This window comes from Zunongwangia endophytica, from assembly GCF_030409505.1.
GTDB classification, from domain to species: Bacteria; Bacteroidota; Bacteroidia; order Flavobacteriales; family Flavobacteriaceae; genus Zunongwangia; species Zunongwangia endophytica.
The window spans coordinates 3,345,316-3,402,633 of sequence record NZ_JAUFPZ010000002.1 but is presented as its reverse complement, the minus strand read 5'-3'; the positions used below and the strand labels follow the sequence as shown (position 1 = coordinate 3,402,633).

The 57,318-nt window shown below is 35.9% G+C and carries 60 protein-coding genes and 2 tRNA genes (2 of these 62 cut by a window edge); 24 read left to right on the top strand and 38 right to left on the bottom strand.

Translation table 11 applies throughout. From position 1 onward, the window contains the following. The 13 genes from QWY91_RS14880 to QWY91_RS14820 form a co-directional block, all read right to left on the bottom strand. Window positions 1-554, bottom strand: partial view of a tetratricopeptide repeat protein gene (locus QWY91_RS14880; protein ID WP_290236290.1) — the 5' end (the start) only. Its footprint begins 1,231 nt before the window's first position; the window shows 554 of its 1,785 coding nt (coding positions 1-554); the start codon lies at window positions 552-554; the stop codon falls past the left edge of the window. 46 nt (window positions 555-600) lie between these two features. Continuing rightward, window positions 601-1,872: a serine--tRNA ligase gene (serS, locus tag QWY91_RS14875; protein ID WP_290236289.1), complete on the bottom strand. Its 1,272-nt coding sequence runs from the start codon at window positions 1,870-1,872 to the stop codon at window positions 601-603. 67 nt (window positions 1,873-1,939) lie between these two features. Further along, complete coding sequence (locus QWY91_RS14870) at window positions 1,940-3,262, bottom strand: HTTM domain-containing protein (RefSeq protein ID WP_290236288.1); 1,323 nt, start codon at window positions 3,260-3,262, stop codon at window positions 1,940-1,942. Then, window positions 3,252-4,190, bottom strand: a complete 939-nt coding sequence (locus QWY91_RS14865) for a bifunctional riboflavin kinase/FAD synthetase (RefSeq protein WP_290236286.1) — start codon at window positions 4,188-4,190, stop codon at window positions 3,252-3,254. The genes QWY91_RS14870 and QWY91_RS14865 overlap by 11 nt, the downstream gene beginning before the upstream one ends. A 6-nt stretch (window positions 4,191-4,196) precedes the next feature. Further along, window positions 4,197-4,826, bottom strand: a complete 630-nt coding sequence (gene pth / locus QWY91_RS14860) for an aminoacyl-tRNA hydrolase (RefSeq protein WP_290236285.1) — start codon at window positions 4,824-4,826, stop codon at window positions 4,197-4,199. 132 nt (window positions 4,827-4,958) lie between these two features. After that, the gene (locus QWY91_RS14855) at window positions 4,959-5,600 is read right to left on the bottom strand and encodes a 50S ribosomal protein L25/general stress protein Ctc (protein ID WP_290236284.1); all 642 of its coding nucleotides are present in this window, start codon (window positions 5,598-5,600) and stop codon (window positions 4,959-4,961) included. An 85-nt stretch (window positions 5,601-5,685) separates the two neighbouring features. Further along, entirely contained in the window at window positions 5,686-6,627 is a 942-nt protein-coding gene (locus tag QWY91_RS14850) for a ribose-phosphate pyrophosphokinase (RefSeq protein WP_290236283.1), read from the bottom strand. A gap of 112 nt (window positions 6,628-6,739) precedes the next feature. Then, window positions 6,740-7,417 carry an outer membrane beta-barrel protein gene (locus tag QWY91_RS14845; protein WP_290236282.1) on the bottom strand — a complete coding sequence of 226 codons (678 nt, stop codon included), beginning with the start codon at window positions 7,415-7,417 and terminating at the stop codon, window positions 6,740-6,742. A 143-nt stretch (window positions 7,418-7,560) separates the two neighbouring features. Then, window positions 7,561-8,013 (bottom strand): DUF5640 domain-containing protein, encoded by a 453-nt coding sequence (locus QWY91_RS14840; protein ID WP_290236281.1) that lies wholly within the window; start codon window positions 8,011-8,013, stop codon window positions 7,561-7,563. A gap of 179 nt (window positions 8,014-8,192) precedes the next feature. After that, window positions 8,193-8,274: transfer RNA gene (locus QWY91_RS14835), tRNA-Leu, on the bottom strand. 605 nt (window positions 8,275-8,879) lie between these two features. Further along, window positions 8,880-9,497 (bottom strand): response regulator, encoded by a 618-nt coding sequence (locus tag QWY91_RS14830; RefSeq protein ID WP_290236280.1) that lies wholly within the window; start codon window positions 9,495-9,497, stop codon window positions 8,880-8,882. After that, window positions 9,494-11,257 (bottom strand): tetratricopeptide repeat-containing sensor histidine kinase, encoded by a 1,764-nt coding sequence (locus QWY91_RS14825; RefSeq protein WP_290236279.1) that lies wholly within the window; start codon window positions 11,255-11,257, stop codon window positions 9,494-9,496. Before QWY91_RS14825 ends, QWY91_RS14830 begins: the two co-directional genes overlap by 4 nt. After that, window positions 11,257-11,619 carry a hypothetical protein gene (locus QWY91_RS14820; protein ID WP_290236278.1) on the bottom strand — a complete coding sequence of 121 codons (363 nt, stop codon included), beginning with the start codon at window positions 11,617-11,619 and terminating at the stop codon, window positions 11,257-11,259. Before QWY91_RS14820 ends, QWY91_RS14825 begins: the two co-directional genes overlap by 1 nt. Before the next feature lie 521 nt (window positions 11,620-12,140). Between QWY91_RS14820 and QWY91_RS14815 the strand changes: the two genes are divergently transcribed. From QWY91_RS14815 to QWY91_RS14800, 4 genes are all read left to right on the top strand, one after another. Next, window positions 12,141-12,728, top strand: coding sequence for a HupE/UreJ family protein (locus tag QWY91_RS14815; protein WP_290236277.1), 588 nt, complete (start codon window positions 12,141-12,143; stop codon window positions 12,726-12,728). Between the two features lie 96 nt (window positions 12,729-12,824). Then, window positions 12,825-13,256: a deoxycytidylate deaminase gene (locus tag QWY91_RS14810; protein ID WP_290236276.1), complete on the top strand. Its 432-nt coding sequence runs from the start codon at window positions 12,825-12,827 to the stop codon at window positions 13,254-13,256. Next, window positions 13,253-14,854, top strand: a complete 1,602-nt coding sequence (locus QWY91_RS14805; RefSeq protein WP_290236275.1) for a S41 family peptidase — start codon at window positions 13,253-13,255, stop codon at window positions 14,852-14,854. Before QWY91_RS14810 ends, QWY91_RS14805 begins: the two co-directional genes overlap by 4 nt. Beyond that, window positions 14,855-15,157 carry a hypothetical protein gene (locus QWY91_RS14800; RefSeq protein ID WP_290236274.1) on the top strand — a complete coding sequence of 101 codons (303 nt, stop codon included), beginning with the start codon at window positions 14,855-14,857 and terminating at the stop codon, window positions 15,155-15,157. Here the strand turns inward: QWY91_RS14800 and QWY91_RS14795 are convergent. Genes QWY91_RS14795 through QWY91_RS14785 form a run of 3 tightly spaced genes read right to left on the bottom strand, consistent with a single transcriptional unit; the run spans window position 15,149 to window position 16,544 of the window. Continuing rightward, entirely contained in the window at window positions 15,149-15,760 is a 612-nt protein-coding gene (locus QWY91_RS14795) for an FAD-dependent oxidoreductase (protein ID WP_290236273.1), read from the bottom strand. The genes QWY91_RS14800 and QWY91_RS14795 overlap by 9 nt on opposite strands. 2 nt (window positions 15,761-15,762) lie before the next feature. Continuing rightward, window positions 15,763-15,966 (bottom strand): hypothetical protein, encoded by a 204-nt coding sequence (locus QWY91_RS14790; protein ID WP_290236272.1) that lies wholly within the window; start codon window positions 15,964-15,966, stop codon window positions 15,763-15,765. Beyond that, window positions 15,963-16,544: a MarC family protein gene (locus QWY91_RS14785; protein ID WP_290236271.1), complete on the bottom strand. Its 582-nt coding sequence runs from the start codon at window positions 16,542-16,544 to the stop codon at window positions 15,963-15,965. The genes QWY91_RS14790 and QWY91_RS14785 overlap by 4 nt, the downstream gene beginning before the upstream one ends. A 122-nt stretch (window positions 16,545-16,666) precedes the next feature. Between QWY91_RS14785 and QWY91_RS14780 the strand changes: the two genes are divergently transcribed. Continuing rightward, entirely contained in the window at window positions 16,667-17,230 is a 564-nt protein-coding gene (locus tag QWY91_RS14780) for a DUF3109 family protein (protein ID WP_290236270.1), read from the top strand. A gap of 105 nt (window positions 17,231-17,335) precedes the next feature. Next, window positions 17,336-18,682, top strand: a complete 1,347-nt coding sequence (gene dgt / locus QWY91_RS14775) for a dGTP triphosphohydrolase (protein WP_290236269.1) — start codon at window positions 17,336-17,338, stop codon at window positions 18,680-18,682. Between the two features lie 7 nt (window positions 18,683-18,689). Here dgt and QWY91_RS14770 read toward each other — a convergent pair whose 3' ends face one another. Both QWY91_RS14770 and dxs read right to left on the bottom strand, forming a co-directional pair. Then, entirely contained in the window at window positions 18,690-19,688 is a 999-nt protein-coding gene (locus QWY91_RS14770; protein ID WP_290236268.1) for a DUF3078 domain-containing protein, read from the bottom strand. Window positions 19,689-19,726: 38 nt separating this feature from the next. Beyond that, window positions 19,727-21,493: a 1-deoxy-D-xylulose-5-phosphate synthase gene (gene dxs, locus QWY91_RS14765; RefSeq protein ID WP_290236267.1), complete on the bottom strand. Its 1,767-nt coding sequence runs from the start codon at window positions 21,491-21,493 to the stop codon at window positions 19,727-19,729. An 81-nt stretch (window positions 21,494-21,574) separates the two neighbouring features. On the opposite strand from dxs, the gene QWY91_RS14760 reads away from it, so the two are divergent. The 3 genes from QWY91_RS14760 to QWY91_RS14750 all read left to right on the top strand — a co-directional run bounded on the left by QWY91_RS14760 (window position 21,575) and on the right by QWY91_RS14750 (window position 26,394). Next, window positions 21,575-22,024: a nucleoside deaminase gene (locus QWY91_RS14760; protein ID WP_290236266.1), complete on the top strand. Its 450-nt coding sequence runs from the start codon at window positions 21,575-21,577 to the stop codon at window positions 22,022-22,024. Between the two features lie 157 nt (window positions 22,025-22,181). Beyond that, a complete protein-coding gene (locus QWY91_RS14755; protein WP_290236265.1) occupies window positions 22,182-25,790 on the top strand; it encodes a BamA/TamA family outer membrane protein in 3,609 nt (1,202 codons plus the stop codon). A 13-nt stretch (window positions 25,791-25,803) separates the two neighbouring features. Next, on the top strand, window positions 25,804-26,394 hold the full coding sequence (locus QWY91_RS14750; RefSeq protein ID WP_290236264.1) for a thioredoxin family protein: 591 nt from the start codon (window positions 25,804-25,806) through the stop codon (window positions 26,392-26,394). Between the two features lie 50 nt (window positions 26,395-26,444). Here the strand turns inward: QWY91_RS14750 and QWY91_RS14745 are convergent, their stop codons facing one another. From QWY91_RS14745 to QWY91_RS14725, 5 genes are all read right to left on the bottom strand, one after another. Further along, on the bottom strand, window positions 26,445-27,104 hold the full coding sequence (locus tag QWY91_RS14745; RefSeq protein WP_290236263.1) for a haloacid dehalogenase type II: 660 nt from the start codon (window positions 27,102-27,104) through the stop codon (window positions 26,445-26,447). A gap of 70 nt (window positions 27,105-27,174) precedes the next feature. Beyond that, entirely contained in the window at window positions 27,175-27,726 is a 552-nt protein-coding gene (locus QWY91_RS14740; RefSeq protein WP_290236262.1) for a lipid-binding SYLF domain-containing protein, read from the bottom strand. A gap of 329 nt (window positions 27,727-28,055) precedes the next feature. Next, on the bottom strand, window positions 28,056-28,442 hold the full coding sequence (locus QWY91_RS14735; protein WP_290236260.1) for a hypothetical protein: 387 nt from the start codon (window positions 28,440-28,442) through the stop codon (window positions 28,056-28,058). An 87-nt stretch (window positions 28,443-28,529) separates the two neighbouring features. After that, complete coding sequence (locus tag QWY91_RS14730; protein WP_290236259.1) at window positions 28,530-29,402, bottom strand: ChaN family lipoprotein; 873 nt, start codon at window positions 29,400-29,402, stop codon at window positions 28,530-28,532. A gap of 167 nt (window positions 29,403-29,569) precedes the next feature. After that, window positions 29,570-29,641: transfer RNA gene (locus QWY91_RS14725), tRNA-Arg, on the bottom strand. 127 nt (window positions 29,642-29,768) lie between these two features. On the opposite strand from QWY91_RS14725, the gene QWY91_RS14720 reads away from it, so the two are divergent. The 3 genes from QWY91_RS14720 to QWY91_RS14710 all read left to right on the top strand — a co-directional run bounded on the left by QWY91_RS14720 (window position 29,769) and on the right by QWY91_RS14710 (window position 32,291). Continuing rightward, window positions 29,769-30,068 (top strand): hypothetical protein, encoded by a 300-nt coding sequence (locus QWY91_RS14720; protein WP_290236258.1) that lies wholly within the window; start codon window positions 29,769-29,771, stop codon window positions 30,066-30,068. Between the two features lie 109 nt (window positions 30,069-30,177). After that, window positions 30,178-31,128 (top strand): DUF1028 domain-containing protein, encoded by a 951-nt coding sequence (locus QWY91_RS14715; protein ID WP_290236257.1) that lies wholly within the window; start codon window positions 30,178-30,180, stop codon window positions 31,126-31,128. Between the two features lie 14 nt (window positions 31,129-31,142). Further along, a complete protein-coding gene (locus QWY91_RS14710; protein ID WP_290236256.1) occupies window positions 31,143-32,291 on the top strand; it encodes a DUF3095 family protein in 1,149 nt (382 codons plus the stop codon). Between the two features lie 3 nt (window positions 32,292-32,294). On the opposite strand, the gene QWY91_RS14705 is transcribed toward QWY91_RS14710, so the two are convergent. The 3 genes from QWY91_RS14705 to QWY91_RS14695 form a co-directional block, all read right to left on the bottom strand. Further along, entirely contained in the window at window positions 32,295-32,597 is a 303-nt protein-coding gene (locus QWY91_RS14705) for a type II toxin-antitoxin system RelE/ParE family toxin (protein WP_290236255.1), read from the bottom strand. A gap of 7 nt (window positions 32,598-32,604) precedes the next feature. Beyond that, window positions 32,605-32,844 carry a hypothetical protein gene (locus tag QWY91_RS14700; protein WP_290236254.1) on the bottom strand — a complete coding sequence of 80 codons (240 nt, stop codon included), beginning with the start codon at window positions 32,842-32,844 and terminating at the stop codon, window positions 32,605-32,607. Window positions 32,845-32,967: 123 nt separating this feature from the next. Beyond that, window positions 32,968-34,521 (bottom strand): M20/M25/M40 family metallo-hydrolase, encoded by a 1,554-nt coding sequence (locus QWY91_RS14695; protein ID WP_290236253.1) that lies wholly within the window; start codon window positions 34,519-34,521, stop codon window positions 32,968-32,970. A 243-nt stretch (window positions 34,522-34,764) separates the two neighbouring features. On the opposite strand from QWY91_RS14695, the gene QWY91_RS14690 reads away from it, so the two are divergent. Continuing rightward, window positions 34,765-37,146, top strand: coding sequence for a S9 family peptidase (locus tag QWY91_RS14690; protein ID WP_290236252.1), 2,382 nt, complete (start codon window positions 34,765-34,767; stop codon window positions 37,144-37,146). 5 nt (window positions 37,147-37,151) lie between these two features. Further along, a complete protein-coding gene (locus QWY91_RS14685; protein WP_290236251.1) occupies window positions 37,152-38,375 on the top strand; it encodes a cysteine desulfurase-like protein in 1,224 nt (407 codons plus the stop codon). A 252-nt stretch (window positions 38,376-38,627) separates the two neighbouring features. Here QWY91_RS14685 and QWY91_RS14680 read toward each other — a convergent pair whose 3' ends face one another. Beyond that, window positions 38,628-39,773, bottom strand: coding sequence for a cystathionine gamma-synthase (locus tag QWY91_RS14680; RefSeq protein ID WP_290236250.1), 1,146 nt, complete (start codon window positions 39,771-39,773; stop codon window positions 38,628-38,630). A 156-nt stretch (window positions 39,774-39,929) separates the two neighbouring features. Here QWY91_RS14680 and QWY91_RS14675 point away from each other — a divergent pair, with 156 nt between their 5' ends. The 3 genes from QWY91_RS14675 to QWY91_RS14665 are packed head-to-tail and all read left to right on the top strand — an operon-like array spanning window position 39,930 to window position 41,999. Continuing rightward, window positions 39,930-40,706 carry a DUF3298 and DUF4163 domain-containing protein gene (locus QWY91_RS14675; RefSeq protein ID WP_290236249.1) on the top strand — a complete coding sequence of 259 codons (777 nt, stop codon included), beginning with the start codon at window positions 39,930-39,932 and terminating at the stop codon, window positions 40,704-40,706. Between the two features lie 50 nt (window positions 40,707-40,756). Further along, window positions 40,757-41,110, top strand: coding sequence for an arsenate reductase family protein (locus tag QWY91_RS14670; protein ID WP_290236248.1), 354 nt, complete (start codon window positions 40,757-40,759; stop codon window positions 41,108-41,110). Further along, window positions 41,103-41,999, top strand: a complete 897-nt coding sequence (locus QWY91_RS14665) for a DMT family transporter (protein ID WP_290236247.1) — start codon at window positions 41,103-41,105, stop codon at window positions 41,997-41,999. The genes QWY91_RS14670 and QWY91_RS14665 overlap by 8 nt, the downstream gene beginning before the upstream one ends. A gap of 48 nt (window positions 42,000-42,047) precedes the next feature. Here the strand turns inward: QWY91_RS14665 and QWY91_RS14660 are convergent, their stop codons facing one another. Then, window positions 42,048-42,539 carry an acyl-CoA thioesterase gene (locus QWY91_RS14660; protein ID WP_290236246.1) on the bottom strand — a complete coding sequence of 164 codons (492 nt, stop codon included), beginning with the start codon at window positions 42,537-42,539 and terminating at the stop codon, window positions 42,048-42,050. Between the two features lie 171 nt (window positions 42,540-42,710). Here QWY91_RS14660 and QWY91_RS14655 point away from each other — a divergent pair, with 171 nt between their 5' ends. The 6 genes from QWY91_RS14655 (at window position 42,711) to QWY91_RS14630 (ending at window position 49,115) form a co-directional block, all read left to right on the top strand. Next, a complete protein-coding gene (locus QWY91_RS14655) occupies window positions 42,711-43,676 on the top strand; it encodes a YheT family hydrolase (protein ID WP_290236245.1) in 966 nt (321 codons plus the stop codon). A 90-nt stretch (window positions 43,677-43,766) separates the two neighbouring features. Further along, window positions 43,767-44,639, top strand: a complete 873-nt coding sequence (locus QWY91_RS14650) for a YicC/YloC family endoribonuclease (RefSeq protein ID WP_290236244.1) — start codon at window positions 43,767-43,769, stop codon at window positions 44,637-44,639. A gap of 21 nt (window positions 44,640-44,660) precedes the next feature. Beyond that, window positions 44,661-45,233 carry a guanylate kinase gene (gmk, locus tag QWY91_RS14645; protein WP_290236243.1) on the top strand — a complete coding sequence of 191 codons (573 nt, stop codon included), beginning with the start codon at window positions 44,661-44,663 and terminating at the stop codon, window positions 45,231-45,233. A 1-nt stretch (window position 45,234) separates the two neighbouring features. Further along, a complete protein-coding gene (gene nadD, locus QWY91_RS14640; RefSeq protein WP_290236242.1) occupies window positions 45,235-45,819 on the top strand; it encodes a nicotinate (nicotinamide) nucleotide adenylyltransferase in 585 nt (194 codons plus the stop codon). A 522-nt stretch (window positions 45,820-46,341) separates the two neighbouring features. Further along, entirely contained in the window at window positions 46,342-47,337 is a 996-nt protein-coding gene (locus tag QWY91_RS14635) for an NAD(P)H-dependent glycerol-3-phosphate dehydrogenase (protein ID WP_290236241.1), read from the top strand. 110 nt (window positions 47,338-47,447) lie between these two features. Next, the gene (locus QWY91_RS14630; RefSeq protein WP_290236240.1) at window positions 47,448-49,115 is read left to right on the top strand and encodes an LVIVD repeat-containing protein; all 1,668 of its coding nucleotides are present in this window, start codon (window positions 47,448-47,450) and stop codon (window positions 49,113-49,115) included. Between the two features lie 53 nt (window positions 49,116-49,168). Here QWY91_RS14630 and QWY91_RS14625 read toward each other — a convergent pair whose 3' ends face one another. From QWY91_RS14625 to QWY91_RS14605, 5 genes are all read right to left on the bottom strand, one after another. Continuing rightward, the gene (locus QWY91_RS14625) at window positions 49,169-49,564 is read right to left on the bottom strand and encodes a hypothetical protein (RefSeq protein WP_290236239.1); all 396 of its coding nucleotides are present in this window, start codon (window positions 49,562-49,564) and stop codon (window positions 49,169-49,171) included. Between the two features lie 20 nt (window positions 49,565-49,584). After that, on the bottom strand, window positions 49,585-49,758 hold the full coding sequence (locus tag QWY91_RS14620) for a hypothetical protein (protein WP_290236238.1): 174 nt from the start codon (window positions 49,756-49,758) through the stop codon (window positions 49,585-49,587). 78 nt (window positions 49,759-49,836) lie between these two features. Next, complete coding sequence (gene pheS, locus QWY91_RS14615; RefSeq protein ID WP_290236237.1) at window positions 49,837-50,856, bottom strand: phenylalanine--tRNA ligase subunit alpha; 1,020 nt, start codon at window positions 50,854-50,856, stop codon at window positions 49,837-49,839. 92 nt (window positions 50,857-50,948) lie between these two features. Continuing rightward, window positions 50,949-51,626 carry a ceramidase domain-containing protein gene (locus tag QWY91_RS14610; protein ID WP_290236236.1) on the bottom strand — a complete coding sequence of 226 codons (678 nt, stop codon included), beginning with the start codon at window positions 51,624-51,626 and terminating at the stop codon, window positions 50,949-50,951. Between the two features lie 3 nt (window positions 51,627-51,629). Next, on the bottom strand, window positions 51,630-51,986 hold the full coding sequence (locus tag QWY91_RS14605) for a hypothetical protein (RefSeq protein WP_290236235.1): 357 nt from the start codon (window positions 51,984-51,986) through the stop codon (window positions 51,630-51,632). Between the two features lie 143 nt (window positions 51,987-52,129). Between QWY91_RS14605 and QWY91_RS14600 the strand changes: the two genes are divergently transcribed. After that, window positions 52,130-52,648 (top strand): CvpA family protein, encoded by a 519-nt coding sequence (locus tag QWY91_RS14600; RefSeq protein WP_290236234.1) that lies wholly within the window; start codon window positions 52,130-52,132, stop codon window positions 52,646-52,648. Between the two features lie 53 nt (window positions 52,649-52,701). On the opposite strand, the gene can is transcribed toward QWY91_RS14600, so the two are convergent. From can to QWY91_RS14575, 5 genes are all read right to left on the bottom strand, one after another. After that, window positions 52,702-53,334 (bottom strand): carbonate dehydratase, encoded by a 633-nt coding sequence (can, locus tag QWY91_RS14595; protein ID WP_290236233.1) that lies wholly within the window; start codon window positions 53,332-53,334, stop codon window positions 52,702-52,704. Window positions 53,335-53,433: 99 nt separating this feature from the next. Beyond that, a complete protein-coding gene (locus QWY91_RS14590) occupies window positions 53,434-54,183 on the bottom strand; it encodes a tetratricopeptide repeat protein (protein WP_290236232.1) in 750 nt (249 codons plus the stop codon). 2 nt (window positions 54,184-54,185) lie between these two features. Then, a complete protein-coding gene (locus QWY91_RS14585) occupies window positions 54,186-55,967 on the bottom strand; it encodes a BatD family protein (protein WP_290236231.1) in 1,782 nt (593 codons plus the stop codon). A gap of 48 nt (window positions 55,968-56,015) precedes the next feature. Continuing rightward, window positions 56,016-56,936, bottom strand: coding sequence for a tetratricopeptide repeat protein (locus tag QWY91_RS14580; protein ID WP_290236230.1), 921 nt, complete (start codon window positions 56,934-56,936; stop codon window positions 56,016-56,018). A 1-nt stretch (window position 56,937) separates the two neighbouring features. Further along, window positions 56,938-57,318, bottom strand: the final stretch of a protein-coding gene (locus tag QWY91_RS14575) for a VWA domain-containing protein (protein ID WP_290236229.1). The gene runs 663 nt beyond the window's last position; only the last 381 of its 1,044 coding nucleotides appear in the window; its start codon lies beyond the right edge, outside the window; the stop codon is at window positions 56,938-56,940.

Below are 57,318 nucleotides of genomic sequence, written 5' to 3'. Positions count from 1 at the left end.
TTTTCATCTTTAATCACCAGATCAAGATAATTTTCAAACATCTTTTGAAGCTCTCCCTGCTCTCCGTAAATTCTTGCAAGCTTCAATTCTAAGCCGGCATTGGGCATTAATTCATTTGCTTTTTGATAAGCTCTTGCAGCAAAATCCAACAAATTATATTTTTCAAAACTCATCCCAATCCCGAAGGCCTGGCGAGGATTTTCTGACAAAGCTTCCAGCGCTTTTTGATAATATTCTTCGGCTTTTGATTCATCTCTTTGCAAGGCAAAATTATGACCAATATCGATTAAAGTACCGCTGTTTTGTGGCGAAGCTTCCAATCGATCTCGTAACATCGTTTCGGCTTCTCCAAAACGCTCCAACTGTTGTAAAGAACTTACTACACCAAAATAAGCCTGCGGATTATTATTGGCAAGTTCTAGCGTTTTTTTATAGTAAGAAAGTGCTTTCTCGTATTCGCCTTTATCAAAGAAGTTTTGAGCCAGCTGTAGTGACTGCCCATTTACTTCCGCAGAAAAAAGAATAACCGATATAATTAAAATGAAAAAGCGCATCTTGTAAATATAACAAAATGCGCTTCTTTATAGAATAAATAAATTCTTAATCGATCATATCGAAACCGGTGTAAGGAACAAGTACTTCCGGAATTTTAATTCCGTTTTCTGTCTGGTAATTCTCTAAGATCCCGGCTAAAACTCTTGGTAAGGCCAAAGCACTTCCATTAAGCGTATGCACCAGTTCTTTTTTACCTTCTTTGTTTTTGTATCGCAGTTTTAAACGATTCGCCTGAAAGGTCTCGAAGTTTGAAACAGAACTAATTTCTAACCAACGATCCTGCGCGGTAGAAAATACTTCGAAATCATAAGTTAATGCTGAAGTAAAACCTAAATCGCCACCACAAAGTCTTAAAATTCGATAGGGCAATTTTAGATCTTTAAGCAGGTCTTTGATGTGATTTACCATACCGTCTAAAGCATCATAAGAATTTTCGGGCTTTTCGATTCTTACCAATTCTACTTTATCAAATTGGTGTAAACGATTTAAACCACGAACATGCGCACCATAAGATCCCGCTTCTCTTCTAAAACAAGGCGTATAACCTGTACAGGCGATTGGAAAATCTTTATCTGTTAAAAGATTACCACGATACATATTTGTAATTGGCACCTCTGCAGTAGGAATCATATAAAGATCGTCTTCAGTGATGTGATACATTTGCCCTTCTTTATCTGGCAGTTGCCCGGTACCGTAACCAGAAGCTTCGTTCACCATTAATGGCAATTGATATTCTGAATATCCTGCATCTACTGCTTTATCTAAAAAGTAAGAAACCAACGCACGTTGTAATCTTGCACCTTTTCCTTTATAAATGGGAAATCCTGCACCTGTTACCTTATTTCCAAGCTCAAAATCGATAATATCGTATTTTTTTGCAAGCTCCCAATGCGGTAAAGAACCTTCCGCTAAAACAGGAATATCACCTTCTTTAAAGATTTCTTCGTTATCATCTTCGCTTACTCCAGCAGGAACCGATTCTGTAGGAATATTTGGCACTGTATAAAGTAGCTTTTCTAACTCTGCAATACTGTTTGCCAAAAGCTCTGAATATTTTTTAGAATCTTCCTTTAATTTGCCTGTCTTCTCTTTTAAAAGATTAGCTTTTTGATGTTCTCCATTTTTAAACATCAATCCAATTTGCTTAGAAAGCTTATTAGATTCGGCCAAAGTATCATCAAGTTTGGTTTGAGTCGATCGACGGGTTTCGTCTAAACTCAATACCTCATCAAAAATAGATTCAGCATCAAAATTTCTTTTTTTAAGCGCTTTGATATACGCGTCTTTATGCTCTTTGATGTTGTTAACTTGTAACATAAGGCCAATTAATTTTATCGCCGTTAATAATATTTTGAACTCGCAAATGTAATAAAAGCGAAGCTAATTATTTATCTAAATTAGAAGGCAAAATCCAATCGTGATGCCCAAAATGATTCCACTCCTCATTAGCGATATCCACTTTAGGATCTATCAACCTTTCGTAAGATCTCCCGTTTACCGCAACTCGTGCATTTACAAAAACCTGTACGTCTTTGCCCTGCGCCGCATATTCATCTTTCAAGCGTTGAGAAAATTGCCAGATCATATCGGGCTTTGAATTAATCGCCCTGCGCTGTTTTCTAGAAAGATAGTCTTGTTTTTTAACGAATATCGTATCTGTAGTGCCTTTTTCTACCACTTTAAAAGTTGCCCTTCCGCTTTTTGTTCTAAGCATCATACGCCAGCTAAGACGATGCCCTTCTTCTGTCCACAAAACATTGTCTTTAATAAACCAATGGCGTAGCGGTAAGGAAATTTGCACTACAAACCATACGATTATGGCCAATTTCAACAATCCTTTTTGCTGCGGAACTATTACTTCATCACCGTCATAATGCGCTTTTTTATTCCGAAGTAAATATTTGTTCACTTGCTCTGTTGGAAAAAAGAACACACAAAATGCTAAAGATAAATACGGAAATATCCCAATATGAAAAATAAAGCTATTGAATAAATGAAAGAATACCGCTAGTATAAAAAACGGAAGACGCGTTCGCTTCCAGAGTAGCATCGGAACAATTAATAAATCGAAAACTAACCCGAAATAAGCAATTACCCATTTTATCCAATCTCGCTGAAGAAATTCGCCTACCAGCCAAAAGTCTTTCTTGCCACGCATTAACATTTCTGGCACTGTAGCATCCAACCAATCGGGATATAATTTAGCTACTGAAGCAAACGTGTACACTATAAATAACTGGATTACAATAAAGAGCCAAACCCATCTTGGCATTGATAGTGATCGAATGGCCTTGTTTTTCCAGGCGTCGTAAGATAATGCTCTATGCGCCGGTAAGAACACCATGATAAAGCATAGCAGCATTAAAAGGTAATAGTGATTGTTATACGATGACTTTTGCATTAAATAAACCGAAGCCCACATAATTGTATAGCAGGCCATCGAAAATCGATATTTAAAGCCAATCATAACCAGAAGGCCAAAAACTCCCATAAGACCATAGTAGTAATACATAAGGTCTCCAGGCAGTGGCTGCAAAAATTCAAAACCTATAAAATTGAAGGTGAAATTTGGTTCTACCAGGGTGCGGCGTACCCATCCTGTAAAAATACCTCCAAAAGCCTCAAGCGCAATTAATAATCCAAAAGCAATTCTAAAAAATACTAATCCTGAATTATCTACCTGCTTAAAAAGCCATTTATTCCACATAATTATCTTTTATATATTGCATAGAAAATGCCTGATCCTGACGCATTGCTGTTTTCAATTCTTCAACCGAATCAAATTTTTTCTCGTCTCTGATTCTTATAAGTAATTCGATCTTTAAATTTTTCTCATAAAGATCTTTATCCAGATCAAAGAAGTAAGTTTCGATAGTTTTTGAAACGCCTCCTACAGTAGGATTAGTTCCTATACTCATCATTCCGAAGTAATTCTTGTCGTCTATTATAGATCTTACTACATAAACGCCATTTTTAGGTATAAGCTTATAATCTTCTTCAATTTTAATATTGGCGGTAGGATAACCAAAATCTTTCCCCAGACCACGACCTCTTACAACTTTTCCTTCCAGAGAAAATGGATACTGCAGGTAAGTATTAGCTTTTTCTACAAGTCCTTCTTCTAAAGCATTTCGAATCTTTGTAGAACTTACGGCTACTTCTTCGATATCCTGTCTTGTAATTTCTTCAACTTCAAAATCAAACTCTTCTCCAAAAGCTTTAAGATCATCGATATTTGCTGTACGATTTCTACCAAATCGATGATCATAACCAATAATTACTTTTTTGGCTTTTAATTTTTCAACCAGAATATCTTTTACAAACTCTCTGGCACTTAGCCTGGAAAACTGCATGGTAAAAGGATGGATTACCAAATGATCCATACCACTTTGCTCTAAAATCTCGGTACGCTCTAAAATAGTATTGATCAATTTGATTCCGCTTTCTTTTTGCAAGACCATTCTGGGATGCGGAAAAAATGTAAGAATTACAGATTCTAAATTGTTGGCCTTTGCACTATCGACCAAACGTGCTATAATTTTTTTATGCCCTGCATGCACTCCATCAAACGTACCAATGGTTACAACCGTTGGTTTGTCACTTTCAAACTCATGCGCTCCTTTATGTATTTTCAAGGCTCTTTATTTTCCGTTAAATGAATTCATTGTATTAGAAACTCCTGCTGTACCAAAAGACCTTATTAATTCGGCCGATTTTTCTAATCGTTCTGGCATGTTTTTACGCTCCTCTTCGCCCCATTCGCCAAGTACATAATCGATTTGTTGACCTTGGGAAAATTCAGCACTAATCCCAAATCTGAATCTATTGTACTTTGTAGTATTAAGCTGATTTTGGATATCTTTTAAACCATTATGCCCACCATCACTTCCTTTTGTTTTAAGGCGCAAAGTCCCAAACGGTAGATTTAGATCGTCGGTTACTACAAGTAGATTTTCTACGGCGATTTTTTCTTTCTGAAGCCAATAATTAACAGCCTTTCCACTAAGATTCATATACGTGCTTGGCTTCAGCAAAACAAATGTTCTACCTTTAAACCGAAACTGCGCAACATCCCCAAGTTTTTGTGTGGTAAACACAGCTTCCTGTTTCGCTGCTAATTCATCCAAAATTTTAAAACCAATATTGTGGCGTGTATTTTCATATTTTGGACCTATATTCCCTAGGCCCGCGATTAAAAATTTCTTCATGGGATCAATATCTTCTTCTGTAGCTTTCTTACTTTTTAAAATTCTTCCGAAGAACGACAGCATTTTATTTCTTTTGGTAAAGATAAAATTTTCGCCTTGCTTTTAATAATGGCAATGCTAAAGTTCTTGAAAAAAAATATCCCGTATCAAAAATGATACGGGATATTTTATAATAATATTCAGAAATAAAAGCGTTTATTCTTTTACCGCTGCAACATCATCTGTTTCTGTAGATGGTACATCCTGTGGATCAACATCATCGTCCTCGTCATCCTCGATAGCAACGATATTACGAGAAGTTCTAACCTGGCAAATTACTGTATTTTCTGGGTGCTGAACTTTATAGTCTTCGCTATCTACAGCTGTAACATAAAGTTTTTGACCAATTTTTAATTTAGTAACATCTGCCTCGATGTAATCTGGAAGGTCTCCTGGTAAACCACGTACTTTTAAACGACGTAAGTTATATCTTAATACACCACCATTCTTAACACCACGTGCAACACCAACGGTATGGATTGGAATTTCCATAGTGATGTGCTTGTCGTCAAATATTTCGTAGAAATCAACGTGAAGGATGTTTTCAGTCACTGGGTGAAACTGAATATCCTGAAGAATTGCATTGTACTTTTCTCCACTTTTCAACTCGATTACTACAGTGTGTACATCTGGTGTGTACACTAAGTGCTGGAATGAAATTTCCTCGGTTGTAAAGTGTAATGGCTCTGCATCACCACCATACAATACACAAGGAACCTGTCCAGCATTACGTAGCGCTTTAGTAGCTTTCTTACCTACGCTTTCTCTTTTAGATCCTTTGATCGTAATTGACTTCATTTCTTATTTATTTTTAAGGAGTGCAAAATTGCAACATTTTGCTGAGATATTAAAGTCTGATTCTAAATTTTTTAGCAGAAAAAGATTACATTAAAAATTTAGAGCTAATCGAACGATTACCATGTACACGTTGCATAACATCTGCAAATAGATCGGCACAACTAACAACTCTTATTTTATCGCACTTTTTTCTTAGCGGAATAGAATCGGTTACGATAAGTTCCTGAAGTTTTGATTTTTCTACTCGCTCGTAAGCATCACCCGAAAGTACAGGATGTGTACAGATAGCACGAACGCTTAATGCGCCACGCTCCATCATTAAATCTGCTGCTCGAGTTAGTGTTCCTGCCGTATCTACCATATCATCAACCAGCACTACATTTTTACCGGTTACATCGCCAATTAATTCCATATGAGAAATTATATTCGCCTTCTCTCTTTGCTTATAACAAATAACCACATCACTTTCTAAAGCTCTCGAATACGCGTAAGCTCTTTTAGAACCACCCATATCTGGAGATGCAATCGTTAAGTCGTTTAAATTTAAACTTCTTAAGTAAGGAAGAAATACGGTTGAAGCGAATAAATGATCTACAGGTTTTTCGAAAAATCCCTGAATCTGATCGGCATGAAGATCCATAGTGATAATTCTCGTTGCACCAGCGGTTTCTAGAATACTCGCAATCATTTTTGCAGCAATAGGAACTCGCGGCTTATCTTTTCGATCCTGTCTTGCCCATCCAAAATAAGGCATTACCGCAGTAATGTGTCTGGCTGAAGCTCGTTTAGCGGCATCTAGCATTAACAGCATTTCCATTAAATTATCTGCTCCTGGATTAGTAGAACCGATAATAAACAATCGAGCGCCACGCACAGATTCCTCGAAAGACGGCTGGTATTCACCATCACTATACGTAGAGGTAATCACGTTCCCTAATTTACTACCGTACGAAGCTGCTATTTTTTCTGCAAGACCCCGGCTTTGGGTACAGCTAAAAATCTTAGCTTCGGTTAAAGGAGTATTCATTGTTGTGTTGTTTAATTATTAATTAATAGTTGCGTTGCAAATTTAGAAATTAATTCTGTGCAAAGAACTTCTAATTTTAAATCTGCAAAAATCAATTAAACAACCTGAAGATTTAGAAATAACAGCCGCGACCGCCGCTTTTCGCTCTTTTATTAGCTCTACTTTTATTTTGATTCGTAAAGATTGCATAATGAACATTTAAAGTTAGTATGTTAACTCTAGCATCATCTAATAAAAAAACTTGGTTTGAACCATCATATGGTAAAACGGCAGTTTGATTCTCATCGGAGTCGAAAGTCCAATCATACATTAAACTTAGTTCCAATCTTTCATTCAATTGGAGCTTAAACCCGGAAACTATATTCAGATTACTCATATTATCTCTCAAGTCCTCTCCTCTAACATCGAAATCATTCCTCACTATATTCTGATATCCTGGACCAACTACTAGATCGATATTCCTGAAGATTTCGTATCCAAACAATAATTCAAAATTCAATTTATCTAATGTAAAAATAGGTGAGGAATTTGGAAATTCATATTCTCCCCTAGACCTGTAAAATAGAACTTGAGGACGAATTAAAAATTTACCAAAGGTTCTTTCGTAAAAAATTCCTCCCTGCCCTCCGAATGTCGCATCTGGAGCAAAATGCAAATTTGGACCTCCTACTAAATCTCCATTATGAGATTGTAACGAATAGTTAAAACCTGCTGTTAATCCAAATTTAGACTCCTGAGCGACAACGCTAGTAAAAAAGAATAACAACAATAAGGCTAATATATTTTTCATAAAATAGAATTGGGGGCGGAAAATTATGAATTTTACATTTCAAACCGAACTTAAGATTGATAAAAATTTATTAATTAGCACTATATTAACGATATGTAATCAATATCGGTTTGAAATAATGTATGATTAAGTAGTTTCAGTAATCACTTATAAGTTAGCCGAACGGCATAACTCAAGTTTTTACCAGAAATATAACTCTCACCTTTCGTGAAGAATGTTAAGGCACCATTATCTATATCATAACCATTCCAAACGTCCTGAATGCCGCCGGTTAGGGTTATTTCTGTTTCGCTGACTTTAAAGTTGAAAGCGTACCTATTCTGCCTGGCAATTAAACTACCCGTGCCATCTTCATTGAAAATATATACGTTTTGTTCCAGACTATTTTTTAACTGCTGTTCTAAATTTGCAATGATAGCAGGATCACTTTCATTAACATCTATGAAATTAAGCCCACTAAATTTCCATTCATTTTCATTAACCAGCCATTTTCTTCTTGTTTCTAGATCAGGATCAGCATCATAGCCATCATCAGAATTACATGATGTTGTTAGAAAAAACAATAAAATACCAAGGCAAAAGAACAATTTCTTCATATATCTGAAATTTAAAATAGGCATCCAAATTAACAAAACTAGCTTAAAAAAGCACTAGCAATAGGCCGCTTGTAGATCTTCAGTAAAAAGAACCTTATAAATATCTGAAAATCAATATTATCGAAGAACTATAATTTTTAGATATAAAAAAAGCCGAGATCTTTATCTCAGCTTTCTTGTACCTTGGGTGGGAATCGAACCCACACTCCCGAAAGAACTGGATTTTGAATCCAGCGCGTCTACCAATTCCGCCACCAAGGCAATTGGACGGCAAAATTAAAAAATTATTCGATATCTAATGCATTTTTATTTAAAAATCCGTTTTTTGAAAATTCAGTATAAAATCTAAAAACGCTTTCCAAAAAAAATCCACCTCGGGATAGAGGTGGATTTAAGAAACAAAAGGATGATACACGTCCTAAGACCTGTATCTTTATTTCCTTAAAGAGCAAGCTCCTTAAGTTGATTGTAAATTGGGATAACTTACAAACAGAATCAACATCAAAAAAAGAGAAAATATCTTACAAACCTGTTAGCTGCAATTGATCTAAATGTAAAATTTAGCTTCAATAATTGTTAGCAATATTACCTAAAGATGAAGAAATCGAAACCAGAAAACCGCTGCTACTTCATCTTAAAATAACTTACAAAAACTAAGAATTTCAGCTCTAGGTTTTTATATCTCAAATTAGTAGAAAACAAAATCTCCCGGCTTGAGAAGCCGGGAGATTAATTTCATAAAAATGAAATAGAGAAATTGAACGAAATACTTCATCAACACTATTAAGAACTTCTAGTATTATGAACTATTAATCCAAATGTACCTTTTCATACAGCATCAAAACATACCTTAACGAGGGTATATTTTAAAATTCGTATTTAGATTGTAACGCGTAGCGCAATAATTCTCCAGGCCCGTGGAGATCTAATTTCCTAATCATGTTTTTACGATGCGTTTCTACTGTTGTTTTCCCTATAAACAAAGCATCTGCTATTTCTTGATTGGTTCTACCTTTTGCAATTAACTTCAGGATTTCAACTTGTCGTTTGGTAAGTATGCCTTTACTTTCGGTTTTAGAAGCTTCAGTAGTTAAACTTAAATTAGGATCGTAATATAATTTTCCTTCAGCAACATCCATTATCGATTTTTCCATTTCAGATAATGGCGAATTCTTTAATAAGTATCCCGTTGCACCGGCTTGTAGCATTTTATCGACCGCTTCGTCCTGATCGAACATGCTAAAAGCGATAATCCCAATCCTATCGAATGTTGCTTTTATAAGTTTTGCAGCTTCAATCCCATCCATAACCGGCATTCTAATATCTGTTAATACCACATCGGGAATATTTTTTTCTACTAATGCTAGCAATTCTTTACCATTAGTAGCCTGACCAATAATCGAAATGTGATCGTGATATTTAAAATACGCTATAATTCCATCGGCTACTGCCAAATGATCTTCTGCTAGTACTACTCGTATCATGATATTGGGATATTTAAAATTACTGTTGTACCGCTACCTAATTGGCTATCGACATCTACATTTCCGCCAATATGTTCTATCCGTTTAATTATAGATGCTAAGCCCATGCCGTTATTTTCTTTAATGGTAGTAGGATCGAAACCTTTACCATCGTCTTCTACCATAATATTAATATGATCGTCGAAAGCCGTTATATGCACAATTATTTCTGAAGCTGCTGCATGCTTAATAACATTGGTAATTAGCTCCTGTATAATACGGAAAAGTGTAATCTCCTGGCTAGTTTCCAGACGCCTTTCCATATCATGATCTTCGATATGAATTACAAGACTACTACCTGTAGCTACTTTAGCGGCATAATTTTTTATAGAAGGCACTAATCCTTCGCTGGTTTTAAGACCGGCGTTACGCTGATGGGCATAATTCCTGACTTGCTGATAGGTTTCATCTAACAGCGAATCGGTAGTTTTAAACAACTCGTCTTGCTCATCTCGTAAACGACCTGTTTTAATTTTTAAATTCTGAAAATGCAACTTTAAGGTTGCCAGTAAGCCACCTAAATTATCATGAAGATCGTTTGCTATTTGCTGGCGTTCTTTTTCCTGCCCTTCTAGCATGGCATCTAAACCGGCTAATTCCTGATCTTTTAATTGTTTTTCTAACTGATTTTTTTCTAAAGCCGACTGTTTAATTTGAAGTTGTTTTTTTGCAATACGGTTACGGTACACCAAATAACTAGCGACCAATAACAGTACTAACAAAATTATACCCGAAAACAACCAAGTTCGATATTGTTTTAAACGAAGATTCTCATTTTCTTTTTTCTGAACCTCGTACTTGGTTTGGATATCGTAAATCGCTTTTTCCTGATCTTCCAGGTTTAAACTATCCTGATAGGCTTGGGTTAGTTTATAATATTCTAAAGCTTTGTTTGGTTTATTGGCAAGCTCGTAGGTTTTTGCCATTAAATCATATAAAAAACGCTTGTTACTTTTACGATATCGTTTCCCTAAAATTGAATCTGCCTTTTGATAACTTGCAATAGCTTTATCATATTCTCCTAATTTTTTATAAGCACTAGCAGTATTTTGGTAGCTTGATTGTATACCGCTAGAGTGACCTTGTTTTTTATACAACTTTAATGCTTTGCTAAAGTAGTATAATGCAGAATCCTTTTGAGATGTAAATTCATTATATAATACCCCAAAATTGTTTAGCATATCGGCTTCAGCCAAGGTATCCTTATCTATCTTTATTAATTTTAGTCCTTTTCTGAAGTATTTAAACGAACTATCTACCGTCGACTTTTTAGCAAAGTTGGCTCCAATCCGATAATAAGCTTTTCTTAAATTTTTGGAATTATTTTGTGAAAGATGATAATCTAAATACTCATTGATGTATTCTTTATAATGTAATTGATCACTACCAATATTTTTTACTATCTCAAAGAGTTCCAGATTTATGGTTGCTACTCTCTCTAAACTATCTATTGTAGTGTATAGTTTTTTGGCCTTTAATAATAAAGGATAGGCTTCTGAATCTTCCCTTCTGAATTTATAATTAGAAGCTTGTAAGTAATAAAACCTGGCTTTTTGCGGAACCGATAATTTGGTGGTGTCAACTTCTGCTAGAAGATCTAAAGATAGTTGATAATTATCCGCTTCTTTAGAAGCTTCCGCTTTATCCAACAGCTCTTGCTGCGCAAAACAAGAAACCAGCCCAAAAAATGCAAATCCACAAAAAGCCAGTAGTTTTTTCATTATCCTTGACCTCTTAAAACACTTTCTCCCACAGTTTCTTCATCTTCAGGATCGCCAACGCCGCCGCCCAATCCTACAGGTAGCTTCCAGACAATTTTAAATTTTAAATACTTGAAGTTCTGTTCGCTTAAATTTATATCTATCGTTTCTACTACAGATACATCAACAGGAGCTATCGCTTTATCTCCTGTAACTGTAATTTGTACTTTTAAAATATCTGAAATTAATGCACTATTACCAACTACGACATATTTTTTATAATTGAAATTTTCAGGCAAATGCAAATCAACAGTATATTGATCGTCACTGGTTTTTTGTAAATTATCCACATAAAAAAGTGGATTCGCGCTAGAGTTGCTCATTTGTAAAATTTAGATTTATATTTCATCTAAAATTAACAAATATTTTAAGGCTTTCAAGTTAGTTTCAGAAATTATCAAAATCCGCGTAGTTTCTTCTATTTAGCAACTTTTATATAAAAAAAGGCCTCTTTATCTAAACTGAATTAAGTTTTTCTTAACAAGTCTTGGAATATAATTAATTCCTTATAATTGCGATTTGTAAGAATTCACTTTCAAACTTACAAAACAAGGGCAATTACCGGTAGGAATAGCATTAAAATAAAATGGCGCAGCCTTAGAGACCGCGCCATTTATAGACTTTAGAACAAACTTTTATAATAGACAATTACTCCTTGCTTTGTAGATAACAACTGTCTCGATAGTCAAATCTAAAAAACATTCCTAAAACACACAATTTTTATTTAGATTAATTTTAAATAAAATAGATTTGGCTGGCTTGTTCTCCACTATACTTTAATTACTTGTAAACTTTGTGATTTTATTAAGAAGTTGTATTTTCGGCACTATTAGCCTTTTTCCCTATGTCACAATTTTGGTTATATCTTAATTTAGGCCTGGAGCATGTTTTAGATTGGAATGCTTACGATCACATTCTGTTCTTTATCGCATTGGTTGCTTCGTATACATTTACTTCCTGGAAAAAGATGTTATGGCTGGTTACTATTTTTACACTTGGGCATACACTGGCGTTATTTCTATCTACTTACGAGATTGTAATTGTAGATACATCGTGGGTAGAATTTTTAATCCCGGCATCGATTATAATTACCGCGATATACAATATTCTAACCGCTAGTAATAAAGAAAAGGCTTACAACCCCAAATTGCTTTACTTTACCACCGCTTTTTTTGGTGTTATACACGGCTTAGGATTTTCAACCTATTTTAAAATGCTTAGTAGCGGGTTTTCTTCAAAAATATTCCCACTTCTAGAATTTGCCTTAGGTATAGAATGCGCACAGGCAATCGTTGTTTTATGTGTTTTGATACTGGCATTTATTGCTCAAAACTTCTTTCGCGTTTCCAAAAGAGATTGGGTGCTTATAGTCTCGGCCATTGTTATTGGTATCGTACTTCCTATCTTGAGAGATAATTTCAATGCGATTTAATTAATTTTAACGCACTAAAATTGGTTTAACCTGTAGCTTACAATATTTTAGCGGTTCTTTACCTAAAATAAGATAAACGATCTCCCATTACAGCGCATGCAAAAAGACAAACAACTTAAATACGACAAAGCTTATTTAAGAATAGCAAGAGAGTGGAGTAAACTATCTCATTGCAAAAGAAAACAAGTTGGTGCCGTGATTGTAAAAGATCGAATGATAATTTCTGATGGGTACAACGGGACACCAAGCGGTTTCGAGAATTTTTGCGAAGACGAAGCAGGATACACCAAATGGTATGTTTTGCATGCTGAAGCTAATGCGATTTTAAAAGTTGCCGCTTCTACGCAATCTTGCCAGGGAGCCACCTTATACATTACCTTATCACCATGTAAAGAATGCAGTAAATTAATTCATCAGGCAGGGATAAAAAGATTGGTATATTGTGTAGATTACAAAGACAATAGTGGTCTTGATTTTCTGAATAAAGCCGGGATAGAGCTAATGCAAATAACTGAATTGGACGATTGAAAACGAATAGAAAAATATATACCCCGCTTTTATTAGGGATCGCTTGCGCCATTGGCGTTTACATGGGCGGTAAAATAAACTATTCGTCCTCCAATCAGCTTTTCTCTTCCAATCCTAAAAAAGAAAAATTAAACCGATTAATCGACTATATCGATTACGAATATGTAGACGATGTAAATACCGATAGCATTGTAGATGTAACGGTTAATACGATCTTAAAAGGTTTAGATCCTCACTCGGTTTATATTCCGGAGCGAGAATACGACGATGTTTCCCAAAATATGAAAGGTGATTTTGTAGGAATTGGGGTTAGTTTTTATGACATCAACGACACCATTATGGTGATCCAGCCGCTAGAAGGCGGGCCCAGCGAAAAAATAGGAATTCGTGGTGGCGATCGTATTTTATACGCAAATGATAAGCCACTTTTTGATCTTGGGGTAAGCAGCGATTCGTTAACCACATTTTTAAAAGGAAAACGCGGCAGTAAAGTTGAATTAAAAGTAAAACGCCCAGGTTACGATAAGCTTCTAACTTTCGAGGTGGAACGCGATAATGTGCCAATTAAAAGTGTTGAAGCAGTTTATATGCTGAATAAAACCGTAGGCTACATTAAAATAAATCGATTTGCTGAATCTACTTATGACGAATTTCGTGCTGCAATCAAAGCATTACAAATAGCCGGTGCTAAAGAAATAGCGCTGGATCTTCGAGACAATCCCGGCGGTTACCTTGCGGAAGCGATAAATATTACCGACGAATTTTTAAAAGAAGATAAGCTGGTGTTATTTACTAAAAACAAAAGCGGATCTATAGAAAAAACATTTGCGCAACGCGAAGGCGATTTTGAAAATGGTCACGTTTACGTGCTTATCAACGAAAATTCTGCCTCAGCAAGCGAAGTGGTTGCGGGAGCGTTACAGGATAACGATGTGGGAACCATTATAGGGCGACGTTCTTACGGGAAAGGCTTAGTGCAACGAGAGATGGATCTTGGCGACGGTAGCGCCGTAAGATTAACTATTGCGCGATACTATACACCAACAGGACGCTCCATCCAAAAACCTTATGAAAACGGAAATGCCAACTACTTTAGAGACTACGAACGTCGTTACGAAAATGGCGAATTAAAAAGTGTCGATAGCATAAAAGTAGATGACTCTTTAAAATATGTAACCCCGGGCGGCAAAGTTGTTTATGGCGGTGGCGGGATTATTCCAGATGTCTTTATCCCGAAAGACATCGAAATCGAACGAGAACACATTAGTATTTTATTAAATCGTGGATTTTTAAGTCGGTTTATTTTTCAGGAATTAGAACGAAAAAGATCCTACTATAATTCACTTTCTAAAAAAGAATTCGACGACAAAGTAGCCATTAACGACGAAACTATTGATCGTCTAATCGCCTACGGAAAAAATGAAGGTTTAAGTATTCGACTTACCAAATATAAGCCATTAATGATACAGTATTTAAAAGCAGTGATGGCACAGCAGCTATTTGGTTCTACTTATTTTCAGCAGTTAAAAAATGAAGGCGATCCGGTAATCGATAAAGTTTTAGAATTATCTGAAGAAAAGAATAATTTTAAAGATTAAATGGAAGATCCAGAAGTTCTATTAATATACAGCTTAAGCATCTCGCTATTCTTTTTTGTGGTCGCAGTAAGCTTCCGCTTACTGGATAATAGCGCTTTTTTAATGCTGAATAAGGAAATTTTCGTGGATTCTTCTTACGTTTCCAAACAGCGTATTAAAAGACATATCGTTGCGCACCCAGAAGATAAGGTGTTTACCAGCAAATTAAAAAGAGCTTTGTTTTACCGTTGCCTGCACAAAGTATTTTTGATACTTATGGCAAGCTCTTTAGTAGTTACTATTGCAGCACTAATATTAGGATAATTTATCGTGAACTTTGGTATGTTCACCATCGTTCCAATCGGTAAGAATATCTGTGGCTACCGCAGCTCCACTTCCGCAAGCTATCGAATATTGGCTTCGCCATCCAGCTAAAGATCCCGCTACATAAAGATCTGGGATCACAAGATGATCTTCATTCATTAACTGAATTCGATTTTTAGAAGCTTTCGCTTTTTTATGAGGCATTACATATTTATCCAAACCGCCAATTCTAAAATTGTCTGAATAGCCGATAGCGATCACTATCTTTTTTGCCAAATATCGCTCTTTATTGGTTTTAAGCTCGTAAATGCCTTCATCATTTTTACTAATATGCTGAAGTTTCTCTCCTTTAAGCTGCGTTACTTTTGGATATAGTTCTTCCAATTGCTGCGAGCCTTCCTGTAGCAAAGTTCTGCCTTCTGTACCTGGTTTCAATCCCAAAACATTATTAAACAATGCATTTTGTAGATCTGAAGATTTTTGATGAAGAATAATACCAACTTTTTTATCCTCGGCATATTCTTTATCCAAAGCCGAACCAATTACTAAAGCACAAGACATCGCTGCAGCGCCACCGCCCACAATTAAAAGATCATATTCCATAATTAGCTGCTATGTTTTTTAGCGATTGCTCTGGATACCAATAAAATCCCCATTAAAACGATTACACAAAGGCTAGCAATAATTGCGATTAAAGCGCCACCACTCTCATCTTCCATAATATGGCTACTAAAATCTAAAATGGTAATATTAAAACCAATTACAACAATTCCTAAAAAGATGATCGTGTAGATTAAATACTTTGTCATTTAAATAAACTCTGAATGTTTGCGGCAAAAAGTTTAACGGCGATTGCCAGTAAAATAACGCCAAATATCTTTCGGATAACGTTTATACCCTGGGATCCTAAAACCCTCTCGATTTTTCCCGAGGATTTTAAAACTATATATACAAAGATAATATTGATTATGATAGCGACAATAATATTTATGGTTTCATATTCGGCTCTTAGTGATAACAACGAAGTCATTGTTCCTGCTCCCGCCACTAGTGGAAAGGCTAGCGGAACGATCGATGCAGATTCTATCGAGTCATCTTTATAAAGACTAATCCCCAAAATCATTTCTAAAGCAAGGAAAAACAGGATAAAAGCACCGGCAACAGCAAAAGAGTTTACATCGATACCAATAAGATTAAGAATCTCTTTTCCTAAAAACAAAAAAGCAATCATTAGCAATCCTGCCACTATAGAAGCTTTCTCACTTTGGATATGCCCTACCTTTTTACGCAAATCCAAAACTATTGGAATACTACCAATAATATCGATAACCGCGAATAAAACCATGCCCGCAGTAAACACTTGTCTGAGATCGAACAGTTTAAACATAATTCAAAATTTTTTGCAAAAGTAATTTTTCATAACAAATTGAGCCATTTTGAAATGCAAATATTTGCTAAATAATGAGGCGCTTTTCTTTATAAAATCAATCATAAAATTATCTTTGCCGTATGTTTCAGTTAGGTAAAACCATAGTATCAGAAGAAATTCTTAAAAAAGAATTTGTTTGTAATATAAGCGCATGTAAAGGTGCTTGTTGTGTAGATGGAGACGCAGGAGCTCCCGTAGAAGAATATGAGAAAGAAATTATGGATAGAATCTATCCAAAAGTAAAACCCTTTCTTAGACAAAAAGGCATAGATGCCATCGAAGAGCAAGGCAAGTACATCACTACCGATTTTGGAGAACTAGAAACTCCGTTAATCGACGGTGCAGATTGTGCCTATGTAACTTTCGATGATAAAGGCACCGCTTTATGTGGCATAGAGCAGGCCTACAATCAAGGCGAGATCGATTGGAAAAAACCAGTTTCCTGCCATCTTTATCCGGTTCGAGTTCAGCAATACTCAGAGTTTGCTGCGGTAAATTATCACCAGTGGCATATTTGTGATGATGCCTGTAGCTTAGGAGAAGAGCTTGGCGTACCAATCTACAAATTCACCAAAGAAGCATTGATTAGAAAATTTGGCGAAGATTGGTATATGGAACTAGAAAAAGTAGCCGAAAAACTATAATCTGGGCGTTGCCTGCGGCCGGGCTTTCGCTACTCGCTTCGCAAGATTTACCAATCTTGCAAGAGCTCAAGCAAACCGCTCTATCCCTAACGCAAAATCAAAATCATGAACTGGGAACAACTATTATCATTAAAACGATCTGGAGATAACAATAAGCGCTTACGTAAAGAACAAGACGAAACCCGCTTAGGTTTCGAGGTAGATTACGACCGTATTATTTTCTCTTCAGCTTTTAGAAGTTTGCAGGATAAAACACAGGTGATCCCACTTTCTAAAACCGATTTTGTACACACGAGATTAACCCATAGTCTAGAAGTTTCTGTAGTTGGGCGTTCTTTAGGCCGACTTACCGGAAAGAAAATTTTAGAAAAGCATCCGCATTTAAGCAAAATCCATGGCTACCAGATGAACGATTTTGGTGCCATCGTTGCTGCTGCCGCTTTAGCTCACGATATCGGGAATCCACCTTTTGGACATTCCGGAGAAAAAGCAATAGGAGAATATTTCTTAAACGGAAACGGTAAAAGATTTAAATCACAGCTTAGCGATAAAGAATATCAGGATCTTATTAAGTTTGAAGGAAACGCAAACGGATTTAAAATTCTAACTCAGGATCGGCCCGGCACTCCCGGCGGACTAAGAATTAGCTATGCGACCCTTGGGGCTTTTATAAAATATCCTAAAGAGTCACTACCGCATAAACCAACTTCTAATATTGCCGATAAAAAGTTTGGCTTCTTCCAGAGCGAAAAAGAAACCATGATCGATGTGGCAGAAGAACTTGGCTTAACCAAAACCGGTAAAGAGGGCAACATTAGTTTTTCACGGCATCCACTAGCTTTTTTAGTAGAAGCAGCAGATGATATTTGCTATACCATTATCGATTTTGAAGACGGAATTAACCTTGGTCTCATCGACGAAGATTATGCTTTGGAGTATCTTATAAAACTGGTTAAAGACACGATTTCTACACCAAAATATAACTCACTTCAAAACACGGCAGATCGTCTTAGCTACTTAAGGTCTTTAGCGATAAACACGTTAATTAGAGAAGCCGCCGAAATTTTCTTGGAAAATGAAGATCAAATTTTGGCAGGTGAATTTCATCAGTCGTTATTCGATAAAAGCAAGTACGAAGCGCAGATAAAGGATATTATAAAAATAAGCGTAGAAAAAATATACCAGAGTGAGGAAGTAATCAATAAAGAAATTGCAGGCTACAAAATGCTGGAAACTTTATTGGAAACCTACACCAAAGCTTTTTTACCAGAAAACGAAGATCCAGATTCTAATTTTAATGATTTGGTTTTACGATCATTACCAAAATTAAAACACTTGCAATCGGAAACTTCAGTATTTCAAAAGCTAATTCAGATTTGCTCGTACACCGCATCTTTAACCGATGGATTTACGGTTTCTTCTTTCAAAAGATATCAAGGTTCAGGTTTCTAATTTCAGCTTAAAAAACATAAGTAAAACCAATCCCAAGAAGTTGTTTCCATTGCACTCTTGGTCCTAAAGTTTCTAACTCGCCATCGTCGTTGGTATCTTCCTTATACTTTACATCATCATCGTAAAGTATATGTGACCCGATATTGGCTTTAATAAAGTCGTTTACTTTCATATCGAAATTCAGTTGCCAGTCGATATCAATATTCCCGAATTTGTTTAGATAATCGGAGTATAAACTTATTTGCGTATTCATATTCACATTAGGAAAAACCTGCGTCTTGTAATCGCTGGTAACTAAAAATCCGAATTCTGTACGTACTTTATTTCCTTCTTTAATAAGATTTCCGTCGTCATCATATTCCGCTCCTTCTACCCCATACGCTCCCTCATTGGCTAACCTTTGATCTAAAACGAAAGTAGATTTCTCGGTTACCGGGGATATGTAGGCATTAAAATTTTCATCGGGATGCGAAAATTGCGTACCCACACCAATTAAAAGATAACCGGGCGCCATAAATCTGGAAATTGCCGCATCTTTATTAGGATACTTATATCCATTAGAAAACTGTGTTCTAAAATCTATATTCCCAGAATAATACCAGTTAGAAACAGAATCTGCTCGATATCCAAAAGTGGTTTTAAAATGAAGTTGATCGTCGGTCTTTCTTAGTTCCTGCCCCTGCTGCGAGTTAAGACCATATCTAAAAGAAAGATAGTTTTTCCAGTTGGTAAATTTCTTTTTGAAATTTCGCTCAAACTCACCGTGAAACAAAGCGGCTATAGAGTTGTTACCCCCTGCATTCCAATTCACAAAGGCAACTTCATTTAGATTCACTCCTACAGCATTCTTTTCAGACCAGTAAATTACTACCTGCTCCACATCTGCTGAATCTTGCGGCGTCTGTGTGGTGTCTTGCGCCGTTTGATTTTGTGCATATGTTGGTAAAGAAAATACACCAAGAAAGAATGAAATACTAATTAAACTAAGAATTAATCGGGCTTTCATTAACTATTTTAGATTATTCGGATTCGCTAAATTAAAAATTAAAACAAAGATTTTATCACTTGCACTATAGTTTTAACGTCTATTCCAGAGATTTCTTGTAATTCATCAATTTTTCCGTGTTCTATAAACAAATCCGGAACGCCTAAACATTTTATTTTATGGGAATAATTATGCATTGCAGCAAATTCTAAGATGCTACTCCCAAAACCACCTTTAACCACTCCGTCTTCAATAGTAAGAATGCTTTTGTAGTTATCGAATATATGATGCAGTAATTCTTCATCTAAAGGTTTTACAAACCTCATATTGTATAATCCTACGGGCTTTTTTATTTCCGTTAAGGCAGCTTTCGCATTTTTTATAATAGATCCAATACAAAGGATGGCAAGATCTTCACCTTCATTTTCACAAACTCCTTTTCCTATTTCCAAACTTTCAAATGGCATTTGCCAGTCTTTCTCTACTCCTCTACCTCTGGGATAACGTATGGCAATTGGATTTGATAATCCAAGTTGAGCGGTATACAGTAATTGTCTTAACTCAATCTCATTAGCCGGTGCGGCTACAATCATGTTGGGAATAGCTCTTAAAAAAGTGATATCAAACAAGCCGTGATGCGTAGCTCCATCTTCTCCTACAAGACCAGCACGATCCAAACAAAATATCACGGGTAGCTTTTGCAAAGCGACATCGTGAATTACCTGATCGTAAGCTCGTTGTAAAAATGTAGAATAAATATTGCAAAAAACAATTGCCCCCTGTGTTGCCATTCCCGCCGCGAGAGTTACGGCATGCTGCTCGGCAATTCCTACATCGAATGCTCTTTTAGGAAATGCATCCATCATATATTTTAAAGAGCTGCCAGTTGGCATCGCCGGTGTGATTCCTATAATTTTTTGATTTTGTTTAGCTAATTCTACAAGCGTCAACCCAAAAACGTCTTGATATTTTAGCGGTAATCCATCCACATCATAAGAAAGTAATTCTCCTGTGTCTGGCTTAAATTTTCCGGGAGCGTGGTATTTCACCTGATCTTCTTCTGCTTTTTTTAATCCTTTACCTTTTGTAGTGATAACGTGCAAAAATTTAGGCCCTGATGTATTTTTCAATTCTTCCAGAATAGTCACCAGAGCTGTAAGATCGTGCCCATCAACCGGGCCAAAATAATTAAAATTAAGGGCTTCGATCATATTCCCTTTTTTAGGTTTATATCCAACTTCAGCTTTTGAGAGATATTCTTTTAAAGCACCAACGCTAGGATCGATTCCTATTGCATTGTCATTTAAAATTACCAATAAATTAGCATCGGTTACCCCGGCATGATTTAAACCTTCAAAAGACATTCCGCTAGCGATCGACGCATCACCAATAACTGCTATATGATGCTTTTTTAAATCTCCGTTTAGTTTGGAAGCTAATGCCATTCCCAAAGCGGCTGAAATTGAAGTAGAAGAATGCCCAACACCAAAAGTATCATAGACACTTTCTTCTCTTTTCGGGAAACCACTAAGACCGTTCAACTGGCGATTCGTATGAAAATTATCTCGTCTTCCCGTTAAAATCTTATGCCCGTAGGCTTGGTGACCAACATCCCAAACCAGCAGATCATTTGGCGTATTAAAAACAAAATGAAGGGCAATAGTTAACTCTACCACACCAAGACTAGCACCAAGATGTCCTTCTTTTACTGCAACAATTTCTATAATAAACTGCCGTAACTCCTGTGATAGTAATTTTAATTCATCACTGGATAAATGTTTAAGATCTGCTGGATCTTCTATGTTGTTTAAAATCGTATACGCCATAATCGTCACAAATTTAGCTTTATCCTGAAACTAATTTGAATATTTATAACTTCCTTTTTTATCTTGCTGAAAAATACTGCCGTGCTTACACCATACGATGACAATTACTTTATGAAAAAAGCCTACGAAGAAGCTGAAATTGCTTTTGAAAAAGGAGAAATACCAGTTGGCGTAGTGGTCGTAATAAAAAACCGAATTATCGCCAGAGGTCACAATCTTACTGAAACCTTAAACGATGTTACCGCTCACGCCGAAATGCAATCCATTACGGCTGCCGCTAGTTTTTTAGGTGGTAAGTATCTAAGAAATTGCACCATGTATGTCACTTTAGAACCCTGCCAGATGTGTGCAGGTGCTTTATATTGGAGCCAGCTTTCTAAATTGGTTTTTGGAGCAAAAGATACGCATCGAGGTTATCAAAAATATGGCGTTCAGTTACATCCAAAAACTAAAGTGATACATGGAATAATGGAAGAAGAATGTGGGCAATTGCTTAAAAAATTCTTTGTTGAAAAACGCAATCTTAACTAGGCTTCACCTTACATAACGCACTTTTTTAAGAAAACTTTTTAGCTTACAGAACTTGAAATGTTATAGATAGTTAAAAATTAGTCTCGTCTGCGATTTTTTTTGAAATTTCACGCGCTAATTAGAGCGCAATCACGTCTTCAAAACTACAGATTTGTATATGGTAAAAGAATATATACTACAGCATCCCTACTTCAATTTAAACAAATTTTCACTTCTTTTTCTGCTGATATTAGGTACAGGAATTAATCATTCTTATGCTCAAAATTCAGAAAGAAAAGTTTCCCAAACATTTTATTTAACAGGAAATACAGGTGTCGACGAAAGTGACTACACCGCACAGGTCCTTTCAGCAATTAATAAAATGTCCCAACAAGATGAAAAAGCAACTTTTGTCGCTTTAGGAAATATTACACCTAAAACTGGTTTTCCACCTAAGAAAAAAGACAGAGCAAAAGTAAAGGAGCTGTTGCGAAAAAACCTGATGGAACCATTGGAAAACTTTAACGGTAGAGTAATTTATACTCCCGGTAAAAACGAGTGGAATAAAAACGGGCACGAGAACATCGACGATATGGAGTCGTTTTTACAGGATAATAGTAAAGCCGAATTTTGGCCTAACGATGGATGTGTAAGAGAACTCGAGGATTTAGACACCGATAATATTGAGTTTTTAATGGTCGATTCTCAGTGGTTTTTAGAGGATTGGGATGATCATTTATACATCAATAATGATTGTGAACTTAAAACTAGAGAAGAATTCTTCACTAAATTTAAAGATGACCTTAAGGATGAGCAAAACAAGACCTTAATTGTTGCGATACATCATCCAATATTAAGTAATACAAAACTGAATGTTCTTCAAAAAACAGGAGGTTTCAACAAAGAAGATTTTTATAGCCAACAACGTAAAAGACTTAGAGGAACGATAGAAACACTTTCTAATATGTTCCCAGATGTTATTTTTGTGTCAGGAAGTGACCAGAATCTTCAATTTTTATCTGACGACGGAATTCCACAAATTATAAGTGGAACCGGAGGTAAGAAAACGAAAAAGGCTAAAGCTGATGAGGATGAAGGACAATTCGCTTCTAGTGATCATGGTTTTGCCAGACTTACTGTTTATGACGATAGAAGCTCTGAAGTAGAATTTTACTCGGTTGAAGGTGGTAACACTAAAAAATTGTTTAGCACGATTATTAAACGCCAGCAAACGACTTTAGACGAAGTTTCTTACCATGATTTAAGCGATTATCCTTCTACGATAAAGTCTTCTATTTATACAGAAGATGAAACTAAGAAAAGTGGTTTTTACAGTTTCTTTTGGGGAAAACACTATCGTGATGTCTACAGCAAAGAAATCGATGCTAAGGTTTTAAGATTGGATACTTTACCGGGAAATCCTGTAGCGATTTCTGAAGGTGGTGGTCACCAATCAAGATCAATCAGAATTAAAGATGATAACGATCACGAATTTACTTTAAGAGAACTACGTAAAAGTGCTTTAAGATTTATCCAATCTGCCATAAAGAATCATTACGTAGAAGATTACATGGAAAACACTGTAGCCGAAAAACTGGTACAGGATTTTTATACAACAGCGCATCCTTACGCCCCGTTCGCATTGAATCCGATGTTTGATACTTTGAATATCTACAATGCTGAACCTGAAATTTACTATTTACCGAAGCAAAAAAATCTAAACATTTTTAATAAAGCTTACGGTGATAAGCTATACATGCTGGAAGTTCATGCCGGTGATGAAAATAAAGATAATAGCAAATTTGGAAGTCCAGACGATATTGTGTCTACTACAGATTTGTTGTTAGACATGAAAGATTCTAAAGAATATCAAATAGATCAAAATCAATTTCTTAAAGCTCGTTTGGTAGATATGCTAATTGGTGACTGGGATCGTCACTTTGATCAATGGCGTTTCTCTGAATTTGAGCAGGAAGACGGCACTAAACTTTACGAGCCTATTCGTCGTGACCGCGACCAGGCATTTCCTCGCTATGATGGGCCACTTATCAAACTTTTTAGTTTAGCTATTGTAGATTTCAGAAAAATGCAGGATTATGAAAAAGGAGTGAAAAATGTAAAATGGCTTAATTTTGATGGGTATCCACTAGACCAGGCATTCATAAAAACACTTACTTGGGAAGACTGGCAAGATCAGGTTAAATATATCCAAAATCAACTTACAGATCAGGTAATTGAAGATTCTTTTAAAATCCTTCCTAAAGAAGTACAAGATGAATCTATAGACGATATCATTAGAGCTACTAAAGAGCGAAGAGACGATCTTATGGGAACTGCTCGACGTTATTATGAGTTTTTATATCGTTTCCAGGTAGTTACAGGAACTGAAGAAAAAGACAAATTTCTTATTACCAGAAAGCCAGATGGAAAAACAACTATTTCTATTGAAACTGAAGATGAAATTGTTTTTGAGAGTACATACGATAAAAAAATCACTAAAGAGATTTGGTTGTACGGTTTAGACAGCAAAGATGATTTTAAGATTGTAGGCGATGGAGATCATTATATAAAATTAAAAATTATAGGTGGCGAGAACAATGACACTTACGATTTTGAAAATACTCGTAATGCTAAGCTTTACGATTACAAGAATAAAAAGAATACCGTAAAAGGAAGCAGCAACAAATGGCTGGTAGACGATTATGATATCAATAATTACAGTCCTGAAAAAAGAAAATACAGCACAAACGTTATTCTACCAAGCGTAGGATGGGATCCAGATGCAGGTTTTAAAGTAGGTGTTAGAGATACGTACACTACTTTTGGTCTTGCTAATAATCCTTTTGAATCGCAACATCAGTTTGAAGGTGCATATTATGCAGCAACATCTGGTTTCGAATTTAATTACGCGGGAGAATTTGCGCATATTTTCCATAATTGGAATTTTGGTATCGAAGCTAGAATTACCAGTCCTAATTACGCAATTAACTATTTTGGTACCGGTAACGATACTGGCTACGACGATGATGCTGTTGATAGAGATTACAACCGAATAGGAATTGCACAGTGGAGTTTTGCTCCTTCTCTAATTTATAGAGATGGATCTGGAATCAACTTTACCATCAAACCATTAATCGAATCTAATAAAGTAGACTATAAAGCCGACGAAGCAACCGGTGCGTTTTTCGACAGCAACGACGATGTTTTTGAGAGCCAGATCTATGCCGGTGGAGAAGTATCTTTTCAATATAAAAATAAAGGAAATGAGCTTTCTTTTATAAGAAGAGGTTTCCAATTTGATATTGCAACAGGATACAAAACGAATATTGATGAATTTGATAACGAATTTATTTACTTAAAGCCTTCTGTTTCTACCGATTATCCTCTTCACGAAAGTGGATTGGCTGTACTTGCAACAAAAATAGGAAGTAACATGATTTTTGGTGATAACTACGAATTTTATCACGCCGCAACTTTAGGAGGTAATCGTAGCTTAAGAGGTTATAGAAACGAACGTTTTAACGGTAAAACTTCTTTATATCAAAGCACCGATTTAAGAGTAGGAATTACAAAATTCAGAACCAATTTTGTCCCTGTTCGTATGGGATTCACTTTAGGATTTGATTATGGTCGTGTTTGGGAAGAAGATGATAATTCTGAAAAATGGCATAACGATTTTGGTGGTTCTATATTTATTAATGGGTTTAACGCCTTGTCTGGAAATTTAGGGCTCTATCATAGTGAAGACGGGAACAGAGTGATGTTTACACTAGGATTCAACTTCTAAAAAAATTAAACAAATGACTGTAAATAAACCGGTATTTAGCTATATCGAATTTTACGAATGGACACTTCAACTGGTAAACAACAAACAAACTTCGGGAGACAAGCAAACCGAAAGTTTAGTGAAATTTACCGAGCTTAATGCAAGCCGAATGAAGCGTCTAAATAAGACGACAAAATTAATTCCTGAATTAGAGAATCTGGTTACCGAGCTTAAGAAAAAACAAGTTTGGTATGTTATTACTGAAGCATGGTGTGGCGATAGCGCTCAAAATTTACCCGTTATAGGTGAAATTGCATCTGCTGGAGATAAAATTGATCTTAGGGTTATTCTAAGAGATAAGAATCCTGAATTAATCGAAAAATATCATACTAACGGAAGTAAATCTATCCCTAAGCTCGTTGCTTTTTCTGAAGAAGGTGTAGAATTATTTACTTGGGGACCGCGCCCGGAGCCTGCTCAGGAATTGGTAATGGACTGGAAAGAAAATCCCAATGGAAGAGATTTCGAGGATTTTGAAAGAGAGCTACATACCTGGTATGCTAAAGACAAAACACATACTGTACAAAAAGAATTTTTGGATATACTGAATTCTTTAAAATACTAGAAAACAAAGCCTGAAATTAGCTAATTTCAGGCTTTGTTTTTTTAATGTCACTACAACTTCTCTACCAACTCGTTTATATTCTTAGCGCTAAGATCTGCAGGTTGCGCCAAAGGATATTCACTTTTACCTTCTCTTTCGATAAAAGCCGTTTTTAAGCCTGCATTTTTGGCTCCGGAGATATCCCAACCGTGTGCTGCGACCATCAAAGTTTCTTCTGCTAGAAGATCCAAATTGTCCACTACCTTTTGATAGGCTATTTTGTTCGGTTTAAACTTCCCAACCTCATCAACTGAATATACAGCATCAAAATAGGTATCAATTTCAGCAAAACTTAATTGTGCATCCAAAGTTTCTCTGTTGCCATTGGTAAGCGCAATCAATTTTAGATCCTGATCCTTCAATTTCTGAAGTCCAATGGAAACATCTTCATAAGTAGGTAACTTTTTCACCAAACTTAATGTTGAATTTATTTGATCTTCAGTAAGTTTTTTTCCGAAGAAGTCTGCCGTCATTTTAAATACAGCTTTTCCTATTTCAGAAAAATCATTGTGACTGTCGGTATCATTTTCAACCAAAGAATAATGTAATAATTTCCCAAACCAAACCTGAAATGCTAATTTATTATCCAATACTTCGTTAACCGCATCGCTTAGCTTTTGCATGTTCAATAAAGTCTCGTTAACATCAAAAATTAGTGCTTTTATCTTCATAATTTTATTTTATAAAAAAAGGCCGATAATAGTTATTACCGACCTTTAATTGTTGATTTATTGAATGCAATTAGTCATTCAAATCTCTATATTCAAATTTTTGTCCACCAACAGCAATATCGATCATTGCACCAGCTTTAGGCATCGTTACAATGGCACGACCATCGTCAAAACTTACACTTTTTGCTTTTCCTTCTTCGATAATCACTGCAGAGGCTTTTCCTGAAAGCTTATATTTTCCTTCCTTAAATTTATTCAGTTCAGATTCGGTTTCGAATAAAATAACCTGTCTATAGGCTTGTCCACCTATTTGCAAACCAATATCCAATTGTCTTAATTCTGAAAAACCTTCTACCTGTCCGCCTTCAAAAAGAACTCCGTTTCCGGCAGCTCCTCCTAGAATGTAAGCTCCTTCCCCTACGTTAGGAAATATTACATAACCGGCAGCTTTCTCGAACAAAGCAGCCATTTCTGGTTTTTTTGTGATAAACGCTGCTTTAGATTCTTTCGCATCATTTATTAATTCTTTTTGCTTATCGGTTTGAGCATTTAAATTGAAGGCACTTACCATAAAGAAAGTCGCAAGAATTAAGCTTAGATTTAATTTTATTTTCCTCTTCATAATTTCTCTTTTTTTGATTTATTCAAAATTAAAAATAGGCGATTAGAGGACTTGTTAATAAGCTGTTATTTCACTTAATTTTAAATACTTAGCGTCAAAAATAAGAAAAGGCCGTCAACACATGTTAGACGACCTTTTTCTCACTCTCTCTCACTTAAAATGAATTTCAAATCTCTATATTCAGAAATTTGATCTCAGATCATCAATTTAAAATTGACTCCGAGTAATTTTTTTACTTTAGACAAACAGCAGTTCAAAAATATAAATTGAACACCTTCTAAATTGTTAACACCTTGTTATTTCACTTAATCTTAAGCAATTAATTTTTATTAGTTTTTTCCCTCTTCATTTTCTCTAGTCATCATTATAAATAGATGATCATCACCTTGCTCTTCAAAATCAAATTGTTTACATACAAGCTCCCAGCCTTCAGCATTATACTTTTTCAAAAGTCTTATTAACCCGTTATAATCATATAGATTAGAGATTTTTGATCTCTTATTTTTAATTTTTTGATAATCTTCTCCGTTTATAGAAACATAAGCCATATTGGTTTTTAAGCCATACGGTTTATAAACAATCGTTAAATAATCTTTTTGAATGACTTTACGATTAGGAGTTTCAGTAAGAATAGCTACAGAGTCTGCTTCCTGAGCAACGGCGCTTAGTGAAATCACGATTACAATTAAAAATGAGAGTTGTTTGAAAAAATTCATAGCGATAGGTCTTGATTTTTTTTCAGAACAAGAATGAATCCAAAAAGCTAAAAATTCAACTATTTTTTAAGAAGGATTTTTTCACTTTTAGTAGGTGCGCGTAAAATCTTCTGGAAAATAAATAATGAAGTTTCCGGTTTCCGCAGTCTTTTTATCAAAACTCAACATCTCATCTTCACTCTGCGCTACACTTATAACTGCAATTTTCAGATTGGCATTCATTTCTTTCAAATACCAATAAATCCCTCCAAAATTTTTGCTGTGATAGTCGCCGTTATAGTGAAGAAAAACACCATCCTGCGGTGCATTTTTCAAAATATTTTCAGCCATCGTAGCATCTTTAATAGCTTGAGCTCCTACAAACTTCATGGCATCACCTTGCATCCCGTGACCACCCATCATTTTTAGCATGTCGCCGTAACCTGGTGTAATTGTATCGACCTTTATAGGAAGTTTTGCATAATAGGATTGCGCTTCTTTTGAATAGGTTTTTAAAGTATCCAGCCCATATTTTGAAACTGCCGACGCATACCTTCTGGGTATATTGGTAGCCACAAATTGCAGATTATTGGTTTTGGCAAATTCAATTAAAGGCTTATAATCGGTTTTATAATTATTCCATAAACGCATTTCTTCCTCAAAGCGGTTTTGCGGAATTTTACCCTGAAGATATTCATCTAAGATCAATTGATTATCTGCTTCAAACATCTCAGCCCCCAAGACCAGATTAGAGTTTTTAGCGTACAATTTTTCAGTAAGCTTTTTCTGAAGCCAATGCACCACAGGATGATCATGAAATTCTCCAAAGAGCACCACATCATAATTCGATAAACTATCGTTCATTTTTTGAAACGAAACCGAATCTCCTTCCGTATTATAAATAGCATAAGCTTTTAATTCCTGCGCTTTTAAAGAGAGACTTGCTGTTATTACCAATAAAAATGTAAAAATGTTCTTCATGCTATGCGTTTAGAAATTAAGATAAGTAATTTAAGAATGTGCAAGCACTCTGTCTAAAATAAAAAATTGCAAAATATGATTACTAAGAATTAATCTGTCGCAATTCTGTTGGCTTCCTAAATAAAAAGGGATCAACAGTTAGACTGCTTATCCCTTTTTGCATTTTGTAGCCTCGCCAGGAATCGAACCTGGATCTAAAGTTTAGGAAACTTCTATTCTATCCGTTGAACTACGAGGCCTTTTTAATGCTGTACAAAAATAGAAATGTTTTTATTATACCTATACTCTACTCGTTAAAACTTCTATAAGACATAAGCTAGACTCGGGTAGAAAATGTAATTTTCAATCAACTTAATTAAATGAATTATGAAAATAGGTGTTTTAATCTCTTCTTTTTTTCTCTTAGTTATTACCGCGACCTGTAATAATCAAAAAGTAACCAGTAATTTAAAACTTACCGGATTGATTGAAGAAGCGGGTATGACAACTTATCAATATGGCAGCCATGTTTTACGTACCGACGATAAAACCTATGCTATAACCTCTGGCAAAGTAGATCTAACTCAACTCGAAGGTCAAACTCATACGATCGTTGCTGAAAGAATAGAAGGTTACCCTATAGACGGCGGACCAGAATATCTAAAAGTGCTAGAGATTGAATATTAAGCAATTATAATTTTAGATATGCTTCTCTCAAGATTGTATATATTTAACTCGGTTTTAAAAATACAATCGCATGAAAAAGATCATTCCATTCGTTTTAATTAGTTTTTTCATGATAAAAACGAAAGCACAAAACGCCAATATCGATAAAGAAGCTTTTGCGCATACCTTCTCGATTGTCGCAAAAGATCCCAGAACAGGAGAAATGGCTGTAGCCGTCCAAAGCCATTGGTTTTCTGTAGGCTCTTTAGTGAGCTGGGCAAAATCTGGTGTTGGAGTGGTAGCGACTCAATCTTTTGTAAATCCCGCTTATGGCCCAAACGGACTCAAATTGATGGCGGGCGGAATGTCTGCGGAAGATGCTTTAGAGGAATTAATTGCTGAAGATGAAGGGCGTGATTATCGCCAAGTTGCATTTTTGGATGTAAAAGGAAATGTTTCTGCCTACACGGGGAAATTGTGCGTAGAAGCTGCGGGGCAAATTGAAGGAGAAAACTTTTCTGTTCAAGCCAACATGATGCTGAACGACAGGGTTGTTCCCGCGATGGCGGAAGCATTTAAAAATAATGAGAATCTACCTTTAGCTGAAAGAATGGTTCAGGTCTTAAAAGCTGCGCAAAAAGAAGGAGGCGACATTCGAGGTAAACAATCGGCTGCGCTTATCGTCGTTGGCCCTAAAAAGGTTAAGAATGAGTGGGAAGATAAGAAAATCGACTTAAGAGTCGACGATCACCAAAACCCGATTGACGAATTAGAGCGACTACTTAAAACTGCTCGTGCTTACGAACACATGAATAAGGGAGATCTTGCTGTTGAAAAAGGTGATATTGATAAAGCTTTAGAAGAATATGGTACTGCGGAAGAAATGTTCCCAGAAAATCTAGAAATGAAATTCTGGAAAGCGGTAGCACTGGCAAATAGTGATCGCCTAAATAAAGCATTGCCGGTTTTTGCTGAAATTTTTGAACAAGATGACAACTGGAGAGAAATGATCACAAGACTACCAAAAGCCGGACTTCTACAAATTAGCGAAAAGGAAATCAATCAAATTACTGAACTTTAAAACTGAAGTTCAAAATGGCCAATACTGAAACTGATTTTTATGAAAATTTACCGGCTTTAGATATTCCGGTTAGTAAACTCGTGGGCGATATTAGTCATTTTCATCAAGTCCCGGAAACTTGGCACATCGTGGCAGCAGATATTAAGAATTCTACCGAGGCTATTGCAAAAGGCAATCATAATTCGGTTAATCTAATTGCTACAGGTTGTGTTATTGCCATGATTAATATCGCATACAAAGCAAAACTAAATATCCCGTTCTTTTTTGGTGGTGACGGTGCAATTGCCATCGTTCCTGAAGAGATTTTGCAGGAAACACTTGCAGCGCTTCAAAAGCATAAAAGAAATACTCAAAAAAACTTCAAATTAGAGCTTAAAACAGGATCATTTCCGGTTAAAACCATTTACAAAGAAAATATTCAGCTTAAAATCGCAAAACTTAAAGTGAATGCTGATATGAACATTCCGATAGTTCTGGGAGACGCGTTACACTACGCTGAAGATCTAATTAAACACACATTATCCAAACAAGAAATCGTACCTAATAGCAAAGCGCTGAATCTTGATGGAATGGAATGTAAATGGGACAAAATAAAACCTCCAAAAAAGAATCAGGAAGTCGTAAGTTTAATCGTGGTTTCGCGAAATGACCAAGAAACATCTAAAGTCTTTTCTCAGGTTTTAAAAGCTATCGATGATATTTACGGATCCCCAAAAAGAAGAAAACCTATTTCTGTTCGGAGGTTAAAGCTAAAAGCTAATCTTCGTAAAATTAATAATGAAATGAAAGCCAAACTAGGTCGATTTTATCTGCCTTATATGCTTGAAAACTGGATGATTGGAAAATACGGAAGGCACATTTGGCTTAAAAAAGAAAACGGAAAAAACTACCTAAAAAAGATGGTGGCTCTAGCAGACACCTTAACGATCGACGGGAGAATAAATACTGTAATTTCAGGAACACCTCAGCAAAGAGAAGCGCTTATTGGTTATCTGGATAATCTGGAAGATTCAGGAAAAATAAAATACGGAATCTATGTAAGCGAAGAAAGTATTATGTCTTGCTACGTAAGAAACATCAGTACCCACGATCATATTCATTTTGTAGATGGCGGAAACGGTGGGTATACAAAAGCAGCTAAAAGTTTAAAAAATAAGATTTAGTCTTTAATCTAACATTTTATCTGGATTCCTTCGTACATCAAAAACGTCATTGATTAAAACCTGGTTTCCTTTTATCCTGTAGATTATCTTATAATTTCCAGATATTATATAACGATGGCTTCTATTTAATTCTTCCAAATAAAATTCTATTTGACCTAATTCTGGGGAAGTTTTAAGCTGATTTGTAGTTTGAAGAATTTCAGATTTTATTTTCTTAGCTATTCTAAGATGTACGTTTGATTTATAGTAATCATAAATCTCCTTCAAACTATTAATTGCAAAGTCAGACCAAATTATCTCCACCATTAAAAGATCACCAATTTTCAGTTAGCTGTTTCAATTTATCCTGAGATTTATATCTTCCATTTTCAAAGTCTTTCTCAGAAATTCCTATTCTTCTCAATAATTCTTCAGGACTAAAAGGCTCATGAAGAGCTTGCTCATCTTTCGAACTATTTTTCAGAATATAATTTTCAATTTCAGATAATAGATTTTCATCCTGAATCTGTGCGAGATATGATATCAAATTTAACTTTCTTGTTTGCAGATCCATAGCAAAAAAATGTTTACTCAAAGATACAAAATAATGCTAAGAACTTTTTTGCAAAACAAAACCCCTATCCGAAGGGATAAGGGTTTGTTAAAATTAATTTCTAATATTCGAAATTTTTAGCGCTTAATCTAAACCTCCTCTACGATTGCCGTCTCTAGGTTCTGGCCATGTGCTTTGCTCACCAGTTCTATCATTTACAGGAAGTACTCGCTGCTTTCTAGACGTTTTATCTGCATCTTCACTAGCTTTATAAGCTAGTATTGCTGCAAGGATAGCATTACTTTGTACATCGTCCCAAACGATCTTATCATAAGTATCGCGGTTGGTATGCCAGGTGTAATTCCAGTACGACCAACTTAAAGAACTCAAATTAAAGGCTGGTGCTCCGGCAGCAAGGAAAGAAGCATAATCTGATCCTCCTCTACCCGGCATCCCAGGAAAATTAGTTTCAATTTGTCTGGAAATACTGTCGGGTACTGCAGATAACCAATCTCCTAAATAATCATAAGCGTCTACCAATCCATTTCCGGAAAGACTTACTACACGACCTGTTCCGTTATCCTGATTAAAAACTGCTTGAATGTTCTCTACAATTTCTGGATGATCTTTTACAAACGCACGAGATCCATTTAATCCCTGTTCTTCACTCCCCCAATGTCCCGCGATAATTGTACGCTTTGGGTTTGGATATACTTCTTTAAGAATACGCATTGCTTCCATCATCACTAAAGTACCAGTACCATTATCTGTGGCTCCGGTTCCTCCATCCCAGCTATCAAAATGCGCAGAAAGCACGATATATTCTTCCGGCTTTTCTGAACCTTCGATTGTTGCAATAGTATTAAAAGTAGGCACTTCTCCAAGATCTTCAGATGTTGCTACAATCTTTAATTCAGGTTTATCTCCATTTTCAGCCATACGATAAACTAATCCATAATCTTCTAAAGAAAGATCTACTGTAGGAATATCATTGGTGTATGCTGAAAAAACTTTGTTTACGCCAAAACCACTAGACCAGTTTAACGTAATAATTCCTTCAGCTCCCGCTTTTTCTAAAATTTTAGGTAACTCTCTTGAAGAATATCCGGTAGCCTTTATACGATCTCTCCAGGCATTTTCAGCTTTAGAACGCTCTTTTTTCATTTTTTCAAAAGACTGATCTGTGGCCCATTCTTCCCAGTTATAATCGGGACGACCGGTTGGCTCGTTAAAAGAAACCAAGACAAATTTCCCTTTTACTTGGCTTAATTTAGATTGAAAATCGGCCGAGTCTTTAGCTTCAGGTAAAATTATAGCCTTAGCAGTAACACCCTTTTTAGATGTCGAAGGGCTCCATGCCAGTTGTTTTCCCTCTAAAGTTCTTAAACGAGGTTCCACAAGATCGATATGTGTTATACCACGTCCCCAACCTTTCCAGGTTCCCCATTGCTGATTTTCGGCAGAAATCCCCCAGTTGGCATAGGTTTTAATAGCCCAGTCGTGTGCCTGTTCCATTTGTGGTGAACCTACAAGTCTTGGTCCGATAACGTCTAAAAGTTCGTGACCTAACCTTTTTAATTGAGAATTTTCGGTAGCCTCTGTAACGATTTCCTGTACAATAGGATCCTGCTGTTGTGCAAACGAGGTTGTCGCAGCTAATGCCATCGACACAAAAGCTAGTTGTAATTTAGTTTTCATTGGATTTTGATTAAAAAATTGGTGAAATATAGCTCTCAAATATAAATATATTCTCTACTGAAATCACAGCTTAGCGCCTATTATTCTTGAATTGGAAAGTGATTTTAAGTATATTGTGTGCAAATTTTAAAGCTTTTCTCAAAGAAAGCTGAATAATACATTTTTTGAGTATTTTGGTTTCGAAAGATTCGTTTTTCGACTTATAGAAATATCATCACTAATTGAAATCCAATATTTACCTAAATGATAAAAATTACGCTTCGTTTTAGCAATTTCGCAATCCTGGCATTTATTGCTTTTAGTAGCATTTCCTTACAAGCCCAACAAAGTGAGCTTTCTGTTGAAAAAATTATGCAAGATCCTGAATGGATGGGAACCTTCCCATCCAGAATTCAGTGGGGAATTGATAGTGAGAACATTTATTTTCAATATAATCTAGAGAAAGATCCAGACGATTCTTTATATAAGATCAATCTTTCCAAGCATTCCGAGATTATAAAAGTTTCTCAGGCAGAAAAAGAAAATATGATTCCGCGTTACGGAGATTATAACGATAAAAGGAGTGAGATACTTTTTACTGAAGATGGGAAGCTTGTTTTATATAATATTAGAAAAGCATCTAGAACAGCATTATTAAATCTGGGAGAAGGTATTCGTGATCCCCAATTTATGGCAGACGAATCTAAAGTTTCTTTTGTTCTAAATAATAACGCTTTTGTTTATAATCTCGATAACGGAAGCATTACTAAATTAACCAATATCAGTAAAGGAACTAAAGTAAAGGACAAAGAAGAGAAGCTTTCTGATAAAAATCAATGGATCCAAGATGAGAATCTTGATCTTTTAGAAGTTGTAAATCAGCGAAAAGAAAAATCGGAAGCTTCTAAAGCCTACCGTAAAAGTATTCTAGAAAGAGAACCGTATACTTTTTATATCGGGGATAAACAAATTTCAGGTATCAGCATTTCTCCTAACGGAAAATATGTAAGCTTCAACTTAATTAAAAGGGAACGTGGTGATAATACTGAAGTTCCAAACTATGTAGACCAATCGGGTTATACCAAAGACCTCCCGGCACGGTCTAAAGTAGGTGATGATATTACCAAAGTGGAACTAGCACTTTACAATATCGAAAAAGATACTGTGTTTATGGTAAGTACAGAGGATCTTGAAGGCATTAAAGACTTACCAGATTATGTGAAAGATTATCCAGATAAAGAATGGGATGAAAAAGTTCGCGAAGTAATTACTTCTAAAGCCTATTTTTCTGAAGATGGAGCGAAAGCCATTGTCAGCATTCGTTCTAAAGACAATAAAGACCGCTGGATTGCCCAGCTTAACCTTGAAGATGGAATTCTAAAAACTTTAGATCGCCAACGGGATGAAGCATGGATCGCAGGCCCTGGTCTTGGCTGGTCTTTTGGTGGCGGAACCTTAGGATGGCTACACGATAACAAGCATGTTTATTTTCAATCGGAAGCTACCGGATATTCTCATCTCTATTTACTGAATGTTGATAACGGAAATAAAAAAGATCTTACGCCGGGCGATTACGAAGTTTTTGACCCTGAATTATCGAATAATAAAAAATACTGGTATTTAACTACTTCTGCAGAAGGGCCAGATGTACGTCACTTTTATAAAATGCCTTTGATGGGTGGCAAAATGGAAAAGTTAACCAACATGGTTGGGAACAATCAAGTATATCTTTCTCCAAATGAAAAATACATGGCGATTAACTATTCTTACAGCAATAAACCTTGGGAGTTATACTTGAAGAAAACGGGAAAAGGCGAAGCAAAACAATTGACTAGCGGCCAATCGGAAGCTTTTTCAAATTACGGCTGGAGAACACCAGAACTTATAAAGTTTGAAGCCGAAGATGGTGTTATGGTTCCTGCAAGATTATACACGCCAAGTGAAGAAACCAAAAACGATGCAGCTGTGGTATTTGTGCACGGTGCCGGTTATTTACAAAATGTACATCAATGGTGGTCGTCTTACTTTAGAGAATATATGTTTCATAACTTATTAACCGATTTAGGCTATACCGTAATTGATATTGATTACCGCGGAAGTGCGGGTTACGGGCGCGATTGGAGAACCGGAATTTACCGACACATGGGCGGTAAAGATCTATCAGATCAGGTTGACGGTGTAAAATACCTGATTGAAAATCACAACATCGATCCTGAAAAAATTGGAATTTACGGCGGTAGTTACGGAGGATTTATTACTTTGATGGCCATGTTTAACGAGCCAGATACTTTTGCTGCAGGAGCAGCATTGAGATCGGTAACAGACTGGGCGCATTATAATCATGGATACACTGCAAACATTCTTAACGAACCAACAAATGATCCTATTGCCTACCGCAGATCTTCTCCTATTTATTTTGCTGAAGGTCTAGAAGGAGATTTATTGATCGCACACGGAATGGTAGATGTAAATGTGCATTTCCAAGATGTGGTAAGACTTTCACAACGATTGATTGAATTAGGAAAAGACGATTGGGAAATGGCGGTTTATCCCGTAGAAGGTCATGGTTTTGTAGAACCTAGCAGCTGGACCGATGAGTATAGCAGAATTCTCAAATTATTTAATGAAAGTCTTCTGGACAAATAGAGATTATGGATATAGACTATGTTAGAAAACAATTTCCGGCGCTGGATAAAGATTTTGTCTTTATGGATAATGCTGGCGGCTCCCAGATTCTGGGAAAGGTTATTGAACGTATAAATGGATATTTAATTCATCATAACGTTCAACTTGGAGCGTCCTATAAAATTAGTAAAGAAGCCGGAGAAAAATTAAGTTGGGCAACAAAACAGATCGCTAAATTTATTAATGCTAAACAAACCGAAGAAGTAATCATTGGACCTTCTTCGAGCATGCTTTTTAGAATTCTGAGTTTATCAATAAGCAGGCGATGGCAAGAAGGTGATGAAGTTATCATTACAAATACCGATCATGAGGCCAATGTTTCACCATGGACCGATCTGGAGAAAAAAGGAATCAAAATTAAGGTTTGGAAAGCCAATCCAGAAACTATGGAGCTAGAACTTTCTGAACTTAAAAAATTGCTTTCTAAAAAGACCAAACTTGTCGCAGTTACACATTGCTCTAATATTTTAGGAACTATAAATCCTATTAAAGAAATTGCTGAAATTGTTCACGATAATGGCTCGCTAATTTGTGTAGATGGTGTTGCTTATGCACCACACCGCCAGATTGATGTGCAGGAATGGGATGTAGATTTCTACACCTTTAGCTGGTATAAAACCTACGGCCCTCATTTAGCATTGATGTATGGCAAGTATGATTTGCTTTTAGGAATGGAAGGTATTAATCATTCCTTTTTCAAAAAAGATGATATTCCGTATAAATTCCAGCCCGGAAACTTCAATTTCGAACTTACGTATAGCCTTTTAGGAATAACAGAATATTTTCAGGAATTTTACAAACAGCATTTTCCGGGAGAAAAAGATTCAACAGCTATAATGTTGAAAAAGTCTTACGGAGTTATTGCTGAACACGAGGAAAGTCTGGCTAAAAAACTTCTTGAATTCTTGAATGAGAATCCAAAAGTGAAAATTATAGGACATCCTGAAGCTGATGCTTCTAAACGCGTCCCCACAATTTCATTTGTACACAAAGATCTAAAAAGTAATCAAATTGTCGAAAAAGTCGATGACTATCGAATAGGAATTCGGTTTGGTGATTTTTACGCTAAAAAATTAATCGAAGACCTCAACTTAAAAGATAAAAACGGCGTAGTGCGAATAAGTTTAGTACACTACAATACCGAAGAAGAAATACAAAAATTAATTTTGGCTCTAGGTAAAGTGATTTAGTATATAAGATAGACTGCTTCGCTTTTAGATTATAGCATATCGATCAAAAAAATAAGGGCTGAAATTCGATAATTTCAGCCCTCATTTTTTATTTTAATCTTCAGGTTTAGCTGTCAGCTGTGTAAAAGCAGATTTAGAGAATATTTTTTTATAAATCGATGCTATTTTTAAAACATTAAAAATTCATCGTTCAAAATATATAATCTTGATTCTTTGATTTTTTTTCTAACAGCGAAGCGATCTAAAATCTAACTACTCTCCCAAAGCTTGCTTTAAATCTGCTACAAGATCATCGCCATCTTCAATCCCTACACTTAATCGTATTAAACTATCTACGACTCCTGTTTTTTCTCGTTCTTCCTTTGGAATTGAGGCATGCGTCATACTTGCAGGATGCCCCGCTAAAGATTCTACGCCTCCTAATGATTCAGCAAGTGTAAACACCTTCAGATTTTCGAGTATTTTAACCGCGCTTTCAGTGCTTCCTTCCGTAGTAGAAAAAGAGATCATTCCGCCAAAACCTTTCATTTGCTTTTTGGCAATATCATGATTTGGATGATCTTCAAATCCTGGCCAGTTCACTTTGGCTACCGCAGGATGCTCTTTTAAAAATCGAGCTACTTTTTCTCCATTTTCACAATGGCGTTGCATTCTAAGGTGTAAGGTTTTGATTCCGCGTAATACTAAAAAACTATCCTGTGGGCCACAAACGCCACCACTGGCATTCTGTATAAAATATAATTTATCGGCAAGCTCTTTATCTTTTACCACAAGACCGCCCATTACAACATCGCTATGTCCACCAAGATATTTAGTTGCACTATGCATTACAATATCTGCTCCTAGCTCTAAAGGCTGTTGCAAATATGGTGTTGCAAACGTATTATCGACGGCTAATAATAATTTGTGTTTTTGTGCAATCTTGGCTGTTGCCTCGATATCAATAATATTCATCATTGGGTTAGTTGGTGTCTCTACCCAAATTAGTTTTGTATTTTCATTAATATAAGATTCGATATTTTCGGCTTCCTGCATTCCTATAAAATGGAATTTTATCCCTAAATTTTCGAATATCGAAGTAAACAAACGATAAGAACCACCGTAAAGATCGTTGGTACTTATAATTTCGTCTCCCGGTTTAAAAAGCTTCATTACCGCATCAATCGCAGCAAGACCAGATCCAAAAGCCATTCCATAATTACCATTTTCAATACTGGCTAAAGAACGTTCTAAAGCGGCTCGTGTTGGATTTCCACTTCTGGAATATTCAAAGCCTTTATGCCCTCCGGGTGTGCTTTGTGCGTAAGTACTGGTTTGGTAAATTGGTGGCATTACCGAGTTGTATGCAGGATCAGTATTTTCCTGCCCGCCGTGTATAGTTTTGGTATTAAATTTCATAATAAGTTTTTATTAGATTAATCTACTGTAATTGATAAACATACAATCACATCTAGTAGATATAAAAATCTTTTAAGCAAAAATAAAGTACCCATTGGCAATGCCAAAATTGCTACGTACCTTTAGCAAAACAATAACCTAAACCTTAAAATTACTTTGAAAAAGATTCTTTTCGTGCTGCTCGCCAGCATGTTGCTGTTTGCCTGTGAAGATGAGAAAAAAAAGGAACTAAACTTTACCAATTATAATGTTGAGAAGGCTTATAAACAGTGTAATCCCGAAGATGGAGATTGTACTTTTATTAACTTAAACTACCCCGTTGCTAAAGGTAATAAAGAAGTTGCCCAGAAAATAAATGATTCTATCGCTCATCGAATTATACAAATAGTTTCTGGTTTTAGCCCAGAGAGTACCCGTACACCCGAAACTATTGATGAAATGGTGAATGATTTTATAGAAAATTATGCTTCCTATCGTGAAGATTTTCCAGAGACCGATATTCCTTGGGAAGCTACCGTTTTTGCTGAAATTACTTTAGAAAATGCGAACATTCTAAGTATAGATTTCAATTCTTATACTTTTACCGGCGGTGCGCATGGCTACGGAAGTAACACTTACCTTAATTTTAATCCGGAAACGGGTGAAGTATACACGCACAAAGATCTATTTTCGGCTGAATTTAAAGCGTTTGTTGAGAAAGACTTCAGAACTAAAGAAGATATTCCTCAGGACGTTAACATCAACAGCACAGGAATGTTCTTTGAAAATGATGAATTTCATTTACCTGTAAACATTAGCTTCAACGAAAATAAAGTGATTTTAACCTACAATCCTTACGAGATCGCTGCTTATGCTGAAGGACAGAAAACTTATGAGTATAGTCTTGATGAAGTTTCTGAATATTTAAAAATAGACCTTTCTGAAGAAGAATAAATTGCAAGAGCTGTTTTAAAGTTCTTCCTTTGCAGGCTTAAATTCTAAGTATGAAAAAGATCTATTACCTTTCTACCTGCGACACTTGCAAAAGAATTTTAAAAGAGATAGAAGCGCCGTCTGAATTTGAACTTCAGGACATCAAATCTGATGCAATCACCCAAGTTCAATTAGAAGAAATGCAAAATCTTTCTGGAAGTTACGAATCTCTTTTTAGCAAAAGAGCACGACTTTATAAAGAACGTGACCTTAAAAACAAGAATCTTAGCGAAGCAGATTTTAAAGAATTGATCCTAGAACATTATACCTTCTTGAAGCGTCCGGTAATTATAAATAATGATGAGATCTTTATCGGAAATGCTAAAAAAAATGTAGCAGCCGCTAAAGCATCTATCCATGGATAAACGCTTACTTGCTATACTCGCCGCAATTGGTGCTAGTGCAATTTATGGTTTAAATCATACGATTGCCAAAGGAGTTATGCCTGTTTTTATAGAACCTTTTGGCTTTATTATGCTTCGGGTGTTAGGAGCCGCTATTTTATTTTGGATCCTTAGCCCTTTTGCTCCAAAGGAAAAAATTGATAAAAAAGACTGGCCAAGAATGCTAGCCTGTACCCTCTTTGGGATGTGCATAAATATGCTCTTCTTTTTTAAAGGATTAAGCTTGTCTACGCCAATAAACAGTTCGGTTATTGTAACGCTTTCTCCGGTTATGGTATTGATCCTGGCCTCTATAATTCTGAAAGAAAAAATTACTTTAATCAAAGGAATTGGTATTGCTTTAGGATTATCTGGCGCTTTGGCTCTCATACTTTTTAGTGCCGATAAAGTCTCTAATGCGCCTAATATTCCGCTAGGTAATTTATTGTTTATGGTGAATGCGTTTGCCTATGGGCTTTATCTCGTAATTGTAAAACCACTAACTAAAAAATACCACGCCATTACATTAATGAAATGGCTTTTCCTTATGGGTGTTATCATCAATCTGCCAATTACTTATACTGAATTTGTTGCGGTAGACTGGGCAAATTTACCTTTTGATGCTATTTGGCGTATGGCCTTTGTTGTTGCGGGAACAACGTTCTCTACCTATCTACTGAATATTTATGCGCTTAAACAATTATCAGCATCTACCATAAGTGTGTTTATTTATCTACAACCTTTAATTGCGATTATATACGCGATTTTAGTTGGTGCCGATCAATTAACAACTATAAAAGTTGCTGCTGGTTTAATGGTTTTTGTAGGAGTGTATCTGGTAAGTTTCAAAAAAACAAAAACCCGGGCATAGCCGGGTTTTAAAAATTATAAGCTGAAAATCGATAATTTCAGCTTGGATTTATTTCAATAGTTCAGGATCGATATCCTGTGGTTTTCTACCGTGCTTTCTGGTATCCTCTTTAGTAAGCTTTTTAAAGTCGTCGGTATGTGGTAGGCTATCCAGGTTTTCAATCATTTCTGAAGGTAGTCCCGTCAACTTTCTTTTCTTTAAATCAATCCATCCGCCCATCATTTCACAACTGGCAAAATTTCTTCCTTTGCTATCATAGAAATTATGTACAAACTCAAAATACATTCCGTCTTCCGAAAGACCTTTTAACTGAAGGCTCACTTTTACCGGCTCTCCGGCAAAAACCTCTCTAAAATAATACACATGCTCATAAAAAACGACCGGACCTAGATTATGCTTTGCCAGGTCTTTTTGTCCAAAACCATTCTCCATTAAAAAGGCCATCCTGGTATGACTCATAAAATTAATGTAGGCCGTATTAGCCAAATGTCTATTGGCATCAATATCACTCCATCGTATTTCGAACTCTTTGGTATACATAGTTATTTTTCTTTTTCAATTTTTTCAGAATTACAAAATTACAAATATTTACTATGCACGCATAACTTATTTAAACATTCCCTTTAATCATCTAAGATTTGATTTGAAATTGCGGATTTTCTTATCTAAAATTATAAGATTCCTTAGCTAATTTTTTCTGAAATTTGCCGTATGCCAGTAATCGAAAGTAAATACGAAGCGCCTAGGTTCTTTAAGAATCCGCATATTGCCACGATCTATGCGGCAACACTTAGAAAGGTTGACTTTAAGTGCGACAAACGAGAACGACTGGAACTTGGCGATGGTGACTTTTTAGATCTCGATTGGGCTTTTACTGAACATTCTTCCAAAAAGTTGATAATTGCATTGCATGGTTTGGCGGGAGATGCCAATAGACCATATATGTTAGGAATGGCGAAAATTTTTACTGAAACCGGTTGGGATTACTGCGGAATGAATTTTAGAAGTTGCAGCGGTGAAATTAATCGGCTATACAGAAGTTATAACGCCGGTGCTACTGAAGATCTAGCCGAACTTCTTTCTCACGTGCTTCAGAAAGATAAGTATGATGAAATTGCTTTGGTTGGATTTAGCCTCGGCGGCAATTTATTACTAAAATATCTAGGAGAGCGCGATCAACTTCCGAAGCAAATAAAAGTAGCAGTCGCGGTTTCTACACCTTGTGATCTCTCTGCAAGTTTGGAAGCACTGAATCTCCCTAAAAACAAATTGTATAGCAATCGTTTTAAAAAGAATCTTAAAGATATACTTTATGAGCGACAGCTAGCCTTCCCAAAAGAGCTCGAAAAAAGTCAAATCTCGGCTTGCAACTCCCTATTAGCGATAGACGAGTTATACACAAGCCGTGCACACGGTTATGCTTCAGCTGCCGAATATTACGAGAAATGCAGTTGTCTTCAGTTTTTACCAAATATTAAAATTCCGACACTCTTACTAAATGCCGAGAATGATAGTTTTTTAACTTCAGCATCATTTCCGAAGAAAATCGCTGAAAATTCAGCATATCTATATTTAGAAACTCCCAAATATGGCGGTCACGTAGGATTTATTCAGCATAAAAAAAAGTACTATCAAGAAGAAAGAGCGCTTGAATTTATACAAAATCACCTTTACTAATCCCATAAATTCTACGCTAAAGCGAAATTATACCATAGTCTTTGCACTGCTTAAGAATTGATTATCTTTGCAGAACCGTAAAAATGAAGCATGATCCAATCAATGACAGGTTTTGGGAAAAGTGTACTACAACTTTCCAATAAGAAGATTACTATAGAGATAAAATCTTTAAACAGTAAAAATCTGGATTTAAACGCTAGAATTCCTTCTCAATACCGCGAGAAAGAATTGGTGATTAGAAATACAATTTCCAACGCCTTAACAAGAGGTAAAGTGGATTTTTCACTTTATGTAGAGCAATCCAATGATGAAACTTCAGCCGTAGTGAATGCAGCAGCGGTAAAGAGTTACATCCAACAGATGATGGATTTAAGCTTACCAAATATTGGCAGTAAACATGAATCTCAACTTTTGGAAATCGCTATGCGCCTACCAGATGCATTAAAAACAGAGCGCGAAGAAATCGATGAAACGGAGTTTGAAGCCATCGAAAAAGCGCTTCTTGAAGCACTTGCTGAAATTAACGAATATCGAACTGCTGAAGGTGCTGCTTTAGAAAAAGATCTAAAACTTCGCGTAAACAATATTGCAGATCTATTAGACGAAATTATGCGAATTAATCCCGAGCGTGTGGACAACGTACGTGAGCGTCTTCGCAAAGGAATTGAAGATCTTAAAGAAAATGTAGATGAGAACCGTTTTGAACAAGAACTGGTATACTACATCGAAAAATATGACATTACCGAAGAAGAGGTAAGACTTAAAAATCATTTAGCTTACTTTACCGAAACCTTGGATACCCAAGACAGTAACGGTAGAAAGCTAGGATTTATAGGCCAGGAAATGGGGCGTGAAATCAATACAATAGGTAGTAAAAGTAATTTTGCACCAATGCAACAGCTTGTAGTGCAAATGAAGGACGAACTGGAAAAAATTAAAGAGCAAATCTTAAACGTACTATAACCCCCATAAAGTAAAAGCACCATGAAAGAAGGGAAGCTCATCGTATTCTCAGCTCCGTCCGGTTCAGGTAAAACCACTATTGTAAGACATCTTTTAAAGCAAGAAGAATTAAAACTTGATTTTTCTATTTCAGCGACTTCTCGTAATCCTCGCCCTAACGAGGTAGATGGCACCGATTATTATTTTCTGTCGCTAGAAGATTTTAAATCAAAAATTAAAAACGATGAATTCCTGGAATGGGAAGAAGTTTATCGCGATAATTTCTACGGAACACTAAAAGCGGAAGTAGAGCGCATTTGGGCAAAAGGAAAACACGTTATTTTTGATATCGATGTTGTTGGAGGTTTAGATATAAAACATATTTACCCTGAAAAGACCTTAGCAGTTTTTGTAAAGCCCCCAAGTATCGAAGAGCTTAAAATTCGACTTAAAAAGCGCAAAACAGAATCTATGGATAAAATTAATATGCGTGTCGCTAAAGCCAGTATAGAGCTTGCCACTGCACCGCAATTTGATTTTATTATTGAAAATATACATTTAGAGGTCGCTTTAGAAGAGGCGTATAATCTGGTTTCAGATTTTATAAAAAAGTAGAATGAATAAAAAAGTTGGGCTTTTCTTTGGAACGTTTAATCCAATCCATATTGGTCATGTGATTATTGCAAATCATATGGCTGAATTTTCAGATCTGGATGAAGTTTGGCTCGTAGTTACCCCGCACAATCCTCATAAAAAGAAAAGCACGCTTTTAAATAACCATAATCGATTAGATATGGTATTTATGGCTTGTGAAGAATTTGAACATTTACATCCCAGCGATGTCGAGTTTCGATTAGAGCAGCCTAACTATACCGTAAAAACGCTCGCTCACCTACAAGAGAAGTTTCCAACCAACGCTTTTAGTCTAATTATGGGCGAAGACAACTTAAAGTCTTTGCATAAATGGAAAAATTACGAGGTAATTTTAGAAAATCATTCCTTGTACGTTTATCCTAGAAAATCTGGCGGAAGAGTGGAAAATCAATTTAAAGATCATCCAAAAATTACCAGAGTAGATGCGCCTGTGATAGAAATTTCAGCAACTTTTATTCGAGATTCGATAAAAGAAGGAAAGTTTATAAAGCCAATGTTACCGGCCAAAGTTTGGGATTACGTGATCCATAACAATTTCTATAAATAATAGAATAATTTAAATTTCTTTAGACGCCAAATTATGGCCTATCGAAGGTTACTCGTAAAATTGATAATGAGATAAGCGTGTATAATTTTAGGCTGTTTAAGCACGATTGGAAATCGGATGAGTTCCTAAAATTTAGCTTCCGAATTAAAAATTTAGAGTAAGTTTCGTAAGCCTAGCATTTTTGTTTCTTTTTTCGGCAAAGGAAAATAGAAATGAAATACGTCCAAAAATTGAAATGGCTGATAGAATTTTCAGAAAATCGATAAAGAATTATAAATTAAAAAACCGCCCTGCATCTCTCATACAAGGCGGTTTTCAAACTAAATAACCAACCAAAAAACTAAGAACTTCTTCTTTGGTTAGAAGAAGCGCATTACAATAACGCCCTCACTTCTATTAAGATTGTCTTTAAGAACACTTATTTACTGTTAAACTTTTACTATACTTTCTCCAAATAGCGCCTAGCGTCCCGTCTTCCCTTATAATATCTTTAATTTTGTATTTGTATAACAAACCTTACAAATGAATACAGTTCCAAACATAGCGGTTATTGGCGGAGGAAGTTGGGCCACTGCCATCGTAAAAATGCTAACAGAGAATCTTGAAAAAGTACATTGGTATATGCGAAGTGTATATGCTGTTGAGCATTTAAAAAAGCATCAGCACAATCCAAATTACTTAAGCGATGTAGAATTCGATATTAATCAGCTTCATTTAAGTAATGATATTAACGAAATTGTAGCTGCTGCAGATGTATTAATATTTGCCATTCCTTCTGCCTTTTTAAAGTCTGAATTGGATCATCTAACCGCATCTTTGGAAGGAAAAATGATTTTCTCTGCAATCAAAGGAATTGTTCCTGAAAGTAGTTTGATTGTTGGAGAACACTTTAATAAATTCTACAATATTGATTTTGAAAATATCGGAGTGATTACCGGCCCGTGTCACGCTGAAGAAGTTGCTTTAGAGCGTTTATCCTATCTTACAATCGCCTGTAGCAATGAGGAAAAAGCTAAAATGTTATCTGGTTTCTTAGCTAGCGAATACATAAAAACTAAAACAAGTGATGATATTGTTGGAACAGAGTACGCTGCCGTTCTAAAAAACATTTACGCCATTGCGGCGGGAATTGCACACGGACTTGGATACGGAGATAACTTCCAGAGTGTTTTAATGAGTAACGCTATCCGCGAGATGAAAAAATTCATCAAAAAAGTCCACAAAATGAAGCGTAATATTAATGATTCTGCTTATTTAGGTGACCTTCTAGTTACCGGATATTCTGTATTTAGTAGAAACCGAATGTTTGGTAATATGATCGGGAAAGGTTACACGGTTAAAAGTGCCCAGATGGAAATGAGCATGATTGCTGAAGGTTACTACGCGACAGATAGCGCCTACAAGATCAACAAAGACCGAAAAGCTAAAACTCCTATTATCAATGCTGTTTATGCAATACTTTATGAAGGAAAGAACCCTAAAAAAACCTTCACCAAACTTGCCGATAAATTAGATTAGTTAAAAGACAAATAACGACCGCTTAACTTGCTATACCGCCTGCTAATCGAATATTTACGCATTTATAAAACAGAAATTTTTAATTTCACCGAAATTTGAAGCCTCAGAACATGAATAAAAAATTACTGATGGGAGGAATATTAGCTTCCTTCTTTGCCATTTCTTGTAGTGATAACAATGATGATTTTGATGAGAATGCCTACACGCAGCAAAATTTCGAAATCAATAATGACGAAGGTCAATTAGAAAGCGTCCTTAATAGGAATGGAGCTGGTGTTTTAAGTATTTCCTCTATTACAGCAACAAAAAATGCGTTATTATCTAAACAGGCTATACCAGATGAGGAGCCGCAAGTATCAAATATAGCCTTAGAGCAAATTGCAAACGTTGCTTCTCCTGTAGTTGCCGGAGTGACATTAAGGGCAAGCCATGTGAAAATTGATGGCGACTATGCCTATGTAACTTATATGCTCGAAGGCGAAGATTATCTTGGCGGAATTGATATTATCAATATTAGTGATAAAACAAATCCAATCGTAGAAAGCCGAGTAACTTCAGAAACGATAGATTTCACATCAGTTTACTTCAATAACAGGAAGTTATATTTTTCTTCAGGAATAAATACTGATGAAATTCTGAATTTGGAATCTCGCGCAAACATCGGGATGGTGAGTGTTTCAGAAGGAAAATTTTTGGAAGATTTCGAACTTAAATCAATAGTTGGAAATGTAGCAGTTGATATTGCAGGTTTTCAGAATAGAATTATAGGAGTTAGTGGAAGCACCGGCGTTCTTGGCATATACAATGCCGCAACTCTAGAAACAATAATAGAACAACCTCTATCAGACTTAAGATCTATTAGTTATGGTAACGGAAGAATTGCAGTGTTAAGCGGAAACGAAGGACTTACCATGTATGATCCATCAAATCTTTCGGTTTTGAGTAACATCAACACTCCTAATCTTACAAGCGAGTCTAAAAGAACGATTGCTTTTAAAGATCAGGCGATTTTAGTTTCTGAAGGTAGTGACGGAGTAGGAATTTACGATAGCAATTCTGGAAATTCCCTCCAGCAATTAAACATCCAAACGCTTCCTGAGGCAGATTATGATGCTTCAGATGTTGTAACTAATGCTGTTTCTGTTGCTGGTGATTTTATTTTAATGGCTAACGGAGGTGCAGGATTCGGAATTTCTAAATTAGATGATAATAACAATTTAGTAGAAGAAGGAATAGTTGATTTAGAAGGTTCTTCTAATTACATTCAGTCTGATGGTGAATATATTTTTGTAGCCTCGGGGACAGGTGGTTTAAGAATCATTAAAATTAGCCAGCAAAAAGCAAATGAAAACTTTGCAGCATGCGAATCTTTCGATATCTACTCGGGTCGATCTAATTTGAATATTAACAGTAACCAGGTAGAAGCTTATAGAGGCGCAGCTACTTTAAAACATCTTAATGTTGGTGGAATATTCACATTTTGTGGATCTTTAAATATTCAGAAAAGTACGAACATCAATAGCCGAGGTGAGTTTAATATGCGTGGAGCAATGGCCGTTGGAACTTTTGGCAAAAATGATAATTTGAATATAAATAGTGGTTCGGTACTACGTATCGAAGGAAGTTTAACCGTTTATGGAAATCTAAACCTAAATAGCGGCGCTACTTTAGAATTTGTTGGAAGCGACTCTAGCATACACGTGTTTGGAGATGTGAGACAAAATAGCGGCAGTACTATAATTGGTAATTATAACGATACGTCTAATAAACTTCAGTAGACTACTATAAATACCCCAAACAAAAAAGCCTCTGAAATCAGAGGCTTTCTTTTTTATAATGCTAAAACGCCTTTTTTCGGTATTAAAGGGATTTCTTTTTGGCGGTCTTCACTTACTGTATTTTTCTTCAGCAAAAATGTTTTTTCGAACATCTTGTTATCAGCGAAGAAAGTTACCTGATATTCGTTATTTAAGCTTAAAACTTCATCTTGTAAAAATTCAATTTTGGCAAAAGAATGTGGTGGTAACTTCTCCAGTTTATGCCGCATCACAGAAGTCTCTTTTTTGCCGTCGTAGCCTTTAGAAACGATAAGAATCGTCTCTATAGACACGTTTTTGTTGTTGATGATATAAGCGTTCCATTCATCTGCCTGAAAGGCTTCATTGAACTCTCTTACTGCGGCAACATGAACATTTTCAACTTCAGGAATTTCAATATCCTTTTTCAAAACTTCATTTTTTATAATTCCTAATCAAATTTTTCTTCCCATTTATGCTTAATCATCTTCCATAACACAAATAATACTACAGCCGCAACTGCAAGCACGATTAAACCAATGGTCAATTTTAAAACAGCTATTGCTAAATAAATGGCTACTCCTAAAATTATTCCTGCCAGAATAAAAAAACCTGTCTTTTTCATGAGCTTTATTTTAAAGCCAAGTTCGCATTTTTAAAGATGCGCCTCTCTCAAAAAACTCACAAAATTCTTATGCAGGGATTAGATCGACGATTTAAATTGTTCTAGAAATCGTACGTCATTTTCATAGAACATGCGAATATCACCTATTTGATAAAGTAACATTGCAATTCGCTCGATACCCATACCAAATGCAAATCCTGAATACTCTGTTGGATCGATTCCGCAATTTTTAAGCACATTTGGATCTACCATACCGCATCCCATAATCTCTAACCATCCTGTTCCTTTGGTGATTCTATAATCGGTTTCGGTTTCTAATCCCCAATAGATATCAACTTCAGCACTTGGCTCGGTAAACGGAAAATAAGAAGGTCTTAATCTAATTTTAGACTTTCCAAACAGTTGTTTTGTGAAATAAAGAAGCGTTTGTTTTAGATCTGCGAAAGATACATTCTTGTCGATATATAATCCTTCTACCTGATGGAAAATACAATGGGAACGCGCAGAAATCGCCTCGTTCCTAAAAACTCTTCCCGGTGATATAGTACGAATTGGAGGTTCATTTCCTTCCATATATCGAACCTGAACTGAAGATGTATGTGTTCTCAGTAAAATATCAGGATCGGTTTGAATAAAAAAAGTATCCTGCATATCTCTTGCCGGATGATATTCTGGCAAGTTTAAGGCTGTAAAGTTATGCCAGTCGTCCTCGATCTCTGGGCCTTCAGAAACATTAAAACCGATATTCGAGAAAATCTCTATGATTTGATTTTTTACAATTGAAATTGGATGGCGTGAGCCAATTTCTAAAGGTTCAGAAGGTCGTGAAAGATCACCGTAAATTCCTTTTTCCTCTTCAAGACTCTCTAAGTGGTTTTTTAATTCTTCCACTTTATCCTGCGTAGAAGTCTTTAATTCGTTAACCGTTTGCCCAAAATCCTTTTTTTGTTCGTTAGGAACGTTTTTAAATTCAGCAAAATAACTATTCAGGATGCCTTTCTTCCCCAAATATTTAATTCTGAATGCTTCAATCTCTTCTTTTGTCGTAGCATTAAAGGCTTTGACATCAGCGATATGTTCCTTAATCTTATCAATCATAGATACAATTCTTATAAGTTCGCAAATTTATAAAAATTTACGCCTTTAGACTGTATTAAAAGCCGATAAAACCTGAAGTAAAATCTAAGAAATTATGGTTTTGAATTTGAAGTTTTAGCATCCAGATAAATATACTTCATCAAAAAGAATACGGTAAAAGCCCCGAAACTGTGCCACAACCAATGTGTTCCCATAGAAAAATGGATGTACCGATCTAATGCTCTAAAACTTATGGCTACTATAAAACTTAAGACCGCGAAGGCCATAAATTTAGCATGCCTAAATTTTGTTTGCCATATATGGATGGCAATGGGTAACATCACACCAATCGCACTTGCAATATATCCATAGTTTTCTCCATGCGATTTAAACGGAATAAATTTTATACCAATGACCAGTAAAAGCACCAAGATCATTAAACCAACTACCTGCCTCTTTTTAGAACTCGCTTTTGAAGCAAAATATAAGGAAGATGATAAGCAGAGTACAACGATTGGCACCCAATCCATCAAAAGCCATATTTCGTGGCTTCTGGTCGCATGGTAGATCGTACCGCCAACCCAGCCAATAAACAAAACAGGAAGTGCGAAACTCAAGAACCACTGTTCTCTATAATTACTATACACGCGATAAGCGAAGTAAATTATGATCGCTATAAAGAAGATGTTACTAAGCGTATTAAAGGGTTCTACCGGAAATCTTCCCAGCACGGTTTCCCTGTAAATTGGCCCCGAATCATTCGGGTAATCAGCAAAAAGTAACAATTTCATTTGTTAAGAAATATAGTCCTTTTCCAGAAAATAATTTACAATCGCCTCCTTCATCAAAATACTTTGCTCTCCTGCTTTTAGACTTGGTAATTGCTCTAAAACTTTATAATGTGGCCATCCATCATCATCAAAATAATCAAACTCGTAATATCCATAAGGTTCTAAAAGCCTACAAATAGCGATATGCATCAAATCTACCTTCTGGTCTTTTTTAAAACGGCGATGTACCTGCCCCAGCTCTTGCACTCCTATAATATAAATAACGGCGTCTAGCTCCATATTTTCACCATCAGCAAATTGAACTGCTAATTTTTGCTGAAGATCTTCCCACCGCTCTTTTAATTTTTCATCTCTTGCCATGCTGCAAATATAGGTTTTGAAACCAAATTATTTATATTTGATTTGGGTTTCATTAGCCAGCTCCAAATGTAAAAAACAAGGAGTGATCTTTTTCTTTCTGTAACAAAAATTTAAAAAGCTTACCTATACTTTAAATATTACGCATGAATACTATCGATATTATTCTTGGAATTGTTTTGTTATACGGACTCATCCGAGGATTTTTTCGAGGATTGTTTGCTGAAATTGCTGCGCTTATAGGGCTAATTGCAGGAATATACGGCGCTATTTATTTCAGTTATATTCTTAGTGATTTTCTAGACCGATATGTAGATTGGGAAGAAGGTATCACCAATCTTTTAGCTTTTGCTGTTACTTTTATTCTTATTCTATTTTTGATTACGATGGCAGGAAGATTCCTAACAAAAGTAGCTAATCTAGCTGCGCTTGGGATGGTAAATAAGATTTTGGGAGGAGCTTTTGGACTTTTAAAACTAGCTTTTTTAGCTAGTGTAGTGATCATGTTTTTTAAAGCTACGGAAGAACAAATAGATATTGTTGAAGAAGAAACTGTTGAAGAATCTTTGCTTTACCCTCCAGTCTCTATAATTGCCCCCACCATTCTACCTACGATTTTGCGAGAAGCTCGAGAAAGAGGAATCTGGAATCCAACTGAAAATTAAAGAATTAAAAAAAGGAGCAAAAGCTCCCTTTTCTATAGTATCTCAATAGAAGTTTAGAAATTTAATCTGTAAACCTCATCCAATCTTTCGTTGCCGCTGAAATGTACGTTTAGGTCTTTAACTATTCCGGTTCCTACACCGTAGGCCCATCCATGAATAACTACTTTTTGCTCTTTTTTCCATGCATTCTGAACTATAGATGTTTCAGCAAGATCGTAAACCTGTTCAACTACGTTTAGTTCAACAAAACGATCCCAACGTTCTTTTTTATCCTCAATAGCTTCCAGCTCTTGGGTATGCATTTTATAAACATCTTTTATATGTCTAATCCAGTTATCGATCAAACCTATAGATTCGTTCTCCATAGCAGCTTTTACTCCGCCACAACCATAGTGTCCGCAAACTATAATATGCTCCACTTTTAAAGCGTTTACCGCATAATCTAAAACGCTAAGCATATTCATATCTGTATGCACCACCATATTGGCAATATTACGATGAACAAATACCTCACCTGGTTGCGTACCTATAATTTCGTTGGCAGGAACACGGCTATCGGCACAACCTATCCAAAGTAAAGGCGGTTGTTGCCCATTTTCCAAACGCTTAAAAAATTCAGGATCAGAGCTTAGCTTATTGCTTACCCACTCCTTATTATTTTCTAAAATCTGCTTATAAAATTCCATATCTATTTTTGTCTAAAATTAAGCAATAGCTTTCAATTTATAAAAATATGCCTTTTACACCTATATTTTATTTCAAACAGAAAATAAATAGCAATATTCTTATAATTCTTTGATGCTATCTTTTTTGATCCATCCTTGTTTACCATCAGCTAGCTCGATCTTGTACCATTCCTGATAGTTTTCTAAGAGTTTGGTTTTAGTCCCTTCATGTAATACAAATGAAGGTTCTCCTCTTAAATTAGGCTCGCTTCTAACATCTGCCTCTGCACTAAAAACAATAGCGTAATTATTATCTAACTGAAGATTTTGTTGGTTAAAGGCAAATATCACTGAAATGACGCTGCAAATTATACATACTACCGCAGTAGCAAACAAAACTCGCTTCAGTAAAACACTTCTACCATAATAATATAAAAGAAAAAGTACCACAAAGAGCATCATAAAACCAATCGCTATAATTCCCCAGGTATTAAAACTAAAAGTTGAAATTAAGTTATTTACTGTTTTAGAAACTCCGGTTTGTTCAATAGTCTCGATGTCATCCATCGCCATATTTCTAGCAAATTGGATATTATTCTTTACATCGGCATCGTTCGGTTTCAATTGCAGCGCTTTTTCATAATAGAAAATACTGGGAGCTATATGATTTAGTTTATAGTGGGCATTTCCTAAATTATAATAAACTGAAACTGATGCTTCACCTTCATCTAAAATTTTCTCGTAAGCTTTTATAGCTTGCTCGTAATTACCATCAGCATACTGCTTGTTGGCATTTTCAAAAATAGATTCACTTTGTGCAAAACCAACTGTAGTGCAAAAAACCAATATGATAAAAAAGATCTTTTTCATAATTACAATTGTTTATCTAAAGTTGAAATAACACTTGCTGCTTTGTCATAATCCTGTTTCATGGTATCCATCGATGCAGGCGTATATCTTGCGAATTCGCAACTTTTTAAAATCTCAATAAATTGGGTTATTGTTGTATTATCAACGCCCTTACTAGCAAGAACTTCACTTATCCTTTCCTTACTCATTTCGCCGGTCTGGATATGCAGCTTTGCTTTCAAATAATTATGCATTGCTCTTTCTAAAGCGATATAAAATTGCTGCTGCTCACCAAGGTTTTTTCTAGCTTCAGAAAGGTATTTTCTCGCTAACTTATCTGCTTTTCTAATTTTGTTTCCAGTGACATCATTGGCTCTGGCTTCGCGCTTTTTACCAAATAAAATCACAATTGGAATAACTAATAATGGTAATATTAACAACGCCCAGAATAGCCATGATCTAAAAAATGCAGGAGCATTTATAGCTTTTAAATCTGCATTTAATTTAATATATCTAAATTGGTCTCCGCTAAGAGTAACTGCTTGCTTATTAGTGTTTGCTACATTTGCCCCATCACTATTTGCATTCGCATTCACTGGCGCTCCTACAGGTCCGTTTTCAACATCTATAATAATATCTTCTGTCGATATGGATCTGTACGTTTCTGATCGAGGATCAAAATAAGAGAAATTTAATCCCGGAATTGGATACTTCCCTTTCCTGCTGGGAACGATCGTATAATCCTCGGCTACGCTACCCTGAGTACCGTTTGCATTAGAACTGAAATTTTCTTTCCGTTCTGGCTCATAAATCTCTAAAGAGCTAGGCACCGTTAAATCTGGAAGCTCAAAAAGCATCAAATTTCCGCGACCTCTAACTTTTACTGAAGTTGTTAAGGATTCTCCAGCATCTAACGTAGTTTTACTAGGCTCAACATCGAACTCGAAACTACCTACAGCTCCAGAGAAGTTTGCTGGTTTGCCCTTAGTAGGAAGTGGTTTTACGTCTATTTCTCGACTATTTGAAGTAACACGTTTTTCAACGGTTTGATAAATAACTCCTCCAAATATGCTTCTTCGCTGGCTGGGAACATCAACCGAGACAGAAACTGCCAAAGGATCGATTTCCAGTTTACCCGTCTTTTGAGGGTAAAGCAATGTTTTATATAAAACTACATAACGATAAGGCTCGCCACGATAAGTTCCTTCTTCTACTCTAACGTTTCTACTATCTAACGCCTGACTCCAAAAATCTGGAAAAGAAGGATTATCTAGCATTCTGTAATTACTAACGCTTATACGCGGACTTACATACAGCTTATAAACAACCGTTACCGCTTCATTTAAATATGGGTTAGCTTTAGAAATTTCCGCTACAAAATGGAGGTTGTCTTCTGGAACGATATTCGAATTATTACCATCCTGAGGTCGTTCTACAGCATCCCCAACTTTGACGTTTACAGGAGTTGTTTTATAAACTGTTCCTTCTATTTTTACTTCAGCCTGGCCGATGGTTTTATTTCCTTTGGAAGTTGGTTCCAGATAATAACTGTAGGTTTTGGAGAATGTACTTTTCCCATTAACCCATCTATTACTTACTTGTTGATTAGGCCCACCAACAACGGCAAAACCAGTAAATGACGGTGGTGTAAAGTTATCCCCGTCTTTATTCATATTGAAATCTACACGCAAGCGCTCATTAATTCCAATGTCTTCCCTGCTAACTTCTGCGGTAAATTTCACCTGTGCAGAAAGAAGCCCGGTAGTAAATAAAAACAGACTTAATACTATTAACTTTATTTTCATTTGTAAACCTTAATTCTAATCTGAATTATATTTTAAAAATCTAGAAGATTACCAATCTTTATCAGATCTGGTTTTTACTCCTTTAGCTTTTTCAGCATTAATTTTATCCTGCACTTTCTCTTCTTCATTATTCATTGCTTCTAACAAGCTTTTAATTTGTTGAGGCGAAAGTTGTCCCTGGGCAGGTTGGGGCTTTTGCTGTTTTTGTTCATCAGGCTTTCCTTTTTGATCCTTTTCGTCCTGATCACCCTTATTTTGTTCTTTAGGATCTGGCTCATTTGGCTTTTCGTTTTCTTGATCGCCCTCGCCATCTTTAGGATCCTGTTCTTTGTTATCACCTTCATCTTTAGGCTGTCCTTCTTCATCTTTATCTTTCCCCTCGTCTCCTTTATCGTCCTGATCTTTATCCTGATCCTGCTTATCTTCGTTTTGATCTTTATTTTCCTGATCGTCCTGATTATCTTTGTTATCCTGATTTTTCTCCTGCTCTTCTTCCAGCTTCTTTTTAGCTAAAGCAAGGTTATATCGAGTTTCGTCGTCTGTAGGATCATTTCTTAACGCATTTTTATATGCTTCTACTGCCTCTTTATACTTCTTCTGTTTCATAAAAGAATTCCCCAAGTTATGATTAATCCTATGGCGATCTTCTTTATTTTCAGACACTTCTTTAGCCGCAACAAATTTAGACTGGGATTCTCCAGATTTTTCTCGATTATAATACAGATTTCCCATATTATATTTGGCAGCGGTATTAGAAGGATCTTTGGCAATAGCCTTTCGATAAGCTGCTTCGGCACTTGCAAAATCGTTTTCACCCAAAGCTTTTTCAGCCTCGTTTAAATAGCTGTTTGCTTCTTCCTTCATCTTCTCCATATCGTCGCTTTGTTGCGCACTTAAAGTCGACGACATAATCAATGCTAAGCATAGAAAAAACGAGCTTTGTCCAAAAATTAGTTTAATACATCTCATATCAACCCTTTTTTGTTTCGTTAAACAAATTAAGTTTTTTAATCCAGGCAGTACTCCTCTCTAGAAGGAATACATCTAAAAACAAAAACAGAAAGCATAGACCCAAAAACCACTGAAAATGTGATTGATAATCGGCAAATTGCTTCGCTTCAAATTCAGTTTTCTCTATGTTTTGTAACAAATCTTGTACCGTTTCGGTCACGTTATTAGTTACATTACCTTCTATATATTGTCCGTTAGCCTGTGAAGCTATTTCTTTAAGCGTATTGGGATCCAGCTTGGTGATTACTGTTTCGCCATTTTGATCTTTTTTATAATTCTGAACTACACCATTTCTTTTAATAGGAATTGGACCACCTTTTTCTGTCCCTACTCCAATGGT

Bases quoted from the DNA above. Each gene is read 5' to 3' on its own strand.
- QWY91_RS14790 (WP_290236272.1), bottom strand. From the start codon at position 15,966: ATGACAAAGTATTTAATCTACACGATCATCTTTTTAGGAATTGTTGTA.
- QWY91_RS14690 (WP_290236252.1), top strand. From the start codon at position 34,765: ATGATAAAAATTACGCTTCGTTTTAGCAATTTCGCAATCCTGGCATTT.
- QWY91_RS14845 (WP_290236282.1), bottom strand. From the start codon at position 7,417: ATGAAAAATATATTAGCCTTATTGTTGTTATTCTTTTTTACTAGCGTT.
- QWY91_RS14685 (WP_290236251.1), top strand. From the start codon at position 37,152: ATGGATATAGACTATGTTAGAAAACAATTTCCGGCGCTGGATAAAGAT.
- QWY91_RS14830 (WP_290236280.1), bottom strand. From the start codon at position 9,497: ATGATACGAGTAGTACTAGCAGAAGATCATTTGGCAGTAGCCGATGGA.
- QWY91_RS14665 (WP_290236247.1), top strand. From the start codon at position 41,103: ATGGATAAACGCTTACTTGCTATACTCGCCGCAATTGGTGCTAGTGCA.
- QWY91_RS14655 (WP_290236245.1), top strand. From the start codon at position 42,711: ATGCCAGTAATCGAAAGTAAATACGAAGCGCCTAGGTTCTTTAAGAAT.
- QWY91_RS14620 (WP_290236238.1), bottom strand. From the start codon at position 49,758: ATGAAAAAGACAGGTTTTTTTATTCTGGCAGGAATAATTTTAGGAGTA.
- QWY91_RS14610 (WP_290236236.1), bottom strand. From the start codon at position 51,626: ATGAAATTGTTACTTTTTGCTGATTACCCGAATGATTCGGGGCCAATT.
- QWY91_RS14795 (WP_290236273.1), bottom strand. From the start codon at position 15,760: ATGGAATATGATCTTTTAATTGTGGGCGGTGGCGCTGCAGCGATGTCT.
- QWY91_RS14660 (WP_290236246.1), bottom strand. From the start codon at position 42,539: ATGTATACCAAAGAGTTCGAAATACGATGGAGTGATATTGATGCCAAT.
- QWY91_RS14840 (WP_290236281.1), bottom strand. From the start codon at position 8,013: ATGAAGAAATTGTTCTTTTGCCTTGGTATTTTATTGTTTTTTCTAACA.
- QWY91_RS14680 (WP_290236250.1), bottom strand. From the start codon at position 39,773: ATGAAATTTAATACCAAAACTATACACGGCGGGCAGGAAAATACTGAT.
- QWY91_RS14825 (WP_290236279.1), bottom strand. From the start codon at position 11,257: ATGAAAAAACTACTGGCTTTTTGTGGATTTGCATTTTTTGGGCTGGTT.
- QWY91_RS14630 (WP_290236240.1), top strand. From the start codon at position 47,448: ATGAATAAAAAATTACTGATGGGAGGAATATTAGCTTCCTTCTTTGCC.
- QWY91_RS14585 (WP_290236231.1), bottom strand. From the start codon at position 55,967: ATGAAAATAAAGTTAATAGTATTAAGTCTGTTTTTATTTACTACCGGG.
- QWY91_RS14715 (WP_290236257.1), top strand. From the start codon at position 30,178: ATGATAAAAACGAAAGCACAAAACGCCAATATCGATAAAGAAGCTTTT.
- QWY91_RS14580 (WP_290236230.1), bottom strand. From the start codon at position 56,936: ATGAGATGTATTAAACTAATTTTTGGACAAAGCTCGTTTTTTCTATGC.
- QWY91_RS14745 (WP_290236263.1), bottom strand. From the start codon at position 27,104: ATGAAGATAAAAGCACTAATTTTTGATGTTAACGAGACTTTATTGAAC.
- QWY91_RS14600 (WP_290236234.1), top strand. From the start codon at position 52,130: ATGAATACTATCGATATTATTCTTGGAATTGTTTTGTTATACGGACTC.
- dgt (WP_290236269.1), top strand. From the start codon at position 17,336: ATGAACTGGGAACAACTATTATCATTAAAACGATCTGGAGATAACAAT.
- QWY91_RS14700 (WP_290236254.1), bottom strand. From the start codon at position 32,844: ATGGATCTGCAAACAAGAAAGTTAAATTTGATATCATATCTCGCACAG.
- QWY91_RS14705 (WP_290236255.1), bottom strand. From the start codon at position 32,597: ATGGTGGAGATAATTTGGTCTGACTTTGCAATTAATAGTTTGAAGGAG.
- nadD (WP_290236242.1), top strand. From the start codon at position 45,235: ATGAATAAAAAAGTTGGGCTTTTCTTTGGAACGTTTAATCCAATCCAT.
- gmk (WP_290236243.1), top strand. From the start codon at position 44,661: ATGAAAGAAGGGAAGCTCATCGTATTCTCAGCTCCGTCCGGTTCAGGT.
- serS (WP_290236289.1), bottom strand. From the start codon at position 1,872: ATGTTACAAGTTAACAACATCAAAGAGCATAAAGACGCGTATATCAAA.
- QWY91_RS14870 (WP_290236288.1), bottom strand. From the start codon at position 3,262: ATGTGGAATAAATGGCTTTTTAAGCAGGTAGATAATTCAGGATTAGTA.
- QWY91_RS14755 (WP_290236265.1), top strand. From the start codon at position 22,182: ATGGTAAAAGAATATATACTACAGCATCCCTACTTCAATTTAAACAAA.
- pth (WP_290236285.1), bottom strand. From the start codon at position 4,826: ATGCTGTCGTTCTTCGGAAGAATTTTAAAAAGTAAGAAAGCTACAGAA.
- QWY91_RS14740 (WP_290236262.1), bottom strand. From the start codon at position 27,726: ATGAAGAGGAAAATAAAATTAAATCTAAGCTTAATTCTTGCGACTTTC.
- QWY91_RS14730 (WP_290236259.1), bottom strand. From the start codon at position 29,402: ATGAAGAACATTTTTACATTTTTATTGGTAATAACAGCAAGTCTCTCT.
- QWY91_RS14590 (WP_290236232.1), bottom strand. From the start codon at position 54,183: ATGAAAAAGATCTTTTTTATCATATTGGTTTTTTGCACTACAGTTGGT.
- QWY91_RS14605 (WP_290236235.1), bottom strand. From the start codon at position 51,986: ATGGCAAGAGATGAAAAATTAAAAGAGCGGTGGGAAGATCTTCAGCAA.
- QWY91_RS14810 (WP_290236276.1), top strand. From the start codon at position 12,825: ATGCAAAAAGACAAACAACTTAAATACGACAAAGCTTATTTAAGAATA.
- QWY91_RS14785 (WP_290236271.1), bottom strand. From the start codon at position 16,544: ATGTTTAAACTGTTCGATCTCAGACAAGTGTTTACTGCGGGCATGGTT.
- QWY91_RS14735 (WP_290236260.1), bottom strand. From the start codon at position 28,442: ATGAATTTTTTCAAACAACTCTCATTTTTAATTGTAATCGTGATTTCA.
- QWY91_RS14750 (WP_290236264.1), top strand. From the start codon at position 25,804: ATGACTGTAAATAAACCGGTATTTAGCTATATCGAATTTTACGAATGG.
- can (WP_290236233.1), bottom strand. From the start codon at position 53,334: ATGGAATTTTATAAGCAGATTTTAGAAAATAATAAGGAGTGGGTAAGC.
- QWY91_RS14780 (WP_290236270.1), top strand. From the start codon at position 16,667: ATGTTTCAGTTAGGTAAAACCATAGTATCAGAAGAAATTCTTAAAAAA.
- QWY91_RS14710 (WP_290236256.1), top strand. From the start codon at position 31,143: ATGGCCAATACTGAAACTGATTTTTATGAAAATTTACCGGCTTTAGAT.
- QWY91_RS14695 (WP_290236253.1), bottom strand. From the start codon at position 34,521: ATGAAAACTAAATTACAACTAGCTTTTGTGTCGATGGCATTAGCTGCG.
- dxs (WP_290236267.1), bottom strand. From the start codon at position 21,493: ATGGCGTATACGATTTTAAACAACATAGAAGATCCAGCAGATCTTAAA.
- QWY91_RS14720 (WP_290236258.1), top strand. From the start codon at position 29,769: ATGAAAATAGGTGTTTTAATCTCTTCTTTTTTTCTCTTAGTTATTACC.
- QWY91_RS14800 (WP_290236274.1), top strand. From the start codon at position 14,855: ATGGAAGATCCAGAAGTTCTATTAATATACAGCTTAAGCATCTCGCTA.
- QWY91_RS14770 (WP_290236268.1), bottom strand. From the start codon at position 19,688: ATGAAAGCCCGATTAATTCTTAGTTTAATTAGTATTTCATTCTTTCTT.
- QWY91_RS14850 (WP_290236283.1), bottom strand. From the start codon at position 6,627: ATGAATACTCCTTTAACCGAAGCTAAGATTTTTAGCTGTACCCAAAGC.
- pheS (WP_290236237.1), bottom strand. From the start codon at position 50,856: ATGATTGATAAGATTAAGGAACATATCGCTGATGTCAAAGCCTTTAAT.
- QWY91_RS14855 (WP_290236284.1), bottom strand. From the start codon at position 5,600: ATGAAGTCAATTACGATCAAAGGATCTAAAAGAGAAAGCGTAGGTAAG.
- QWY91_RS14670 (WP_290236248.1), top strand. From the start codon at position 40,757: ATGAAAAAGATCTATTACCTTTCTACCTGCGACACTTGCAAAAGAATT.
- QWY91_RS14635 (WP_290236241.1), top strand. From the start codon at position 46,342: ATGAATACAGTTCCAAACATAGCGGTTATTGGCGGAGGAAGTTGGGCC.
- QWY91_RS14815 (WP_290236277.1), top strand. From the start codon at position 12,141: ATGTCACAATTTTGGTTATATCTTAATTTAGGCCTGGAGCATGTTTTA.
- QWY91_RS14820 (WP_290236278.1), bottom strand. From the start codon at position 11,619: ATGAGCAACTCTAGCGCGAATCCACTTTTTTATGTGGATAATTTACAA.
- QWY91_RS14650 (WP_290236244.1), top strand. From the start codon at position 43,767: ATGATCCAATCAATGACAGGTTTTGGGAAAAGTGTACTACAACTTTCC.